This is a genomic window from Ruegeria sp. CDSC081 (assembly GCF_059610485.1).
In genome coordinates, this window is record NZ_JBXWNS010000007.1 from 1 (window position 1) to 54,488 (window position 54,488).

Annotated in this window: 61 protein-coding genes; 36 read left to right on the forward strand and 25 right to left on the reverse strand. The window is 57.9% G+C overall.

Features of this window, described 5'->3' with window-relative positions; genetic code table 11:
- Positions 1–77 precede the first annotated feature (77 nt).
- Positions 78–1,277, reverse strand: a complete 1,200-nt coding sequence (locus AC2FH9_RS13960) for a cytochrome-c peroxidase (protein ID WP_496750318.1) — start codon at positions 1,275–1,277, stop codon at positions 78–80.
- Between the two features lie 84 nt (positions 1,278–1,361).
- On the opposite strand from AC2FH9_RS13960, the gene AC2FH9_RS13965 reads away from it, so the two are divergent.
- Positions 1,362–1,832 (forward strand): tetratricopeptide repeat protein, encoded by a 471-nt coding sequence (locus AC2FH9_RS13965; protein WP_496697700.1) that lies wholly within the window; start codon positions 1,362–1,364, stop codon positions 1,830–1,832.
- A 30-nt stretch (positions 1,833–1,862) separates the two neighbouring features.
- Here AC2FH9_RS13965 and AC2FH9_RS13970 read toward each other — a convergent pair whose 3' ends face one another.
- Genes AC2FH9_RS13970 through AC2FH9_RS13995 form a run of 6 tightly spaced genes read right to left on the reverse strand, consistent with a single transcriptional unit; the run spans position 1,863 to position 7,439 of the window.
- Positions 1,863–2,924 carry a TRAP transporter substrate-binding protein gene (locus AC2FH9_RS13970; protein ID WP_496697498.1) on the reverse strand — a complete coding sequence of 354 codons (1,062 nt, stop codon included), beginning with the start codon at positions 2,922–2,924 and terminating at the stop codon, positions 1,863–1,865.
- A gap of 24 nt (positions 2,925–2,948) precedes the next feature.
- Entirely contained in the window at positions 2,949–4,238 is a 1,290-nt protein-coding gene (locus AC2FH9_RS13975; RefSeq protein ID WP_496697500.1) for a TRAP transporter large permease, read from the reverse strand.
- Positions 4,239–4,826, reverse strand: coding sequence for a TRAP transporter small permease (locus AC2FH9_RS13980; protein ID WP_496689969.1), 588 nt, complete (start codon positions 4,824–4,826; stop codon positions 4,239–4,241).
- A gap of 53 nt (positions 4,827–4,879) precedes the next feature.
- Positions 4,880–5,395: a flavin reductase family protein gene (locus AC2FH9_RS13985; RefSeq protein ID WP_185956692.1), complete on the reverse strand. Its 516-nt coding sequence runs from the start codon at positions 5,393–5,395 to the stop codon at positions 4,880–4,882.
- Positions 5,395–6,285, reverse strand: a complete 891-nt coding sequence (locus tag AC2FH9_RS13990; protein WP_496692572.1) for an aldo/keto reductase — start codon at positions 6,283–6,285, stop codon at positions 5,395–5,397. The genes AC2FH9_RS13985 and AC2FH9_RS13990 overlap by 1 nt, the downstream gene beginning before the upstream one ends.
- On the reverse strand, positions 6,285–7,439 hold the full coding sequence (locus AC2FH9_RS13995; RefSeq protein WP_496871933.1) for an LLM class flavin-dependent oxidoreductase: 1,155 nt from the start codon (positions 7,437–7,439) through the stop codon (positions 6,285–6,287). The genes AC2FH9_RS13990 and AC2FH9_RS13995 overlap by 1 nt, the downstream gene beginning before the upstream one ends.
- A 107-nt stretch (positions 7,440–7,546) precedes the next feature.
- Here AC2FH9_RS13995 and AC2FH9_RS14000 point away from each other — a divergent pair, with 107 nt between their 5' ends.
- The 5 genes from AC2FH9_RS14000 (at position 7,547) to AC2FH9_RS14020 (ending at position 13,262) form a co-directional block, all read left to right on the forward strand.
- Positions 7,547–8,257, forward strand: coding sequence for a GntR family transcriptional regulator (locus AC2FH9_RS14000; protein WP_142637238.1), 711 nt, complete (start codon positions 7,547–7,549; stop codon positions 8,255–8,257).
- A 12-nt stretch (positions 8,258–8,269) separates the two neighbouring features.
- Positions 8,270–9,364, forward strand: coding sequence for a Gfo/Idh/MocA family protein (locus AC2FH9_RS14005; protein ID WP_496689966.1), 1,095 nt, complete (start codon positions 8,270–8,272; stop codon positions 9,362–9,364).
- Between the two features lie 199 nt (positions 9,365–9,563).
- The gene (locus tag AC2FH9_RS14010) at positions 9,564–10,745 is read left to right on the forward strand and encodes a phosphoserine transaminase (RefSeq protein WP_496871935.1); all 1,182 of its coding nucleotides are present in this window, start codon (positions 9,564–9,566) and stop codon (positions 10,743–10,745) included.
- Between the two features lie 65 nt (positions 10,746–10,810).
- On the forward strand, positions 10,811–12,406 hold the full coding sequence (gene serA, locus AC2FH9_RS14015; protein WP_496697508.1) for a phosphoglycerate dehydrogenase: 1,596 nt from the start codon (positions 10,811–10,813) through the stop codon (positions 12,404–12,406).
- 118 nt (positions 12,407–12,524) lie between these two features.
- On the forward strand, positions 12,525–13,262 hold the full coding sequence (locus AC2FH9_RS14020) for a metallophosphoesterase family protein (protein WP_496750323.1): 738 nt from the start codon (positions 12,525–12,527) through the stop codon (positions 13,260–13,262).
- Here AC2FH9_RS14020 and AC2FH9_RS14025 read toward each other — a convergent pair.
- Positions 13,249–14,766, reverse strand: coding sequence for a malonate--CoA ligase (locus AC2FH9_RS14025; RefSeq protein WP_496750324.1), 1,518 nt, complete (start codon positions 14,764–14,766; stop codon positions 13,249–13,251). The two genes, AC2FH9_RS14020 and AC2FH9_RS14025, sit on opposite strands and share 14 nt — an antisense overlap.
- Positions 14,767–14,953: 187 nt before the next feature.
- On the opposite strand from AC2FH9_RS14025, the gene serB reads away from it, so the two are divergent.
- The 4 genes from serB to AC2FH9_RS14045 are packed head-to-tail and all read left to right on the forward strand — an operon-like array spanning position 14,954 to position 16,966.
- Positions 14,954–15,832, forward strand: a complete 879-nt coding sequence (serB, locus tag AC2FH9_RS14030) for a phosphoserine phosphatase SerB (protein WP_496871938.1) — start codon at positions 14,954–14,956, stop codon at positions 15,830–15,832.
- 45 nt (positions 15,833–15,877) lie between these two features.
- Positions 15,878–16,207: an ArsR/SmtB family transcription factor gene (locus tag AC2FH9_RS14035; protein WP_496694196.1), complete on the forward strand. Its 330-nt coding sequence runs from the start codon at positions 15,878–15,880 to the stop codon at positions 16,205–16,207.
- Positions 16,195–16,623: an SRPBCC family protein gene (locus AC2FH9_RS14040; protein ID WP_496694195.1), complete on the forward strand. Its 429-nt coding sequence runs from the start codon at positions 16,195–16,197 to the stop codon at positions 16,621–16,623. The genes AC2FH9_RS14035 and AC2FH9_RS14040 overlap by 13 nt, the downstream gene beginning before the upstream one ends.
- A 22-nt stretch (positions 16,624–16,645) precedes the next feature.
- Positions 16,646–16,966 carry a YciI family protein gene (locus tag AC2FH9_RS14045; protein ID WP_142637219.1) on the forward strand — a complete coding sequence of 107 codons (321 nt, stop codon included), beginning with the start codon at positions 16,646–16,648 and terminating at the stop codon, positions 16,964–16,966.
- Between the two features lie 5 nt (positions 16,967–16,971).
- On the opposite strand, the gene AC2FH9_RS14050 is transcribed toward AC2FH9_RS14045, so the two are convergent.
- Entirely contained in the window at positions 16,972–17,970 is a 999-nt protein-coding gene (locus AC2FH9_RS14050) for an asparaginase (RefSeq protein ID WP_496871942.1), read from the reverse strand.
- Between the two features lie 178 nt (positions 17,971–18,148).
- Here AC2FH9_RS14050 and AC2FH9_RS14055 point away from each other — a divergent pair, with 178 nt between their 5' ends.
- The 5 genes from AC2FH9_RS14055 (at position 18,149) to AC2FH9_RS14075 (ending at position 21,665) form a co-directional block, all read left to right on the forward strand.
- Positions 18,149–18,682 carry an invasion associated locus B family protein gene (locus tag AC2FH9_RS14055; RefSeq protein WP_142637215.1) on the forward strand — a complete coding sequence of 178 codons (534 nt, stop codon included), beginning with the start codon at positions 18,149–18,151 and terminating at the stop codon, positions 18,680–18,682.
- A gap of 175 nt (positions 18,683–18,857) precedes the next feature.
- Entirely contained in the window at positions 18,858–19,025 is a 168-nt protein-coding gene (locus AC2FH9_RS14060; protein WP_185956689.1) for a hypothetical protein, read from the forward strand.
- A 142-nt stretch (positions 19,026–19,167) separates the two neighbouring features.
- A complete protein-coding gene (locus AC2FH9_RS14065) occupies positions 19,168–19,545 on the forward strand; it encodes a lysozyme inhibitor LprI family protein (protein WP_271949559.1) in 378 nt (125 codons plus the stop codon).
- A gap of 78 nt (positions 19,546–19,623) precedes the next feature.
- A complete protein-coding gene (rlmN, locus tag AC2FH9_RS14070) occupies positions 19,624–20,814 on the forward strand; it encodes a dual-specificity RNA methyltransferase RlmN (protein ID WP_496871943.1) in 1,191 nt (396 codons plus the stop codon).
- Between the two features lie 224 nt (positions 20,815–21,038).
- The gene (locus tag AC2FH9_RS14075; protein ID WP_496871945.1) at positions 21,039–21,665 is read left to right on the forward strand and encodes a cytochrome P460 family protein; all 627 of its coding nucleotides are present in this window, start codon (positions 21,039–21,041) and stop codon (positions 21,663–21,665) included.
- Between the two features lie 7 nt (positions 21,666–21,672).
- Here the strand turns inward: AC2FH9_RS14075 and AC2FH9_RS14080 are convergent, their stop codons facing one another.
- A complete protein-coding gene (locus AC2FH9_RS14080) occupies positions 21,673–22,011 on the reverse strand; it encodes a hypothetical protein (RefSeq protein WP_281973035.1) in 339 nt (112 codons plus the stop codon).
- Complete coding sequence (locus AC2FH9_RS14085) at positions 22,008–22,928, reverse strand: DnaJ C-terminal domain-containing protein (protein WP_271949567.1); 921 nt, start codon at positions 22,926–22,928, stop codon at positions 22,008–22,010. Before AC2FH9_RS14085 ends, AC2FH9_RS14080 begins: the two co-directional genes overlap by 4 nt.
- Before the next feature lie 160 nt (positions 22,929–23,088).
- Here AC2FH9_RS14085 and AC2FH9_RS14090 point away from each other — a divergent pair, with 160 nt between their 5' ends.
- Positions 23,089–23,472, forward strand: coding sequence for a hypothetical protein (locus AC2FH9_RS14090; protein ID WP_142637207.1), 384 nt, complete (start codon positions 23,089–23,091; stop codon positions 23,470–23,472).
- Here AC2FH9_RS14090 and AC2FH9_RS14095 read toward each other — a convergent pair whose 3' ends face one another.
- A complete protein-coding gene (locus tag AC2FH9_RS14095) occupies positions 23,473–24,570 on the reverse strand; it encodes a cystathionine gamma-lyase (RefSeq protein ID WP_496871946.1) in 1,098 nt (365 codons plus the stop codon).
- Between the two features lie 3 nt (positions 24,571–24,573).
- Complete coding sequence (locus AC2FH9_RS14100; RefSeq protein WP_496871948.1) at positions 24,574–25,416, reverse strand: LOG family protein; 843 nt, start codon at positions 25,414–25,416, stop codon at positions 24,574–24,576.
- Positions 25,417–25,495: 79 nt separating this feature from the next.
- Here AC2FH9_RS14100 and AC2FH9_RS14105 point away from each other — a divergent pair, with 79 nt between their 5' ends.
- Entirely contained in the window at positions 25,496–26,413 is a 918-nt protein-coding gene (locus AC2FH9_RS14105; protein ID WP_496697528.1) for a serine/threonine dehydratase, read from the forward strand.
- A gap of 108 nt (positions 26,414–26,521) precedes the next feature.
- Positions 26,522–27,349 (forward strand): 2,3,4,5-tetrahydropyridine-2,6-dicarboxylate N-succinyltransferase, encoded by an 828-nt coding sequence (gene dapD / locus AC2FH9_RS14110; protein ID WP_281973038.1) that lies wholly within the window; start codon positions 26,522–26,524, stop codon positions 27,347–27,349.
- Positions 27,350–27,414: 65 nt separating this feature from the next.
- Here dapD and AC2FH9_RS14115 read toward each other — a convergent pair whose 3' ends face one another.
- Entirely contained in the window at positions 27,415–27,750 is a 336-nt protein-coding gene (locus AC2FH9_RS14115; protein ID WP_496713327.1) for a cupin domain-containing protein, read from the reverse strand.
- Between the two features lie 117 nt (positions 27,751–27,867).
- Here AC2FH9_RS14115 and AC2FH9_RS14120 point away from each other — a divergent pair, with 117 nt between their 5' ends.
- Positions 27,868–28,212 (forward strand): DUF8846 family protein, encoded by a 345-nt coding sequence (locus tag AC2FH9_RS14120; protein ID WP_039539567.1) that lies wholly within the window; start codon positions 27,868–27,870, stop codon positions 28,210–28,212.
- On the opposite strand, the gene AC2FH9_RS14125 is transcribed toward AC2FH9_RS14120, so the two are convergent.
- On the reverse strand, positions 28,209–29,267 hold the full coding sequence (locus tag AC2FH9_RS14125; RefSeq protein WP_496689957.1) for a transporter substrate-binding domain-containing protein: 1,059 nt from the start codon (positions 29,265–29,267) through the stop codon (positions 28,209–28,211). The genes AC2FH9_RS14120 and AC2FH9_RS14125 overlap by 4 nt on opposite strands.
- Positions 29,268–29,475: 208 nt before the next feature.
- Between AC2FH9_RS14125 and dapE the strand changes: the two genes are divergently transcribed.
- The 3 genes from dapE to rnr are packed head-to-tail and all read left to right on the forward strand — an operon-like array spanning position 29,476 to position 33,504.
- The gene (gene dapE, locus AC2FH9_RS14130) at positions 29,476–30,615 is read left to right on the forward strand and encodes a succinyl-diaminopimelate desuccinylase (protein WP_496871951.1); all 1,140 of its coding nucleotides are present in this window, start codon (positions 29,476–29,478) and stop codon (positions 30,613–30,615) included.
- 3 nt (positions 30,616–30,618) lie between these two features.
- Positions 30,619–31,194: a TIGR04282 family arsenosugar biosynthesis glycosyltransferase gene (locus AC2FH9_RS14135; RefSeq protein ID WP_496697536.1), complete on the forward strand. Its 576-nt coding sequence runs from the start codon at positions 30,619–30,621 to the stop codon at positions 31,192–31,194.
- Positions 31,195–31,242: 48 nt separating this feature from the next.
- The gene (rnr, locus tag AC2FH9_RS14140) at positions 31,243–33,504 is read left to right on the forward strand and encodes a ribonuclease R (RefSeq protein ID WP_496871954.1); all 2,262 of its coding nucleotides are present in this window, start codon (positions 31,243–31,245) and stop codon (positions 33,502–33,504) included.
- A gap of 31 nt (positions 33,505–33,535) precedes the next feature.
- Here rnr and AC2FH9_RS14145 read toward each other — a convergent pair whose 3' ends face one another.
- Positions 33,536–33,934, reverse strand: a complete 399-nt coding sequence (locus tag AC2FH9_RS14145; RefSeq protein WP_281995448.1) for a DUF1801 domain-containing protein — start codon at positions 33,932–33,934, stop codon at positions 33,536–33,538.
- Positions 33,931–34,644 carry a glutathione S-transferase family protein gene (locus AC2FH9_RS14150; RefSeq protein WP_496871956.1) on the reverse strand — a complete coding sequence of 238 codons (714 nt, stop codon included), beginning with the start codon at positions 34,642–34,644 and terminating at the stop codon, positions 33,931–33,933. Before AC2FH9_RS14150 ends, AC2FH9_RS14145 begins: the two co-directional genes overlap by 4 nt.
- A gap of 67 nt (positions 34,645–34,711) precedes the next feature.
- Between AC2FH9_RS14150 and AC2FH9_RS14155 the strand changes: the two genes are divergently transcribed.
- On the forward strand, positions 34,712–35,425 hold the full coding sequence (locus AC2FH9_RS14155) for a helix-turn-helix transcriptional regulator (RefSeq protein ID WP_496703271.1): 714 nt from the start codon (positions 34,712–34,714) through the stop codon (positions 35,423–35,425).
- A 62-nt stretch (positions 35,426–35,487) separates the two neighbouring features.
- Positions 35,488–36,786, forward strand: coding sequence for a lytic murein transglycosylase (locus tag AC2FH9_RS14160; protein WP_496871957.1), 1,299 nt, complete (start codon positions 35,488–35,490; stop codon positions 36,784–36,786).
- A 73-nt stretch (positions 36,787–36,859) separates the two neighbouring features.
- On the opposite strand, the gene AC2FH9_RS14165 is transcribed toward AC2FH9_RS14160, so the two are convergent.
- Both AC2FH9_RS14165 and AC2FH9_RS14170 read right to left on the reverse strand, forming a co-directional pair.
- Entirely contained in the window at positions 36,860–38,257 is a 1,398-nt protein-coding gene (locus tag AC2FH9_RS14165) for an aspartate aminotransferase family protein (protein ID WP_496703273.1), read from the reverse strand.
- 75 nt (positions 38,258–38,332) lie between these two features.
- Complete coding sequence (locus AC2FH9_RS14170) at positions 38,333–39,016, reverse strand: GntR family transcriptional regulator (RefSeq protein ID WP_271949594.1); 684 nt, start codon at positions 39,014–39,016, stop codon at positions 38,333–38,335.
- Positions 39,017–39,157: 141 nt separating this feature from the next.
- Here AC2FH9_RS14170 and AC2FH9_RS14175 point away from each other — a divergent pair, with 141 nt between their 5' ends.
- The 5 genes from AC2FH9_RS14175 (at position 39,158) to AC2FH9_RS14195 (ending at position 44,443) form a co-directional block, all read left to right on the forward strand.
- A complete protein-coding gene (locus AC2FH9_RS14175) occupies positions 39,158–40,243 on the forward strand; it encodes a polyamine ABC transporter substrate-binding protein (protein ID WP_281995445.1) in 1,086 nt (361 codons plus the stop codon).
- Positions 40,244–40,312: 69 nt separating this feature from the next.
- Complete coding sequence (locus tag AC2FH9_RS14180; RefSeq protein ID WP_281995444.1) at positions 40,313–41,440, forward strand: ABC transporter ATP-binding protein; 1,128 nt, start codon at positions 40,313–40,315, stop codon at positions 41,438–41,440.
- Complete coding sequence (locus AC2FH9_RS14185) at positions 41,440–42,330, forward strand: ABC transporter permease subunit (protein ID WP_142637171.1); 891 nt, start codon at positions 41,440–41,442, stop codon at positions 42,328–42,330. The genes AC2FH9_RS14180 and AC2FH9_RS14185 overlap by 1 nt, the downstream gene beginning before the upstream one ends.
- Positions 42,327–43,145 (forward strand): ABC transporter permease, encoded by an 819-nt coding sequence (locus tag AC2FH9_RS14190; RefSeq protein WP_142637169.1) that lies wholly within the window; start codon positions 42,327–42,329, stop codon positions 43,143–43,145. Before AC2FH9_RS14185 ends, AC2FH9_RS14190 begins: the two co-directional genes overlap by 4 nt.
- On the forward strand, positions 43,142–44,443 hold the full coding sequence (locus tag AC2FH9_RS14195) for an NAD(P)/FAD-dependent oxidoreductase (RefSeq protein ID WP_496871961.1): 1,302 nt from the start codon (positions 43,142–43,144) through the stop codon (positions 44,441–44,443). Before AC2FH9_RS14190 ends, AC2FH9_RS14195 begins: the two co-directional genes overlap by 4 nt.
- 3 nt (positions 44,444–44,446) lie before the next feature.
- On the opposite strand, the gene AC2FH9_RS14200 is transcribed toward AC2FH9_RS14195, so the two are convergent.
- The 3 genes from AC2FH9_RS14200 to AC2FH9_RS14210 are packed head-to-tail and all read right to left on the reverse strand — an operon-like array spanning position 44,447 to position 47,250.
- On the reverse strand, positions 44,447–45,316 hold the full coding sequence (locus tag AC2FH9_RS14200) for a phosphotransferase family protein (protein ID WP_496871963.1): 870 nt from the start codon (positions 45,314–45,316) through the stop codon (positions 44,447–44,449).
- 54 nt (positions 45,317–45,370) lie between these two features.
- Entirely contained in the window at positions 45,371–46,036 is a 666-nt protein-coding gene (locus AC2FH9_RS14205) for a flagellar hook capping FlgD N-terminal domain-containing protein (RefSeq protein ID WP_496750340.1), read from the reverse strand.
- Between the two features lie 2 nt (positions 46,037–46,038).
- Positions 46,039–47,250, reverse strand: a complete 1,212-nt coding sequence (locus AC2FH9_RS14210) for a flagellar hook-length control protein FliK (RefSeq protein ID WP_496871965.1) — start codon at positions 47,248–47,250, stop codon at positions 46,039–46,041.
- A 112-nt stretch (positions 47,251–47,362) separates the two neighbouring features.
- Here AC2FH9_RS14210 and AC2FH9_RS14215 point away from each other — a divergent pair, with 112 nt between their 5' ends.
- The 6 genes from AC2FH9_RS14215 (at position 47,363) to AC2FH9_RS14240 (ending at position 51,082) form a co-directional block, all read left to right on the forward strand.
- Positions 47,363–47,632, forward strand: coding sequence for a rod-binding protein (locus AC2FH9_RS14215; RefSeq protein WP_496871966.1), 270 nt, complete (start codon positions 47,363–47,365; stop codon positions 47,630–47,632).
- Positions 47,625–47,984 (forward strand): flagellar biosynthesis protein FlgN, encoded by a 360-nt coding sequence (locus tag AC2FH9_RS14220; protein WP_496692543.1) that lies wholly within the window; start codon positions 47,625–47,627, stop codon positions 47,982–47,984. The genes AC2FH9_RS14215 and AC2FH9_RS14220 overlap by 8 nt, the downstream gene beginning before the upstream one ends.
- Positions 47,985–48,193: 209 nt before the next feature.
- A complete protein-coding gene (locus AC2FH9_RS14225) occupies positions 48,194–49,441 on the forward strand; it encodes a flagellin N-terminal helical domain-containing protein (protein WP_496692542.1) in 1,248 nt (415 codons plus the stop codon).
- A gap of 77 nt (positions 49,442–49,518) precedes the next feature.
- Positions 49,519–49,893, forward strand: a complete 375-nt coding sequence (gene flaF, locus AC2FH9_RS14230; RefSeq protein WP_271949611.1) for a flagellar biosynthesis regulator FlaF — start codon at positions 49,519–49,521, stop codon at positions 49,891–49,893.
- Positions 49,893–50,294: a flagellar biosynthesis repressor FlbT gene (gene flbT / locus AC2FH9_RS14235; RefSeq protein ID WP_496871968.1), complete on the forward strand. Its 402-nt coding sequence runs from the start codon at positions 49,893–49,895 to the stop codon at positions 50,292–50,294. The genes flaF and flbT overlap by 1 nt, the downstream gene beginning before the upstream one ends.
- A complete protein-coding gene (locus tag AC2FH9_RS14240) occupies positions 50,291–51,082 on the forward strand; it encodes a DUF1217 domain-containing protein (protein WP_496871969.1) in 792 nt (263 codons plus the stop codon). Before flbT ends, AC2FH9_RS14240 begins: the two co-directional genes overlap by 4 nt.
- A 61-nt stretch (positions 51,083–51,143) precedes the next feature.
- Here AC2FH9_RS14240 and AC2FH9_RS14245 read toward each other — a convergent pair whose 3' ends face one another.
- The 3 genes from AC2FH9_RS14245 to AC2FH9_RS14255 form a co-directional block, all read right to left on the reverse strand.
- Positions 51,144–52,715 (reverse strand): DUF427 domain-containing protein, encoded by a 1,572-nt coding sequence (locus AC2FH9_RS14245; protein ID WP_496871971.1) that lies wholly within the window; start codon positions 52,713–52,715, stop codon positions 51,144–51,146.
- A gap of 82 nt (positions 52,716–52,797) precedes the next feature.
- On the reverse strand, positions 52,798–53,499 hold the full coding sequence (locus AC2FH9_RS14250) for a winged helix-turn-helix domain-containing protein (protein ID WP_496871973.1): 702 nt from the start codon (positions 53,497–53,499) through the stop codon (positions 52,798–52,800).
- On the reverse strand, positions 53,471–53,758 hold the full coding sequence (locus tag AC2FH9_RS14255) for a hypothetical protein (protein WP_142637145.1): 288 nt from the start codon (positions 53,756–53,758) through the stop codon (positions 53,471–53,473). The genes AC2FH9_RS14250 and AC2FH9_RS14255 overlap by 29 nt, the downstream gene beginning before the upstream one ends.
- A 175-nt stretch (positions 53,759–53,933) precedes the next feature.
- On the opposite strand from AC2FH9_RS14255, the gene AC2FH9_RS14260 reads away from it, so the two are divergent.
- A complete protein-coding gene (locus AC2FH9_RS14260) occupies positions 53,934–54,422 on the forward strand; it encodes a hypothetical protein (protein WP_496750345.1) in 489 nt (162 codons plus the stop codon).
- Positions 54,423–54,488: the final 66 nt, after the last annotated feature.

Consider the following 54,488-nt stretch of genomic DNA (forward strand, 5'->3'; position numbering starts at 1 on the left):
CAATGTCCGAATACGAAGACGCAGCTGAGTAAACAGACGACAACCAGATCAGCCCCCGCACTGGCCAGGGGCTGATCTTATGGGATGAAATTGCCAGGAACCCCAAATGGCGGCGTCTTGATTCTGGTCCCGGTCAGACCATGCAGAAATTCCACAAGACTGGCGATTTCTGCATCTGTCAGGTCAATCTCTGGGATGTCGATCCGGCTGCGTTGGCGCGCCATTTCGAACTGATCGTCCCATACCGCGAAATCAATCTGTTCCAGCCACGGAATTTCGGGCAGGGTGGCCATGTCACGGGTCCAACGCGACAGGCTGCGTTCAGGGTTGAGGTGATGGCGGATCACGCTGTCGAGATCGGGAAAGGCCCCGTTATGGCCGTATGGTGCGGTTAGAGCGACATTGCGCAGCATCGGCGTTCGAAAGCGGTAGGCATCCTCAAGCCGATCACTTTCGCCCATGCGGCCAACATCGCGGACATTGGGATCCCATTGCCGGGTGCGACCCGGGCCAAAGGGCGGCAAGGCCAGCGCGTGGAACTTCTGATCCGACATTAGCGGGCCGGAGTGACAGGTGGCACAGCGCGCCTTGCCGTAGAACAGGGCCATCCCGGACTTTTGGGTTGGTGTCAGAGCATCGGTGTTCCCAGCCAGATATTGATCAAACGGGCTGTCGATGCTGCGCCATTCGATGGCCATGAAAGCGGCCAGAGCATTGGCGATCTGGGTGATCGTTATGTCTTCGGATGTCTTGACTTCAGGAAAGGCTGCGATCATGGCCGGACCGTAGGCGGGGTCGGTGCGCACACGCTTGGCAAGGATCGGCCAGCCCTTGTCTATCCGGTCATGTACCGCGCCGGTTACTTCGTTTTCAGCCACATTTCCTGCCATCTCAAACTGGGATGTCATTGGAAACAGCGCCTGCGCGGCCAGCAGAGAATTCAATCCCGCGGGCAACCATTCCTGCGCCGGAGAGTTGAAGCCGTTGCCATAGACATCCGAGATACTCAGTCGTCCGTCATGGAAAACAGTATGGATGTTCTTCGCCCCGAGGTTCCAAAGGCCGGGCGAATTTCGGGGAATACGCTTGCGGATTTTGTCGGACCCAGTGCCCGGCGTGCGATCGGGGCCTAACCCCTGACCGCCTTCGCCGATGCCCAGTGACAGCCCATCGGATGTGCCGAAATCCGGGTGGTGGCAATGGGCACAGGCGATGTTTTGATTGCCCGACAGGATCGGATCGTAAAACAGTTGATGACCAATGGCGGCCTGTTCCATATCAAAGGACAGGAAATCATCATCGGTCAGCGGGCGTGGCAGCTCTTGCGCTGCGGCCGCACCGGCGAAAAGGAAAGCAATCCCATGCGCCAGTTTGTATTTGCCCTTTGCCTGTTTGCGGCCCCGGCGCTGGCCGAGCTGGAACAGGCGCGCGATCTGATGGAAGCCGGGGAGTTTCAGGCTGCGCGCGAGGAACTGATGCCCGCCGCACGGTCGGGCAATGCCGAGGCTGAAGAGCTGATCGGGGTAATGTACGGGCTGGGTCTGGGGGTTGAGCAGGATTACGAGCGCGCGTTTGAGTGGTATCTGCGCGCCTCGATGAAGGGGCATCCGGGGGCACAATCGGGGATCGGCTGGTATTATGAGTTGGGTCTGGGAATGCCCGCGCCCGATCTGGTGCGGGCGTATATGTGGTACACGCTCAGCGCTATTGGTGGCGATCCCGATGCGGCAATCAGCCTTGAGGAAGTAGTCAAGAAAATGTCGCCGGAGCAGATCGAAAAAGCGCATGTTCTGGTCAACGACTACAAGGGGTGGATGTACCCGTTTCGGTAAGGGCCGGGCTCGAAAGCCCGGCACCATGGCTTAGTTCAGGTCCGCATCGCGGGATGCGTTCACATCCGCCTCAGCTGCGGCAACAGCCTCGGTCAGGGCGGTGAACACTTCGTCCCCGCGCGCCACGTTGGACTGGAACCAGGCATAAACCGGGGTCGCGGCCTCTTTGAACGCGGCTTTCTGATCGGGTGTCGGCACATAGAGGTCGCCGCCACCGGCGACGAAATCCTCATAGGCCTGGATCGACTTGCGCTTGGGCGACGCGAACGTGGCCTGCTGCAGCGCATAGAACCCGTCGACCACCACGCGGCGCATGTCTTCGGGCATCTCCTGGAACTTGGCGTTATTCATCCACCACAGCGCGCCCATATAGGCGTGACCGTCCAGCGTGACATATTGCAGGCCAGCATCGGGGAATTTCATGCCCATGATGTCGGTGATGCCGTTCTTGGAGCCCTCAACCACGCCGGTCTGAAAGCTGGTGAACAGTTCCGGCCACGGGATCGGGGTGGGCGATGCACCCAGGGCTTTGACCAGTTCTTGCGGCAGGTCGGCAACCACGGTGCGGATTTTCAACCCTTCCATATCGGCAGGCTCGGCCACGCGACGTTGGGTGTTGGCAAAGTTGCGCCAGCCGCCGGTATTGCCGATGGTCATCAGACGGATCGCGCCACCGGAATCCTCAAGCGCCATGTCGCGCATCTGTCGGGTGAAATCACCGGACAGAACATGCTCGGCAATCCGGTCATCCGCCATCAGGTAAGGCAGGTCGAGGACCTGAACATAGGGAAAGATGCCCGACGCCCCGCCTGAGGTCGAGATATAGATGTCGATGGTGCCATCAGCCACGCCCTGCAGGCATTCCGCGCCGTTCGAACACAGCTGCGTACCGATGAACAGCTCGACCTCGATCGCGCCGTTCGAAGCGGCTTCGACATAGTTTTTGAAAACGATCAGACCGTCATAATCCTCGTCATTTTCGTTCGAGTTGGCCGTGGCGCGCAGCGTATAATCTGCTGCCGTGGCCACGATGGCTGATGCGGCGACCAGCGACGTGGCCACCGCTGCGGTTTTGATAAAGGTTCTGAGCATGCGTTTCCTCCCTGTGGAACTCAGTTAGTTGGCAAATCCCGTTATCCTCGGGATCGTCATGGATAATGCGGGGATGTAAGTGATCAGAAAGATCACGATGATTTCAACGGCCAGAAACGGCAGGATCGCTTTGGCAATGGTTTCAACCTTTTCGCGCGACACGGCGGCGGCCACGAACAGCACCAGCCCCATGGGCGGTGTGGCCAGACCAACGGTCAAATTGACGCTCATGATGATGGCAAAGTGGATCGGGTCGACGCCGAGGCTGGTAAAGATCGGTCCCAGGATCGGCCCAAGAATGATGATCGCAGGCCCGGCATCCAGAAACATGCCGACAACGAACAAGAGCAGGTTGATCAGAAACAGCAGGATCAGCGGGTTTTCCGACAGGCTGAGGATCAGCGAGGCCAGCTGTTCTGGCGCATGGCTGAGGCTGACCACGGTTTTGAACGCCATCGCCGCCCCCACCAGCAGCAGAACGACGGCGGAGGTCAGGCCGGCATTGCTGAGGATCTCGGGCACTTCTTTGAGCGTCAGGGTGCGCAGGATGAAAAAGCCGATCAGAAAGGCATAGCCGACGGCCACAGCTGCGGCTTCGGTAGGTGTAAAGATACCGCCCAGAATACCACCCAGAATGATCACCGGAGTCAGCAGTGGAAAGAACGCCTTGAGGCTGGCCTGACCCCGTTCACTCCATGTGTATTTGCGGCTGGCAACGGGAAAATCATACTTGTCGGCCATGAATTTGATCATCAGCATCAGGCCAACGCCAACCATTACGCCCGGCACGATTCCGGCCAGAAACAGCGCCGCAACGCTTTCTCCCATCACATAAGCGTAGATGATCATGATGCCCGAAGGCGGGATGATCGGGCCTATGACGGAACTGGCCGCCGTGATTGCCGCGGCAAATTTGCGGGTATAGCCCTGCTTCTCCATCGCCGGGATCAGCATTGAACCCAGCGCTGATGTATCCGCCACGGCAGAGCCTGAAAGTCCCGCAAACAGGATCGAGCTGAGCACGTTCACATGCGCCAACCCGCCGCGAAAATGGCCCATCAAGGCTTGGCTGAATTCCACCAGACGGATGGTTATCCCGCCGCGGTTCATTAGCTCTCCGGCCAGCATGAAGAAAGGGATTGCCATCAGGGGAAAGCTGTCCATGCCGTTATAGACATTGCGGTACAGCAGGGTGATGTCATTGGATTGGCCATTCAGCCACAGCAGGATACCCGGGGCGGCCAAAAGGGCGAAAAAGACCGGCAGGCCGATCATCAGAAAGACAAGGAAGGTGGGCAGGAACCAAATCAACATCTATTCAGCCCCCACCGGTGCGTCGGCAATTTCAGGCAGCAGGTCTGCGCCACCCAATAGCGAGACAATCGCGCGCAGGATCAGCTCGACATTTACTACGATCAGAAGGGCCACCCCCACCAGCAGCGAGGCCATCATCCAGCTGCGCGGGACGCGGTACCATTCGTCAAAGCCAAATGAGGTGGGAATATACAAGGCGGCGGTTGCGAATTTGCCCCCGAACCCGGTCACTTCGGACCAGCCGATCTTAACCGCCACCAGCAGCACCGCCAGTGACACGAACAGCAGCGCGAGCATCAGTATCTGTCCCAATACGCGCGGAAGCATCAGGGGCACCATGTCGATGGCCACGAACCCGCCGCGGCGAAATGCGGTCGGGGCCATCAGACCCGTCATCCAGAGCATGCAGAACCGGGCGGCCTCATCCGGCCAGGGCAGTGCGTTGCCTAGCACATATCGGAAGAATACCTGAATCAGGATTGCGGTCACCATGAATGCAATCGCAACGACGCCAACCGCGCGGCCCAATCGCAGCACGGTTTCGTTCACGAATGCAATCGGCGCCAGCATCGTTGCCAGTCCGCCCATGCGTTTCCTCCCTATGTCAGCCGCGGGTTTGTCCCGCAGTCGTCAGAGCGCGCTTAGGACTGCGCGAATTGGCCGAGTTTTCCGGCATAGAAGGTCAGCGCGTCTCCATCGCTTATGCTGGCCTTCAGGACTTTGCCCACCACGATCACATGATCGCCTGCGTCGTGATAAGCGTGTTGTTCACATTCAAACCGTGCCAGACAATCCGGCAGCAGAGGGGTGCCATTCGAGCAATGCCCATGGGCGATGTCCCGCAACGCAAAGGCGTTTTTCGAGCAGCCGAAACACAGCTCGGCCTGTTCAGAGGACAGTACATGAACGCTGAAATGGCGCGCCTTGTGGAAATAGGGGAAGCGGCGCGAGTTGCGGTCGCCGGCCCACATGATCAGGGGCGGGTCCAGCGACAGGGACGAAAAACTGTTGGCAGTGATGCAGACCGGACCGTCCGTGCTGTTGCAGGTGACGATGGTAACTCCGGTGGCAAAGCGGCCAAACGCATCGCGCAGGGTTCGGGTGTCATCCTTGTGTGGGATGAAAGTATGGTTCATGTCCTGTGACATTGCATTCATCATGGTACCTCATGGCCCAGTGCCGCCTCATAAAGGCGGTACCAACTCTCGCGATCCAGATTGACTTTCAAGGCGTCCGAAATCTGTTTGATCCGACCCAGATTGTTGGTGCCCAGCACCGGCAGGATGCCTGCAGGATGTGCCAGAAGGAAGGCCACGGCCACTGCGGCCCGGTCCACTCCGAATTCGGCGGCGATCTCATCCGCGACCACGCCGACCGGAGGGTTCCCGGCCATCAGCAGTCCGCCGCCCAGCGGCGACCACGCCATCACCGGCTGCCCATGCTGTTGATGAAACGCCAAGTCGCCATTGGTGAAGGGGCGGATTTCGCCCAGCGAGATCTCGATCTGGTTGGTGACCAGTTGGGTCTTCATAGCTGATTGCAGAAGGGTCCAGTCCCACGGGCGGAAATTCGATACGCCAACCGCGCCCACCTTGCCGCTGGCCACGACCTCGTCCAGCGCTGCGCCGGTCTCATGGTGGTCCATGAAGGGATCAGGGCGGTGGATCAGTAGCAGGTCGACATGGTCGATTGCCATCTCGGTCAGAGAGGTTTCAACCGATTTCAGGATATGCGCGCGCGATGTGTCATAATATTTTACCTTCGCATCCGCGTATCGGCCCATCGGCGCAACGATGTCGCATTTGGTGACGATCTCCATCCGCGCGCGCAGCGCCGGGTTGGCGCGCAAGGCGTTGCCCAAAACCGCCTCGGCCGCGTAACCGCCATAGATGTCGGCCTGATCGAATGTGGTGATGCCCTGATCCAGGCAGGCTTGTATCTTGGCTTCGACATGATCCGCCGAGGTGTCACTGTCATCACCCAAGCGCCACATTCCGTATACCAGGCGGCTCATTTCCAGCGTGTCTGAAAGCTTTACACGTTGCATTAGCGGCGAACTCCGTTGCCCAGCGGGGTGGCCGGGGTGGTTTTGGGCACGCGTCCGTATTCCTCGGGCAGCGAGCAGGTTTTCAGGTTGGGCATCACGCGGGCACCGAAATGGCGGGCCTCGTCCAGATGTGGATAGCCCGAGAAGATGAAGGCGCGGATGCCCATCTTTTGATAGTCTTCAATCTTGGTCATGACTTGATCGGTGGAGCCCACAAGCGCTGCGCCGCAGCCAGACCGCGCCCGGCCCACGCCTGTCCAGAGACCAGGTTCGACATAGCCGTATTCATCCGCCAGATCGCGGTTTTTGGCCTGATGCGCCACACCCAGCGAGGTGGAATCCAGCGCCCGTTCGCGGATGGCGCGACCGTATTCGTCGTCCAGCTTGGATACGATGTAATCCGCGTATTCTTGCGCTTCGGCCTCGGTGTCGCGAACGATCATGTGAACGCGCAAGCCGTAATCCAGCGTCCGGTTATAATTCTCGGCCACCGCATGAACCGCCTTCATCCGCTCGGCCAGTTGGTCTTTGGTTTCGGGCCACATCAGATAGACATCGCAATGCTCGCCACACAGGTTCAGCGCGGAGGGAGAGTACCCGCCGAAATACAACAACGGCCCGCCTGTCTGATAGGGCTTGGCTGGATCGGTGGTCAGGCCCGAGAAATTATAGACCTCGCCCGCATGGTTGATCTCATCCCGCGTCCAAGCCTGTTTCAGGATTTCGACGACTTCGCGCGAGCGTTGATAACGGAACGCGCTGTCTGCCTTTTCACCAGGGAAATCGGACGAGATGATGTTGACCGTCAAACGCCCCCGCAACATGTGATCCAGCGTCGCGATGGTGCGGGCCAGCATGATGGGCTGCATTTCACCGCAACGCACCGCGGCCAGCAGGTTGATCTTGTCGGTGATCGGTGCGCATCCAGCAACAAAGCTGAGCGTGTCCTGACCGACCTGATAGGATGACGGGCACAGGATGTTGCGAAACCCCTGTGCCTCGGCCTCTTTCACGATGGCGGAACAGTGGTCCCAGCTGGACCGCAGATCGCCATCGGGCATCCCCAGAAACTGATAGTCATCCGAACACAGAGCCGAAAACCACGAGACCTCGGCCGCGTTCAGATCGGGGGAGGTGATTGGGACGATCGTCATCTGAGTCGGTCTCCGCAATGGATTTGCTTTTTCTCTTGCGTACCAATCACATTGATGTAGATCAATAGTGTATCAATTTTTCCTGTGACCAATCGAAGCGCCCCGACGTGCCCCCCACAAGCCGAAACCCCAATGCCCTTCCGATATATGTTCAGATTGCAGAACTGCTGATCCGCGATATTGCGGCCGGCCGTCTGATTGACGGTGAGCGCCTGCCGCCCGAACGGGACATGGCGGCGGACCTGAATGTCTCGGTCGGGACCCTGCGAAAATCGCTGTCCGAGCTTGAGAAAAAAGGGATGTTGGAACGCATTCAGGGCTCGGGCAATTACATCCGTGAGACCGGAACGCAGAACAGCGTCTATGCGATGTTCCGGCTTGAGCTGCCCGAAGGGGGCGGTTTGCCAAGCGCGGATATCCTGTCGGTCGATCATCTGGAAAAGCCTGCCAATCTGCCCGGGTTCGGAGCCGCGGCCACGGGGTCGCGCGTGCGCCGGATGCGCTATTTGAATGACACAATCATCGCGGTCGAAGAGATATGGCTCGACGAATCAGTGGGTTTGATCGACGGCAACCTGCTGTCTGACTCGCTGTATCGCTATTATCAGCAGCAGTTGGGGTTCTGGATCACGCGGGCCGTAGACAGGGTTTCAATCGCCGCGCTGCCCGATTGGACACCGACGGGCTTTACCAAGCCCTTCGGGCAGACGGTCGGGTATATCGAGCGGTTCAGCTGGTCAGAACAGGTCGAACCCGTCGAATTCTCTAAAACTTGGTTCGATCCGGATCGGGCCACCTATGTTCAACGCTTGAAGTAAAAGGAAACGCGCATGACCCGGACCATCAATTACGGGCTGATCGGATGCGGCATGATGGGGCAGGAGCACCTGCATAATATCGCTCTGCTGGATGGCACGCGCGTGGCGGCAATCTATGAGCCCGACCCGCAGATGGCCCACGCCGCGCAAGAGATCGCGCCCGAGGCTGTGATGGTGGGGTCGGTGGCTGACCTTCTGGCGGTCGAGGATCTGGATTGCCTGGTCATCGCCAGCCCGAACCACCTGCATGTGGATCAGATCTGCGACATCGCGGCGATGCGCCCACTGCCCCTGTTGGTGGAAAAGCCGCTTTTTACCGATCCGCAGGATGCGGCGCGGCTGGAAACGGTGCAGCGTGACTATCCCCATCCAATCTGGGTGGCGATGGAATATCGCTATATGCCTCCGATTGCCGCTTTGATCAAAGGGCTCCAATCCACCGGCGGGGTGCAGATGCTGACGATCCGAGAACATCGATTTCCCTTTCTGGAAAAGGTCGGCAACTGGAACCGGTTCAACCGCAATACCGGCGGCACATTTGTCGAGAAATGCTGCCATTTCTTCGACCTGATGCGGCTGATCCTTGGGTCCGATCCGGTGCGGATCACCGCCAGCGGTGGGCAGGCGGTAAACCATCTGGACGAAAGCTATGATGGGGAAACGCCGGATATTCTGGATCACGGTTATGTTCTGGTTGATTTCGCCAACGGCACGCGGGCGATGCTGGAACTGTGCATGTTCGCCGAAGGATCGCGGTACCAAGAGGAAATCTCGGCCACAGGACAACTGGCCAAGATCGAGGCGCTGGTGCCGGGGCCGGGGCGCTTTTGGCCCGATCATCTGGGTGAGCCGCCGGTGCCGCAGGTGATTGTCAGCCCGCGTAATCCGAAGGGGCCGGTGTCACAGGACATCCCCGTCGATCCGCGCCTGCTGGCCGCCGGGGACCACAATGGATCGACCTATTACCAGCATCAGGGGTTCCTTGCGCTTGTTCGAGGCGAGCGGGCTGCGCCGGATGTGACGCTACAGGATGGGCTGTGGTCCGTTCGTATGGGGTTGGCGGCACAACAGGCGCTGGCAACGGGTGAAGCCGTTCGGTTGACCTGATAGGCAACAAGGACGATGCGCTGTGCCGGTGACGAAATTGCGCCTATCGGAAACGCACTCCCCCAACTTGCGCATAAAAACCTGTCGTTTTTGATTTCTGATGGGTCTTTTTCGCTTGTTGATGCTGCGTCTGCACCCTAGCTCTGTCCGTGGGACACCCCTCCCCAACGAGGGGCGTGTATCTGGAAGGGTAATACACATGACTATCGAACAACCGGCATCGAATGACGCCGTGCGCAAACCTGAAACGCGGCCGGCAAATCCGCGCTTTTCCTCGGGGCCCTGCGCCAAACCCCCCACATTTGACCTGACCAAACTGGCTGACGCAGCACTTGGCCGTTCGCATCGCGCTGCTGTTGGCAAGGACAAGCTGAAAGCGGCCATCGAAGGTACGCGTGAAGTGCTGGACATTCCAGCAGATTACAAGATCGGCATCGTTCCCGCGTCTGACACCGGCGCGGTTGAGATGGCGCTGTGGTCGCTGTTGGGCGAACGCAAGGTCGAGATGCTGGCCTGGGAAAGTTTTGGCGCGGGATGGATCACGGATGTGGTCAAGCAGCTAAAAATCGACGCCGAAGTGAAAACAGCCGATTATGGGCAGATCATCGATCTGGCCTCGGTCGACTTCTTCCATGACGTGGTCTTTACATGGAACGGCACGACTTCGGGCGTGCGGGTGCCAAACGGTGATTGGATTGCGGATGACCGTCAGGGTTTGACGATCTGCGATGCGACTTCGGCGGCCTTCGCGATGGACCTGCCGTGGGACAAGTTGGATGTGACCACGTTTAGCTGGCAGAAAGTTCTGGGCGGAGAGGCGGCGCATGGGATGCTGATACTTTCCCCGCGCGCTGTGGAGCGGCTTGAAAGCTATACCCCCGCATGGCCATTGCCCAAGATTTTCCGCCTGACCAAGGGCGGTAAGCTGATCGATGGTATCTTTACTGGCGCCACGATCAACACCCCGTCGATGCTGGCGGTTGAGGACTATCTGTTGGCATTGGACTGGGCGCGCTCAGTTGGTGGTCTGCAGGGATTGATTGGCCGGGCCGATGCCAATGCCGGTGAGGTGCATGCGTTCTGCGAGCAGAATGACTGGATCGCCAACCTGGCTGACGACCCGGCGACGCAGTCGAATACGTCTGTCTGTCTGAAATTCACCGATGCGCGCATTCGGGACGGCGCAGCCTTCGCCAAGGCCGTTGCAAAACGGTTGGAGGCCGAGAATATCGCGTTGGATATCGGGGCTTATCGCGACGCACCTGCGGGTCTGCGTATCTGGTGCGGCGGCACGGTCGAAACTTCGGATATCGAAGCGATGTTGCCCTGGCTAGCCTGGGCCTTCGAGGCTGAGCTCGCAGCACAAACTGAAGCCGCCTGATCTTTCCCAATCTTCACCGGGCCGCCTCAGGCCCGGACATCTCATTACATTCAAGGACCACAGACATGGCTCCCAAAGTACTCGTTTCTGACAAACTCAGTGAAACCGCTGTTCAGATTTTCCGCGACCGCGGCATCGACGTGGATTTCATGCCCGACCTGGGCAAGGACAAAGACAAGCTGGCCGAAGTGATTGGCCAATATGACGGCCTTGCCATCCGCTCGGCCACCAAGGTCACGCCGACCTTGCTGGAACATGCGGACAAGCTGAAAGTCATAGGTCGCGCCGGCATCGGCACCGACAATGTCGACAAGGATGCCGCCAGCAAGAAGGGCGTCATCGTGATGAACACGCCCTTTGGCAACATGATCACCACAGCCGAGCACGCGATTGCGATGATGTTCGCCGTGGCGCGGCAAATCCCCGAGGCCAGCACTTCGACCCATGCAGGCAAATGGGAAAAGTCTAAGTTCATGGGGATCGAGCTGACCAACAAGACCTTGGGCGTCATTGGTGCGGGCAATATCGGCGGGATCGTCTGCGAACGCGCCCTGGGCCTGAAAATGAAGGTTGTCGCCTATGATCCCTATCTGGGCGAAGAGAAAGCCGCCAAGATGGGTGTTGAAAAGGTTGAACTGGATGAGCTGCTGTCGCGTGCCGATTTTATCACCTTGCATGTGCCGCTGACCGATCAGACTCGCAACATCCTCAGCCGCGAAAATCTGGCCAAGACCAAGCCCGGCGTGCGCATCGTCAACTGTGCCCGTGGTGGTCTGGTCGACGAAGAGGCGCTGGCCGAGATGTTGCAATCCGGCCATGTCGCCGGGGCCGCCTTTGACGTGTTCAGCGAGGAACCTGCCAAGGAAAACGCGCTGTTCAACCTGCCCAACGTCGTCTGCACGCCGCATCTGGGGGCCGCAACGACCGAGGCGCAGGAAAACGTGGCGCTGCAGGTGGCTGAGCAGATCTCGAACTACCTGCTGACCGGCGCGGTTGAGAACGCGCTGAACATGCCGTCCGTCACCGCCGAAGAGGCCAAGGTCATGGGCCCGTGGATCAAATTGGCCGGGCATCTGGGCGGATTCATTGGTCAGATGACGGATGAGCCGATCAAAGCGATCAACATCCTGTATGATGGTGTTGCGTCAGAGATGAATCTTGCCGCTTTGAACTGCTCGGCTGTTGCCGGGATCATGAAGAAGTTCAATCCCGAGGTGAACATGGTTTCGGCCCCGGTTGTGGCCAAGGAACGTGGTATTCAGATTTCGACCACCAATCAGGACAAGTCTGGCGCCTTCGAGGGCTATATCAAGGTGACTGTCGTGACCGAGAAACGCGAGCGTTCGATCGGCGGAACCGTGTTCAGTGATGGCAAGCCGCGCTTCATTCAGATCAAAGGCATCAATATCGACGCCGAGGTGGGCGCGCACATGCTTTATACCACAAACGAAGATGTGCCGGGTATCATCGGTGCGTTGGGCCAGGCCATGGGTGAGCACAGCGTCAATATCGCGAACTTCACCCTCGGACGCGCCGAGGCAGGGGGGGAGGCGATCGCCTTGCTTTATGTTGATGAACCCGTACCAGCCGAGGCGCGGGCAAAGCTGGCTGAAACCGGCCTGTTCACGCAAATCAAACCGCTGGAGTTCGACGTTGCCTGAGGCGGTGTTGAATATCTGAGACACTTCATACCCGCGTCTTCCAAGGCGTGGGTATTTTCTTTTCCCGGCCGCCAAGACGCGTCACAAGCAGGGTGTTCCTGTTGATTTAGGGTTTTCCATGTCCTCGCCAATTTATGCAATCGGTGACATCCACGGCCAGCTCGGCATGCTGCAGGTTGCGCTGTCGCGGATCGAGGCCGATGGCGGGCCAGATGCAAAGATCGTGTTTCTGGGTGACTATGTCGACCGGGGCCCGGACAGCCGCGCTGTGCTGGACCTGCTGATCGAAGGCCAAAAAGCGGGGCGCAACTGGGTCATGGTCAAGGGCAACCACGACCGCATGATGGCCCGCTTTGTGCAGGACCGAGAAATCGCGGACAAGCAGCTGCCCATCACGCTGAACTGGCTGAACCCTCGGCTGGGTGGCGGGGAAACGCTGGCCTCCTACGGGGTGGAAGTCACGGACAATGACCGCATCTATCAGGTCCATGAACGGGCCTGTGCCGCCGTACCGCCAGCACATCTGGATTTCATCAACGCTTTGCCAGTTTACCATCAAGAGGATGAGCTGCTGTTCGTCCACGCTGGCATCAGGCCCGGTCTTCCACTGTTGCAGCAATCCGAAGATGACCTGGTTTGGATACGGCAGGAATTTTTGGTTGAATCTGGCCCGCACCCCTGGCTGATCGTGCATGGTCACACCCCTGTGGATGCGGCGGAACATTGCGGCAATCGGATCAATTTGGATGCGGGTGCGGGCTATGGTCATCCGTTGGCCACTGCCGTGTTCGAGGGCCGTGATTGCTGGTTGCTGACCGCACAGGGGCGCGCGCCGCTGAGACCTAGTCTTCGGTAAACAGGTCTTTGTAAGCTTCGCGTAGCGCGTTTTTTTGCACTTTGCCCATCGTATTGCGCGGCAATTCGTTCAGCACGATCAGCTTGCGGGGATGTTTGAATCGCGCCAGTTGGGTCTGTGCGCTTGCCATGATGGCCTCGAGGTCGGGCGACTTGTTTGGTTCGGCTACCAACAGGCCCAACACGGTTTCGCCGAAATCCGGATGGGGCACGCCGATAACTGCGCTTTCCAGAACACCGAGCTGGTCGTCCAGCACCAGTTCGACTTCTTTGGGATAGATGTTGTACCCGCCCGAGATGATCAGGTCCTTGCCGCGTCCGACGATATGGACATAGCCGTCCACGTCCACACGTCCAAGGTCGCCGGTGATAAAGAACCCGTCCTCGCGCAACTCTGCTGCGGTCTTCTCGGGCATTTCCCAATAGCCCTCAAAGACGTTGGGACCACGCACTTCGATCATGCCGATTTCGCCCTGTGGCAAGGTCTCACCCGTCTCAGAGTCGGTCACTTTCAGCTCAATGCCCGGCAAGGGGAACCCCACGGATCCGGCGCGGCGTTCACCGTCATAGGGGTTCGAGGTGTTCATGTTGGTCTCGGTCATACCGTAGCGTTCAAGAATGCGGTGCCCGGTGCGGGCCTCAAACTGCTGATGCGTTTCGGCCAGCATTGGGGCCGAGCCCGAGATGAACAGCCGCATATGACGTGCCAGATCGCCGGTGAACCGGTCGTCATCCAACAGACGGGTGTAGAAGGTCGGAACCCCCATCATCGCGGTTGCATCAGGCAAATGCCGCAGTACCTCATCCAGATCGAATTTTGGCAGAAAGATCATCGACCCGCCCGAAGCCAGCACCACGTTGGTTGCCACGAACAGCCCATGAGTGTGAAAGATTGGCAGAGCATGCAGCAACACGTCATCGTCGGTAAACCGCCATTCCCGTACCAATGTTTCGGCATTCGACAGCAGATTGGCCTGTGACAACATCGCGCCCTTGGATCGGCCGGTCGTGCCGGACGTGTACAGGAAGGCGGCCAGATCATCCTCGGTGCGGTTGACCGGCTCGAAAGCAGGCAGCATACCCAGAGCACGCCGCATCAGGCTGCCGGATCCATCAGCGTTTAGCGTTTCAAGTCGTGCCTTCTGGGCGGCGGCGACGGGTGCCAGTCCAGCCTTATTTACATCATCGCAGACCACCAGCGCAGCGCCGCTGTTTTCGATGAAATAGCTCAGTTCGCTGACCGTATAGGCAGTGTTGAGTGGCAGAAAAACCAGACCGGTCTGCACACAAGCAGCAAACAGCGCAAGCGCTTCGGGCGACTTTTCCACCTGAACCGCAACGCGTTGTCCGGGTTCGAGCTCAAAGCCGATTAGGGTATTGGCCAACCGAGATGCCATGTCCAGGAAATCAGAATGGGTCAGCACCTGACCGTTGGGCAGATGCAGGAAAGGCGTCTCTTTGCCCGCGTGAATGCCAAACAAGCGATCGTAAAGCGGGTTGCCCATTTACCGAGTTCCTTTCTGTCCAGTCCTGGCGAATCTGTCTTGGAATGGCGTGCTGGTAAAGCCCTGAAAGGCGCAATCGGTCGCCGTTCTGTCCGCACGATGTGCCAGAGGTTGCTGCGGACAAACTGTCTTCTGGCGATCGGGGGCTATCTGCGTTAATCGCAGGTGAATTCGCCGGAGATAGACTATGTATGTTGCCACCCTGTTGACCAATCCCGAAACGCGCGCGCTGGATTTGGCGCTGGTCGAGTCGCTGCGGAATGCCTGGGGCGGGGCCGAGATCATCTGGCTCAGCCCGGATGAGGCGGCAGAGTTCGCGCTGCAGGAACTTCCGGGCAACCAGTGGGATGTCTGGGGTGATTTGCAGAAGCTTGGCGTTGACCTGATCGTGCAGCCCGCCGAGGGGCGGTGCAAAAAGATGCTGTTGGCGGATATGGACAGCACCATGATCCAGCAGGAATGCATCGACGAATTGGCGGATGAGGCCGGTGTCGGCGACCGCGTCAAGGACATCACAGCCCGCGCAATGAATGGCGAATTGGATTTCGAAGGCGCGCTGACCGAACGGGTCGGGTTGCTGAAAGGGTTGGATGAGGCTGTGATCGGCAAGGTTCTGGCCGAACGCATCACCCTGATGCCCGGCGGCAAGGAGCTGGTCGCGACGATGCGCGCCAATGGCGGCTATGCGGCGCTGGTCTCGGGCGGGTTCACGGCGTTTACTGCCAAGGTGGGCAGTGAATTGGGGTTTGACGAAAACCGTGCCAACACTCTGCTGGCCGAAAACGGCAAACTGACCGGCGATGTGCAGCGACCGATTCTGGGACGACAGGCCAAAGTTGATGCTTTGGAACAGATCACCGCGCGTCTGGGCCTGTCCGAAAACGATGTGATCGCTGTGGGTGACGGGGCAAATGATCTGGGCATGTTGGGCCGGGCCGGAACCGGGGTTGCGCTGCATGCAAAGCCTTCGGTCGCGGAACAATGCGAAGTGCGCGTCAACCATGGCGATTTGACCGCGCTTTTGTATCTGCAGGGCTATGCGCGGCAGGAATTTGCCCAAGCCTGAAAACCGGGGCTTTCCTTTATTTAACAAAAATGTTAAACAGTGGTCATGAATACGCTGCAGACCACATTCTCCGCATTGTCCGACGCCACGCGGTTTTCCATCGTTGAACAGTTGATGCAGGACGGAGAGCAGCCCGCGGGCGACCTGATCGAAGGGCGCGGCATGTCGGGTGCTGCGGTCTCGCGCCACCTGAAGGTTTTGCGTGAGGCCGGGCTGGTTCGGCAACGGGTGCAGGGCACCAAGCGGATGTATTCGATCCGCCCCGAAGGTCTGCGCGCAATCGCGGAATGGACCATTTCGAAACGACAATTCTGGGAAAGCAGTCTGGATCGTCTGGGCGATGCTATTGAAAGGGATACCTCATGGCCGATCTAAAGCTGGAGCGCACGTTCCCGATACCGCCAGAGGATCTGTTTGCGTGGATCAGTGTCGCAGAACAGCTGTTGCAATGGTGGGGCCCCGAAGGGGTGCACGTGCCCGAACATACTCTCGATTTTTCGCGCGTTGGTCCGTGGTATTCGGTCATGCAGAATGGCGAGGGCCAGCGGTTCAAGGTCTCGGGCCATGTGACCCATGTCGATCCGCCCAATTCGGTTGGCTTCACCTGGGGCTGGCATGACGATCAGGATCAGCGCGGGGCCGAAAGCCATGTAACGCTACGGATCGAAGCCGCAGGCGGCGGCGCTCGGTTGGTGGTCGATCACCGCGACCTGGGCGATGACGAGATCGCTGCAAACCACGAGAAAGGCTGGACCTCGACGCTGAACAAGTTGGCCGGTCTGGTGCAATAAGTTTTCATCTGGGAGGAAAGAAATGCCACAGTTTCTGTTTGTCTATCACGGCGGGACCACGCCATCGGACCCGGCCGAAGTCGAAGCAACCATGGCCGCCTGGGGCGCGTGGTTTCAGAATATGGGCCCGTCACTAGAAATACCCGGCAACCCGGTGGGCCAGTCCTATACCGTCAGCTCGGGCGGTGTGGTCGACAATGGCGGTGCCAACCCGGTATCCGGCTTTACCGTGATCAAGGCCGACAGCATCGACGCCGCCAATGAAATGGCCAAGGGATGCCCCATGGTCGTAAACGGGTCAGGCTCGGTCGAGGTGGCCGAGATTCACGAGATTGAGATGTAGCGGCCCTAGCCGGGGAAACCCGGCGCGGGTCGGATCACGCCACATTCCAGCCCGCGACGGCTGTATTGCGTGGCGTTCATAAAGGTGCGGGTGGCCGGGTGATCGGCCTCCAGTACGCCGAGGCTGACCAGAATGGCAGCAATGGCGCATTCGCTGGCACGGGTGGTGCCATCGGTGATCTTCAGCGCGACGCCCATGCGTTTTTCAGGGATGATGGCGATGAATACGGCCTCGGCCCCGGTCTTGATCGCGGCGCGCCCGTTCATGGCGCGCATCAGCTCGGTACAGGCGCGCGTCTCTCCGGCCACCAGCTCGGGATGTTTGATCATCGCCGCGGTCAGGTGTTGTGCCGCATCGCTGGCCCGGTCCGACCGGTCCGCCGCCGAGGCAAACCACGCCATCGACCGTGCCATCCCCACCAGCGAGGTGGCAAAGTTCGGGGCGGAACAGCCATCGATGCCATAGCCAGGGCTGGTTTCGCCGGTAGTTTCTTCCAGCGCGGACAAACAGGCCTGTTGAACCGGGTGGTCGATTTCAAGATATTCCGGCCCGGCACCCATATGCTGTGCTACCGTCAAAAACCCGCAATGTTTGCCCGAGCAGTTGTTGTGGATCTGACAGGGCGTGTCGTCGGCAAGTATCAGCCCGTCGCGCGCCGCCATATCCTGAGGCTCTTGCGGCCCACAGCGCAAATCGGGTTCAGCCAGGCCCAGATGGTCCAGCCAGGACGTTACCCTGTCTGTGTGAATATGCGCGCCGTTATGCGAGGCACAGGCCAATGCCAGATGCTCGCTGTTCAGCCCGTATTTCGCGGCCGCCCCCGATGTAATCAACGGCAGGGCCTGTATCATCTTGGCCGAAGACCGGGGGTAGATTATCGCCTCCGGGTCGCCCCAGCTGCGCACGATCTGACCCGTGTCATCACAGATAACCGCATGCCCCAGATGCAGGCTTTCCAGTAAAGGCCCCCGCCATAGTTCGGTCATTGCTACAGGCTGCGTCATCGGGACCCTCCTAAACATGCGCAAAAAACTGCCAACCGCCCTTTCGCCTATGGCGAAACTTGCGATAGTGTGTGTATGTCGGCAATCACCGGAAGACGCAACTTACAGACGAACCGTCAGGGTTCGCGAGCCATTCCGGTGGGTATGAGGTATTAGGTCGAGCTAGGAGGCTGGACAGATGGGATCAAAGCTCGTCCGCGTAATCGCGGGCCTGTGCGTGGCAGGGATGACAACGGCTGCTACCGCTCAGCAGGCAGACAGCACCAATAGAGTATCCGTAAACACCGACTGGAGTGTGTTTGTGGAAGAGGACCCAACCGAATGCTGGAGCGTTGCAACGCCGGATGAAACCGTCAACACGCGCGGCGGGCGCGTTGTTTCGGTGAGGCGCAGCGACATCCTGCTGTTTGTCGTATTCAGACCTGATCCCGATGTGAAGGGGCGCGTTTCATTCACCGGGGGCTATCCGTTTGCCGCGGGATCGACCGTATCTGTATCCATCGACGGAAACAGCTTCGAATTCAGCACCGAAGGCGAATGGGCCTGGCCCGCGTCAGAGGGTGATGACCAAAAAGTAATCGCTGCCATGAAAAGCGGTACCGAAGCAGTGCTGACCGCCCGGTCCGAACGCGGCACTCAGACCAAAGATACTTTCTCATTGCTGGGCTTCACAGCCGCTTTAGACGACGCCGAGAAACGCTGTACCAACTGAGCGCGCCAGCGCTCGGGCAGTGGCCAGGCTTGCAAAGTGGTGCCAGTTTCGCAGGATAGGACCGCCCTCCTTCATAGCTTAACTTAACGTCATCTATAAATTTGATCTGCGTCAATGCTCCGCGCTCTGAAATACTGAACTAATCGGTTCAAGCAGAGAGAAAAGGAGAGCATCGATGCAGAAGAAAGTTTTGGGCCTGTTTGTGCTGACCGCCGTCGTATTGCTGAGCGCTTGTGATAAATCCGCTGAGACATACCCGGTTTCGGGAGAGCAATGTGGGCCAAACGATCCGGTCAAAACGCTGGACGCCGAGGATTGCTTTATTCCACCAGCAGGTGCGTGATCCAATACGGCTGGCCTGGAAACGTCCGGGCGGCATAAGAGTTCGAAGGACCGCGGGGTTGATCCCCGCGGTTTTTTGTAACCTCTGGCGTCGCTATGCTAAGCTGAGCGCGTTAGTTTAACGACCCTTCGAGGAGTATGTCATGCGTTTGGTGATACTGGCTGTTTTAACCCCCACGTTGGCTGTGGCGGATCCTGCAATGGAATGCACGAACGCAAGTTCACAAGTCGAAATCGGATCTTGCGTTGCCAGTATGGAAGCGGGGGTTGAGGCCGCGCTGACCGATAGTTTTGGCTTTGCCATGGATGCAGCCAACGCGTTGGACGAGGTGACCGGACGGACAAGCGCGGCGCCTGCGATGGAGGCGGCGCAAAGCGCGTGGGTCGGGTATCGTGATGCGCAGTGCGAGGCGGTCGGCGCGTCTTTTGGTGGTGGGTCGGGAACCGGCATTGGTATCACCTCTTGCCGGATTGAATTGGGGCGCCTGCGGATTGACGAATTGCTGCGTTTTGTAAATTAGGCGCGACGAATTCTTTTGATCTTTGCGCGCAGTCCTATATAGAGGCGCATTCCAAGCCAGAATCTTCGAGACCCACCTATGTCGCCCAAAGCGCCGATCACTCAAGACGTCATGACCATCCCCCGCAAATTGCCGGAGGGGAAGGTGAACCTTGTCGGGTTGACCCGGGATCGCCTGCGCGAGACCCTGATCGAACACGGCACGCCTGAAAAACAGGCCAAGATGCGCACGGGTCAGATCTGGCAGTGGATTTACCAATGGGGTGTGCGCGACTTTGCCGAGATGACCAATCTGGCCAAAGCCTATCGCACCCAGCTGGCCGAGCATTTCGTGATCGAAATCCCCGAGGTTGTGACCCGACAGGTGTCCGAGGATGGCACACGCAAGTATCTGGTCCGTATTGCTGGCGGCCATGAGGTCGAGGTGGTCTATATTCCCGAGGACGATCGCGGCACGCTGTGTATCTCGTCTCAGGTCGGTTGCACGTTGACTTGTTCCTTCTGCCATACAGGCACGCAGAAACTGGTGCGCAACCTGACGGCGGCGGAAATTGTCGGTCAGGTGATGATGGCGCGGGATGATCTTGACGAGTGGCCGGTACCGGGTGCGCCCAAGGACGAAACCCGCCTGCTGTCGAACATCGTTCTGATGGGTATGGGCGAGCCTCTTTACAATTTCGAGAATGTCCGCGATGCGATGAAAATCGCGATGGACCCCGAAGGTATCTCGCTGTCTCGCCGCCGGATTACCCTGTCGACATCGGGAGTGGTGCCCGAGATCGCGCGTACCGCGCAGGAAATCGGCTGCCTGCTGGCAATTTCGTTCCACGCGACGACCAATGAAGTCCGCGATGTGCTGGTGCCGATCAACAAACGCTGGAATATCGAAGAGTTGCTGCAGGCTTTGGCCAGCTATCCCAAGGTTTCCAATTCGGAACGGATTACGTTTGAATACGTGATGCTTGATGGTGTGAATGACAGCGATGAGGATGCGCATCGTTTGATCGAACATATCAAGCGCCACCAAATCCCGGCCAAGATCAATCTGATCCCGTTCAACGAATGGCCCGGCGCGCCGTATAAGCGCAGCTCAAACAATCGTATTCGGGCTTTTGCCAATATCATCTATCAGGCCGGGTATGCCTCGCCCATCCGCAAGACGCGGGGCGAGGACATTATGGCGGCCTGCGGTCAGCTGAAATCGGCCACCGAACGCGCCCGTAAATCGCGCAAGCAGATTGAGGCCGAGGCCGGTCTCGACCGCGGATAAGCGGCTGAATAGAAGGGCGTCGCAAAATTAATTTTTGGGGCGCTGTCTATCGAATGCAAAATTTGATATGTTTCATTGGCTAGGTGTGGATGCACCAGGCTCACTTGCGCACAATAGGGTGAGTTCGGTGGCTGGCATGTGGCAAATTCGTTCACGGCGGCTACCTTGTATTTCAGCTCCGTGTGCCGATTGCGGCATAACAGGTTACGAGTTGGGTTATCTCTATGATGTTTCGATTGAAAATTCTGTACTTTAATTTTGTTTTAGTTTTGGCTTGTGCGGCCGTCGCCGTAACTGATGCTGTTGCGCAGTCAAATGATGAGGATGCTCATCTGGCTATCGAAAATCCGGCTGATCTGACCAAGGACGACGCGCGTGAAATTTATGACTCGTTGCAGCGCCGGATGGCACGCGGCTATGCCGCAGCGCAGTTGGATCTGCTTCTGAATTACCAAAACTGGCCGCTGTACAACGATGCGCCCTATATATCTGAAACCCATGGTCGGCGATTTGTGAACAGCTATGCAAACCGGATGGCGTATAATTATGCAACCCTGACGGAAGGCGAAAAGCTTCCGGTGGGGTCTGTGCTGGCCAAGGACAGCGTGACCGTTACGGATGAGGGGAAAAGCCATCCCGGCGCGATGTTCGTCATGCAGAAACTGGCCGAGGGCGCCAACCCTGCTACGGCTGATTGGCGTTATATCATGGTCATGCCGGATGGGTCATTGTTTGGGGACACGATGGGGGATCGCGCCAACGCAGTTGCGTATTGCCACGATTGCCACGAGGCGGTTGCCGACAGAGATTACACATTCTTCGTTCCCGAAGAATATCTGGTCGACAATTAGGCCTCTCTCACCCAAATCTCGCGGTGCCGATCACTTTGATCAGTTGCTGACGAACCGGATCTGGCTGCGCTGCGACGGCGTTCAGGACCTCTCGAAGTTCTGCGCGCAACCCATGCATCTGGTCGATCAGGGAAATCATCATCGACACTGCGTCTGCCTCCATTTCGTATTGGTCGTGCAACTCGCAGGCCAACTCCAGCCGGGCAACGTCGAGGCTGTGATAGACCAATCCGCGATCTGTTTGTTCGGGGATCACGATTTCGGCGGCCAGATATTCTGTCAATCGGGTCGAAGTCAGCCGGGCTACGGCGGTGATCAGTTCCTCTTCGGTCAGGGTGCGGGTCATGACGGCATTCCTTTGCGTGGGTCATAGCGGTGGGTTTCTCGCCATGAATCCATAAATTGCCTCAACTCATCATCGATTTGATCGGGCATTGAAATGGTCAGCTCGATCAACTGGTCGCCCCGTTCGGCCGAGCCGCGCTTCTTCACGCCCTTACCCCGCAAGCGCAGGGTTCTGCCGCTGCTGGTTCCCGCCGGGACGGTCACGTTTACACCCCCATCGATCGTGGGCGCCGCCACTTTGCCGCCCAGCACCGCCTCATCAATCGTGATGGGCAGCGTGATGTGAATGTCATTTCCCTGACGGTCGAATACCGGATGATCCGCGACTGATACTGTCACCAGCGCATCGCCGCGCGGCCCCTCACCATAGCCAGCGGCACCCTTGCCCCGCAGGCGAATGGTCTGACCGCTTGTGATCCCTGCGGGTATCTTGACCTCGATCCGGTCCCCATCCGGCAGGGTCAGTTTCTGGCTGGCGCCAAACACCGCATCCAGAAAGCTGATCTGAAGCGTGAAGTTCAGATTGTGGCCGGGCGCGTGAAACTCGCGGCCGCCTTGCCCACCAAATCCGCCGCGACCCCGCATGAATTCGGCAAAGATATCCGACATGTCGTCGGGGTCCGTCGCCTGCCCGCGATAGGGGTTGCCGGCGGCTTCGGCGTAATCGCGATAGTATTGCTGTTGCGGGCGTTCCTGTCCCGAGGCATCAATCTCACCATTGTCATAGCGTTTGCGCGTCTCAGGATCTTTCAACAGATCATAGGCCGCGGCGGCGGCCTTGAACTTGGCTTCGGCCTCGGCGTCCCCGGGTTTCAAGTCCGGGTGGCATTCCTTGGCAATGCGCCGATACGCTTTTTTGATTTCAGCGTCGCTGGCATCTTTGGCCACGCCAAGTGCGGCATAGGGATCGTCGCTCATCTCACCTCTCATGGATGGGGGAAGGGCTGATCATGATGAAGGTATTTTATCACGTGATTTCAACAGGTCAAAAAGAACCGGTGGCTAAATTGGTTCGCAAGTTTCGTAATCTCTGATACTATCAGGCTGTTTCATATTATTCATTGACGGAGATTAGCCGATGACGCGCAGACTTAAATCGGTTCTGGCCTTGCTGGCGGGCAATGCCATTGGGTTAATGTTGGCCGCTTTGCTACTGACCGGTTTTGCAATCAAGCCGATTTCATTCATCGTTGTGGTGATCGTATTCACGCTGGTGCAGGTGGTGGCCGAGCCGCTGATCCTGAAGTTGGGTGAGAAAAGGGCGCCTTCGTTGAAAGGCGGGATCGCGTTGATCGTGACCTTTGTCGGCCTGCTTGTGACCGATCTGGTGACCAATGGGCTGACGGTTGGCGGAATTTCCAACCTGCTGGCTGCGACACTGCTGGTCTGGCTGGGCGCGCTGATCGCCAGCGTCGTGCTGCCGATCTACGTGTTCACCGAGCTGCGCACGCCCAAAAAGTAATTACAGTGCGTTCAGGCTGGCATCGATTGCCTGCCAAAGCTCAACCACCGGCTCGCATCCCACGGACAGACGGACAAAAGCGGGGTCAACGTCGTCGCCCCAACGGGCGCGGCGCTCGGCCGAGCTATGGACGCCGCCAAAAGACGTCGCAGGGCGCAGCATTGGACAGGTGTTGATGAAGGTTTCGGCCTTGGCCTGGGTTTCCAACGTGATCGAAAGAAGGAATCCGAACCGCGTGGTCTGAGCCTGTGCCAAGGTGTAGGATGGGTCACCTGGCAGGCCGGGATAGCGGATGTCTTTCACAGACGGATGCGCCGCCAACCGTTCTGCCAACACCTGGGCTGAGCTGCACATCCGGTCGAACCGAACATCCAACGTTTCCAACCCGCGATGCAGCAACCAGGCCTCATGCGGGCCGGGGATCGCGCCAGAGACACGCCGCCATTCCTCGACACGCTCCATGGCATCTGTATTACGGCTGGCCACATGGCCCATCAGCAGATCGGAATGCCCACCCATGGCCTTGGTGTCCGAGGACACGACGATATCTATGCCTATATCCAAAGGACGCTGGCCCAGTGGTGTCATGGTTGTGTTGTCAGCAATGGTGATCCCACCAGCTGCGCGCACGGACGACGCGATGGCTGGCAGGTCCATCATATCCAGACCAGGGTTCGAGGGGCTTTCGACAAAGACCACATCGAAGCCGTCGAACCCGCCTTCGGAAAAGCCGGTTGTCGGTCGTTCTGTCACGATGACACCCAGACCAGACAGAAATCGGTCGGCCAGCACGCGGGTGACGTAATAGCCATCCGACGGGATCAGGATGCGCGACCCGGCTTTGACCGTGGCAAACAACGCGGCCGAGATCGCCGCCATGCCCGACGGGAAAGCCAGGCAGGGGGCGTCTTCAAGATGGGCGAGAACCTGTTCCAGATGTTCCCAGGTTGGGTTGTTGACGCGACCGTAGAAATCATGCCCGTCCGGCGCGCCGGGCAGGTGGAACATACTGCTTTGGGTCAGGGGCAGGGCCACGGGCTCGCCCTTGGTCAGTGCGTTGCCCCGCAGATGCAGCATCTCGCCGGTCTTGCGCCCCATCGTTTAGCGCCCCGGTATTTCGTCACGGGGCGGGGTGGGTTCCCATTTCTCGATTATGTCGGCCGCCTCTTGCGCGGTATCGACGAACCGGAACAGGTCCAGATCCTCGTCCGAGATGGTGCCGGCGTCGGCCAGCGCCTCCCAGTTGATGACCTTTTCCCAGAACGCGCGACCGAATAGCAGGAAGGGCACACGCTCCATACGGCCGGTTTGAATCAGGGTCAGGGACTCGAACAGCTCATCCATGGTGCCAAAGCCGCCGGGGAAGATGGTGATGGCGCGGGCGCGCATCAGGAAATGCATCTTGCGGATGGCGAAATAGTGGAAGTTAAAGCTGAGCTCGGGCGTAACGTACAGGTTCGGTGCCTGTTCATGCGGCAGCACAATGTTCAGACCGATGGAACAACCGTTCGCATCCTGCGCGCCGCGGTTACCAGCCTCCATCACGCCGGGGCCACCGCCGGTGACGATTACATTCTCTCGCCCGCCGGTTTCGTTCGATTTCTCGGTCATCAACCGGGCAAACTCGCGCGCTTCATCGTAATATTCCGACAGCCCGGCCAGCGTTTCCGTCCGCGCGGTGTGTTTCTGTGATGGCTCAGGGATACGCGCGCCGCCGAACATGACGATGGTCGAGGTGATCTCACGCTCGGTCATGATCATCTCGGGCTTGAGCAGTTCCAGCTGCAAGCGCACCGGGCGCAGCTCATCCCGGCACAGGAAATCCTCATCGGCAAAGGCAAGGCGATAGGCGGGTGAGCGGGTTTGCGGGGTGTCGGGTACCTCGCTTGCGGTCGAACGGTCGGTCTGCGCGTCGCGAAACGGGCTGAGGCGGTCTTCTCTCATGGGGTAACGATCCCTGCTTGCGTGTTTTCCAAACAGCTATAGGGTTCGGGCGCAGAGTGCCAGTCACGGAAAGATGAGAATGAATTGGAAGAGCGAAATACTGGCGGCGCAACACCGCATAAGTGGCTATGCGCAGGTGACGCCAGTGGTGGAAAGCCGTGCCCTGGGGCTGGATTTTCCGGTGGAAATGAAGCTGGAGCATATGCAGCACACCGGCAGTTTCAAAGCGCGCGGGGCGTTTAACACTCTGATCAGTTCGGATGTGCCCGAGGCCGGGGTTGTGGCCGCATCGGGTGGCAATCACGGCGCAGCGGCCGCCTTTGCCGCGCAGGCGCTGGGCTATCCGGCCAAGATTTTCGTGCCCGAACTGGCGGGGCCATCCAAGATCGCGCTGATTGAACAGGCAGGCGCAAATCTGAGCGTGGTGCCGGGAGAATATGCCAACGCTCTTGCTGCGGCGCAGGCGTATGAGGATGCGTCGGGCGCGATGCAGATTCACGCCTATGACGCCCCCGCTACGGTCGCCGGGCAGGGAACCTGCTTTGCCGAATGGGAGGCACAGGGCCTGAAAGCGGATACCGTATTGATCGCGGTGGGCGGTGGCGGCCTGATCGCCGGGGCGCTGGCCTGGCTGCAAGGCACGCGCAAGGTCGTGGCGGTTGAGCCGGAAACCTCCTGCGCGCTGAATGCAGCCCTGCAGGCCGGAGAACCGGTGGATGTGTCCGTCTCGGGCATTGCGGCAAATGCGCTGGGCGCGCGGCGGATCGGCTCGATTTGTTTCGATCTGGCACAAGGCGTGCAATCGGTTCTGGTCAGTGATCAGGCCATTTCTCAAGCGCAGCAGGCCTTGTGGCGGGCGCATCGCGTTCTGGTGGAACCAGCGGGCGCAACGGCCTTGGCTGCGCTGCTATCGGGGGCTTACACGCCAGAGCCGGGCGAACGGGTGGCGGTGCTGATCTGTGGTGGAAACATCTCACCGGACCCTCTGAACGGCTGAAACCGCAACAAACAGCCGCAAAGCGCGCGCTCAGCGTCGCATTGCAGCCAGTCCGTCGCTTGCGTATAGGCAACACAAGCGTGAACAGAATCTGCAGGGAGCCGCCAAATGTCCAACGCGCAACTGGAAGCCGCCATCGAAGCCGCCTGGGAGGCGCGAGATGCCATCACCCCCGCCACCACCGGCGAGACTCGCGAAGCGATCGAAGATACGCTGAACGCGCTGGACAGCGGGTCGCTGCGGGTGGCGGAAAAGCAGAACAGCGGCGACTGGCATGTGAACCAGTGGGCGAAAAAAGCGGTTCTGCTGGGCTTTCGCATCAAGGATATGGAAATCCAGACCGGCGGCGCTCAGGACGGCGGCTGGTGGGACAAGGTGGACAGCAAGTTCGCGGGTTGGGGTGAAAACCAATGGCGGGCCGCTGGCTTTCGCGCGGTGCCGAATTGCGTCGTTCGCAAATCCGCCTTTATTGCGCCCGGCGTGGTTCTGATGCCGTCATTTGTGAACCTGGGTGCCTATGTGGACGAGGGCACAATGGTTGATACTTGGGCCACCGTCGGATCCTGTGCGCAGATCGGCAAGAACGTCCACCTGTCGGGCGGTGTTGGCATCGGTGGCGTGCTCGAGCCGATGCAGGCGGGTCCGACCATCATCGAAGACAACTGCTTTATCGGCGCCCGGTCCGAAGTGGTCGAAGGCTGCATCGTGCGCGAAGGCTCGGTTCTGGGCATGGGCGTGTTCATCGGCAAATCGACCAAGATCGTCGACCGCGAAACCGGTGAGGTCACCTATGGTGAGGTTCCGCCCTATTCGGTGGTTGTTGCGGGCTCGATGCCGTCCAAGAACAACATCAACCTCTATTGCGCTGTGATCGTGAAGCGGGTGGATGAAAAGACCCGCTCGAAAACCGGGATCAACGAATTGCTACGCGACTAAACTGGGCGCGGATCAAACAAGTGGGCTGCAGCGCGATCCGCTGCGGCCCTTTTTTTGGTTATCGCTTACCCTTTGACCGGATAGCGGTCCGGTTCTTCGAACACATCAATGACGCGCGACCCGGCTTTGATCTTGCCGCCATGCTCCACTCCTGCGGGGATCGAATAGCTGTCACCGGGGCCATAGCTCCTGGTTTCATCGCCAATGGTCAGCTCAATCTCACCTTCGACCACAGTTCCCCATTGTGCCAGATGGGAATGAAGGGGCAGTTCGAAATCCTGAAGAAAGGTAAAAAACGCCACCAGCCCCGCGTCTGATCTGATCACGGCCGTTTGCACCACATCTTCGGGGAAGGGCACGTCGAGGCTTGGGAATCCTGTGATGAAATCCGGATAAGTCATGGCAACGTCCTTTTGTGATCGGTGTCAGGTTACTGCGGGCACTATGGCGGCACAGGCGATCCACTGCAATTCCCCGGCTGCTTGACCGCAGGCAGGTGCGCGGCTATGGCCCCTTGCATGGAAAAGCAAAAGAAACCTTCGCGTCAGCAGGTCTATACCCTGCTTGTACAGATCGGTCGCAAGGATGGCGATGGCCTGCCCGACGGCGCAACCGGGGCGGCATTGATGTGTTTTGCCAGCGGCGTCGACGAGGCCGAGGCCGTGCGCGAAACGGTGGCGATCCTGAAACAGGCAGATACCGCGCCTTTGGATGTCACAGGCTATGGCACTTTGGCCGAACGTGAGGCGCAAGGTCACGAGATCGACCCGGATGAACGGGCCCTAATGCAGCGCGCGCTGGATGAAAATGCAGTGATCGTGGCGCAGATGACCCCGTTTTTCGGGGATGAAGAGACGGCTTAGTTCCGCGCCCCAAACCACTTGCGATAAATCTCGTCATAGGTGCCGTCTTCGCGCAGCGCCAGCAGCGCCTGGTTGACGTCTTCGACCAGCGGGGACCCGGTAGGGAAGGCAATACCGTAATTCTCGCGCAGGAATATACCGCCTGTCATCGAGGCGATCCGGCGTCCTTCATGGGCGGCGAAATAGGACAGGATCGGCGCGTCGAACACTATGGCGTCCAGTTCCTCGTTGCGAAAGGCTTCAAGCATGGGGTCGAGCCCATCATAGTTGGTAAACTCGATCTCGCGGCGGTTCAGAAAGTTAGCAGCGGTTGAATTCGAGATTGTTCCGACCTCTTTGCCGTAAAGGTCATTTATCGAATTCACGCTGCCACTGATTGCATCCACTGTCATGACCGAGGTGATCCGCGCAGTGAAGACCGAGACGATAAACAGCGAAGATACAACCAGCACTACACCCAGAATTCGACCAAATGGCGTGCGCGGCATTCGTTCTTCAAACCCGCCATTGACCACCAGGTTCAAGGCCCACCAGAATGAGGGGAACCAGGCCTCGTCAAGCTTGCGGTCGAAATAGGGCTGCGAGCGGCGCTCGAACACCCACATAAGCATGCCGCCGCCAAGAAGGATGGCAAAGGCGAGCCCGATAGCAATGAACAACTCGCGCGACAGTAACGCATGTAGCAGTGACGGGCGGCGCACCGCGTCCGATGGCACCATGATCTGCAAACCAGCCTCGAAAATCGGCTGGCTGAAGTCCATCTGCGTTTCTCGCGAGGCAGTGATCGAGATATTGGCTATGGCCAGATCGGCGGATCTGTCCTGCACTGCGCCCAGCATGTCGCCAAAGGCGTCGGAACGTTGGATGGAATAGTCCCAATTCAGGGATTCAGCCAACGCCTCAAGCAGGTCCATCGAGAATCCGGTTTGGGCTCCATCTTCGACAAAAGAAAACGGAGGCCGTGTCACAGTCGAAACCGTCAGCGTCTGGGCCTGGCTTTGCTGGCCGAGAACGGCGAAAGTCAGGCAGATCAATGCGAAAAGAGCACGTGTCATCGTAAAATCACCTGTTTCGCGGCCCTCTAGCGCATATTCGAACCGGCAGACAAGGCAATCGCAGCGTAAGGCCCCATGTTTTCCGGGGGTGTCAGTTCGATACAAGGTGGAAAAAGCCCGCGGTTTCTGGCCTGTTGGGGTTGGCAATCGGGCCAATTCGTTGAATCTGTGCACGAACCTGAAAGAAATTTTATTGAAAGGGCCCACCATGACAGATCCGATTGCGTTGACGGCCGACCTGATCCGTTGCCCATCGGTCACACCTGAAGAAGGTGGTGCCCTTGTTCTGCTGCAGGATGTCCTGTCGCAGGCGGGGTTTGATTGTACCCGTGTTGATCGCGCCGGCATCAGCAATCTGTTTGCGCGATGGGGTGCAAAAGGTCACGCCCGAAGCTTTGGTTTCAACGGTCACACCGATGTTGTTCCGGTGGGCGACGAGGCCGCTTGGACCACACCGCCTTTCGGGGCAGAAATCCGGGAAGGGTTCATGTATGGGCGCGGGACCACTGACATGAAATCGGGTGTGGCGGCCTTTGCAGCGGCGGCAGTGGATTTTGTACGCGATACGCCGCCCGACGGGGCGATCATCCTGACGATCACGGGTGACGAAGAGGCTGATGCGCTGCATGGCACCACCGCCCTGCTTGACCATATGGATCAATGCGGCGAGCGGATGAGCGTCTGCCTGGTCGGTGAACCCACCTGCCCAAACAGGATGGGTGAAATGATGAAGATTGGCCGTCGCGGCTCGATGACCGCCTGGTTTACCGTAACAGGTGTGCAGGGCCATTCGGCCTATCCGCACCGGGCAAAGAATCCTCTGCCCGCCATGGCCCGGCTGATGGACAGGCTGGCCAGTCACGAGTTGGACCGGGGATCTGATCATTTTGACGCCTCGACGCTGGCGGTTGTGGCGATCGACACGGGTAATTCCGCCACGAATGTCATCCCGGCACAGTGCAGCGGGACCGTGAACATCCGGTTCAACGACCTGCATTCCGGCGCCAGCCTCAGCGATTGGCTGCAAGCGCAGGCGCGCGATGTAGCCGCCGCGTTTGGCGTTGATGTTGATGTGCGGATCAAAATATCGGGCGAAAGCTTTCTGACCCCTCCTGGCCCTCTGTCGGAATTGGTGGCCAAAGCGGTTGCGGCTGAAACCGGGTTCACGCCCGAGATGTCGACAACCGGAGGTACTTCGGACGCACGTTTCGTCAAAGATCATTGTCCGGTTGTCGAATTTGGTTTGGTCGGCAAAACCATGCATCAGGTGGATGAATGCGTTGAGGTGGCGCAGATTGAACAGCTCAAGGCGGTCTATACCCGTATCCTGACCGACTATTTTTCCTGATTCATGCAGCGCACCCTGGTGATCATGGTGAAAGAACCGCGCCCGGGCCGTGTCAAAACCCGGTTGGGGCGCGATATCGGTATGGTCGGTGCGGCGTGGTGGTTTCGGCATCAGACCCGCTCTTTGATCCGGCGCCTGCGCGATCCGCGCTGGCAGATCGTGCTGGCGGTCTCGCCGGACCGCGAAGGGCTGAACAGCCGCATCTGGCCCGCTGATCTGCCACGTGCGCCACAGGGTCGAGGGGATCTGGGCGATCGTATGGGGCGGATGCTGCGGAAAATGCCAACAGGGCCAGTCTGTCTGATCGGTGCGGATATCCCGGGGGTTACACGGGGGCATATCGCGCGCGCGTTCCGGGCATTGGGGCGCAACCAGATGGTGTTTGGTCCGGCCCCGGATGGCGGATATTGGCTGGTCGGGGCGCAACGCATTGGTGCCCTGCCGCACGGCCTGTTCCAAAACGTGCGCTGGTCGACGGAACATGCGCTGGCCGACACGCTGGCCTCGATCCCCGGATGCCGGGTGGCGATGCTGGATCAGCTGCGCGATGTCGATACGGTTGCCGATCTGCGAGCCTGACCCTTTTTTGGTCATGACGCCGCCGCATCTCCGTGATAGGCCGAAATCATGACTCGCATCCCTACCAAGCAAGAGGTCCTCGATTGGATCTCGGCGAACCCCACCCTGACCTCGAAACGCGACATTGCTAAAGCCTTTGGCATCAAGGGCGCGGATCGGATCGACCTGAAACGCATCCTCAAGGAACTTGAGGCCGAAGGGCATCTGGAAAAGCGCAATCGCAGCTATAGCGACCCGGACCGGTTGCCGCCTGTCAGCGTGTTGCAGGTGAAGGCCCCGAATGCCGATGGTGATCTGTTCGCGCGCCCGCTGGAATGGCATGGCGAAGGGGTCGAGCCGGTTGTTCTGATGATCACCCGCGCCAGCGATCCGGCGCTGGGTGAAGGCGACCGCATTCTGGCGCGTCTGACTGTCGTGCATGAGGAAGACCATAATTACGAGGCGCGCCTGATCCGTCGGATCGGAACCAACCCGCGCAAGATCGTCGGTATTTTCCGCAAAGGGGCCGAGGGTGGGCGGATCGTTCCCATCGACAAGGCTGGCCAAAACGAATGGCAGGTCAATGACGGTGCCTTACTGGGCGCGAAAGACGGTGAGCTGGTCGAGGCCGAACAGGCCGGACCCAAAACCCGCATGGGCCTGCCACGTGCCCGCATTGTCGAACGGCTGGGCGACCCGTCGGCCCCCAAGGCCGTGTCGCTGATCGCCATTCATCAGCATGGCATTCCCGATGACTTCCCCGACACAGTGATTGCAGAGGCTGACAAGGCCAAACCCGTTGGTCTGAAAGGGCGCGACGACCTGCGGGACATACCCTTGCTGACCATCGACCCGTCGGATGCGCGCGACCACGACGATGCGTGTTACGCGCATGAAGATGATGACCCGAAGAATAAAGGGGGACATGTGATCTGGGTCGCCATCGCGGATGTCGCCGCCTATGTGCAGCCCGGTACAGCGCTGGACCGCGAGGCGCGCAAACGCGGCAATTCCAGCTATTTTCCTGACCGCGTGGTTCCGATGCTGCCGGATCGTTTGTCGGGTGACCTCTGTTCTTTGCACGAGGGTGTCCCCCGCGCCTGTATCGCTGTTCGGATGCAGATTGACGCGGACGGCAACAAGATTGACCACCGCTTTGTGCGTGGTTTGATGCGGTCTGCCGCCTCGCTGCACTATGGCGAGGTGCAAGAGGCCATCGATGGCAACCCGAACGACCGCACCGGGCCGCTGTTGGAGACGGTTCTGAAACCGCTCTATGGCGCCTATGCCGCGCTGAAAAAGGCGCGCGCGGTGCGCCAGCCATTGGAACTGGATCTGCCTGAACGCAAGATCGTTCTGAGCGATACCGGAGAGGTTACCAGCGTCGCCTTCCGCGACCGGCTAGATGCGCATAAGTTAATCGAGGAATTCATGATCCTCGCCAATGTTGCAGCCGCCGAAACGCTAATCGCCAAACAACGCCCGCTATTGTTCCGCGTGCACGAAGAACCCGCGCCGGAAAAGCTGGAAAGCTTGCGGGAAACGGCGCAAGCGGCGGGGCTGAATCTGGCCAAGGGGCAGGTGCTGCAGACCCGGCATCTGAATGCTTTATTGAATGCTGCCGCTGGAACTGAAGACGCAGAACTGATCAATCTATCGACTTTGCGGTCTATGACGCAGGCCTATTACAACCCTGAAAATTTTGGCCATTTCGGACTGGCTCTGCGGAACTATGCCCATTTTACCTCACCCATCCGCCGCTATGCCGACCTGATCGTTCACCGTGCGTTAATCACGGCTCATGGTTGGGGCAAAGATGGGCTGACCGAGGATGAGATCGCCCGATTGGAGGACACCGCCACCCATATCTCGGATACCGAGCGCCGCTCGATGATGGCCGAGCGCGATACGACCGATCGCTATTTGGCCGCCTTTCTTAGCGAGCGGGTGGGCAATGAGTTCACCGGTCGGATCAGTGGCATCGCCCGGTTCGGCGCCTTTGTGAAGATGGACGAGACCGGAGCGGATGGTCTAGTACCGGTGCGGTCTTTGGGGCGCGAGTTCTTTCATTTCGACCGCGAGGCCGGAACGCTGATGGGATCGGACACTGGTCTGATCATCGCTATCGGTCAACGTGTCACCGTACGTCTGACCGAGGCGACACCTGTGACGGGCGGGCTGGAGTTGGAGCTGTTGTCGATCGACGATCAGGCCCTGCCGACGGGGCGCGGAGGGGCATCCAAGCGCCCAACGCGACGCAAGGCAGTCAGCACCAAGCGCAAGAAGGACAAGATCAAACGCAAGGTGGAACGCAAACGCCGTCAGAAGTGAATTCACATCTCGGGAACAAGGCGCATGTAGGTCAGCCTTTTGCGGGAAGGTGATAGGTCAACGCGCGGGCTATCAGCCAGCCATGGCGGGTGGCGTCGATCTGATCCGGATCATCAAACAGAACTGCCCGGTTGCCGTCTATCCTATCTTCGCCCGGAAAGGCCGAGGTGAAATCGCCCATCAACCGGCTTTGGCAATGCACGAACAGGGCAAAGCGGGCCGCTTTGTGCCCGCCCAATCGGATCGTGGATCCCTTGGGCGCCAGATAGGCGGGCTGCCCCCAGCGCAATGCCTCTTGCAACGGCTGCGCGCGGGGCAACGAAGTGGCGGTTTCCAGGATCAACTGACGCAGCGCAAGCGCCCCGGCACGTGTGCCTTCGGGCAGGGCATGATAGGCCGCTGCCACTGCGGGATCGTCAAATTGTGTCATGACAGCGGTATCGCCTGCTCCATCCGGTCTATGTAGTCGCTCAACAGCTTATCCTGTTTGATCCGCTGGGTCAGCGGTGTATTGGCCGGCGTCGCGCGCATCGCGGCAAGCATGGGGGCCACGCTCATATCCACTGAGGTCGGGGTTTCTCCCATCAAATAGGTCGACTGCCATAGATAGGCCGAGATCGCCTCAAGATCGCGTTCCAGCCTGTCCTGACGTTCCGCATCTGAGAATCGAGAGACGCCCTGAAACCCCAATCCTTTAACAACGTTCTTGCGGACGGAATTGGCAACTGGTTTGCGGATCAGGGCGGGGATGCCAGTGAAAAAGGTCTTATACAGAATCGGCCAGACTTCGTCATTCGCCCAACGGTCCTGGACGATCTGAAAATACAGATGCTCTTCGGCTAAACGGATCAATGCGCGCGATTGAGCTTTTTGCAGATCGCTCAGCCCGTGATCAAAATCACTACCTTGCGTCTCAAGCCAGTCGCGGATCAGGTCGCTGTCGGGGATCAGACGCTGCGGCGTGCGCAGAACCGGCAGCTTCTGATGCGGCATCTTGCGCGGATCAAGGAGGTCAGATCGCTGCCAGCGTTGGCCCGATGTTTGCAGCATTAGTGCCGTCTTCACGCAAAACGGGCTGGCGCTGAACAGGCCAAAGGCAGAGGGGTAGGTCAAAAGGGTCAGCATCTTGGGCTCCATCATGGGTATAGGTGATGGGTATGCCGAGCTAATGACAATTTCTGTCATTAGAGGTAAAGTAACCTGCATTATGACCCGCACCGCCCGTTTGTTCCAATTAATGCAATCCTTGCGCTCTGGCCCGTCGCCAAGAACGTCGATTGAGCTGGCTCAGGATCTGGGCGTTTCGCCGCGCACGATTCACCGAGACATCGATTCATTGCGCAGCCTCGGCGCCGTGATCGACGGAGAGGCGGGGTTCGGGTTCACCCTGATCGAGGACGCCACCCTGCCACCGCTTGGCTTCACCGATGATGAGCTTGAGGCCCTGGTGCTTGGCCTGCGCGAGGTACAATCCATTGGTGATCCCGGCCTCTCAGAGGCTGCCAGCGAAGTCCTACGCAAGCTGCAGGGTCGTTTGCCACCGCGCCAGTCTCAGCGCCTCAGCCATGCGGTGCTGACCGCCACACGGTTTGACCGGCCGGCGAAACCAACGGTGGATGTCGCTGAACTGCGGCGGGCCACCTGGGACGAACAGACGATCGAATTTTCCTATTGGGATGCCAAAGGCGACGAGACCCATCGCTGCGTAAATCCGTTGAGCATCGTTTACATGGACCGCGCCAGCGTGCTGATCAGCTGGTGCCTGTTGCGGCAGGATTTCCGCGTGTTTCGGTTGGATCGCATGCAAGAGATGCAGATTACCGGGGCCTCGTTCCGACCCAACCGGGTCCCCCTGCTGCGCGAAGCCCTGGATCGGCTGCGGTCTGAGCGGGAGGCGAGAGACCGCGACTCGGAAAGCTGAGCGCTTTGAGATTTGCCGTTTTTGCGCTATCCTGTGGTTGAGCAGTTATCAGGAAATTCGGAATGCGTAGATGCGTAAGCGGCGTTATGACCGCAGCATTATGGGCATCCATCGTACAGGCGGAGTCCATCAAAAGCCCGGAAGGGCCACAGCCGATACAATTGGCGTCGGCTGATCTTACAGTCTCAATCCGACCGGTCGTCCGACCATCGGAGGAGATGTATCGCGTGTCAGAAGAAAGAAGCGCCCGGTTTCAGGCGTGGCTTGGCGATTTTCGGACGCGGGCACAGGCCCAGGGTATCTTGCCCGGCACTCTGGATCACGCGCTAGCAGGGCTGGCCTATGACAAGGATATCATCAAGCGCGATCGCAATCAGGCCGAGTTCACCAAGCCGATCTGGGACTATCTGGATGCGGCCGTTTCTGATCGGCGCGTCGCAGACGGACGCGCGGGGTTGGAACGCCATGCCGCGGTGCTGACCCGGATTGAGGCGCAATATGGCGTCGAAAAAGAGGTCGTGACCGCGATTTGGGGGCTCGAGACGTCTTTCGGCACATTTCGGGGGTCGGATCAGACGATCCGTTCGCTTGCGACGCTGGCCTTTGATGCCCGACGGGCTGAGTTCTTTGAAACGCAACTGATTGCCGCCTTGCGGATCATTCAGGCAGGCGATGTCAGCCCCGCAACGATGGTCGGAAGTTGGGCCGGAGCAATGGGGCATACGCAATTCATGCCGACCTCGTTTCTGGATCACGCCGTGGATTTCGACGGTGACGGGCGGCGGGATATATGGACGGATGACCCGACCGATGCGCTGGCCTCGGCAGCGGCCTATCTGGCGCGTCATGGGTGGACCAAGGGACAGCCATGGGGTGTTGAAGTGCGCCTGCCCGCCGGGTTCGATTTTGCAGCCGCGAGACGCGATTACACGCTGCTGCCGTCAGGTTGGGCGGCGCTGGGCGTGGTCGGGTGGGATGGGCGGCCCATTGCGGATCATGGTCAGGCAGCGATTTTGTTGCCAGCAGGCGGTGAAGGCGTCGCATTGATGATCTTCGACAATTTCCGCGTGATCGAGCAATACAACGGTGCAGATGCCTATGTGATCGGCATTGGGCATTTGTCCGACCGTCTGGCGGGCCGCGCGGCGTTTCAGGCCGAGTGGCCTCGGGGTGATCGGGCGTTGAGCTTTGCTGAGAAGAAAGAATTGCAGCTCCGGCTGACCGAGGCCGGGTTTGACACGCAGGGGATCGACGGGCGCACCGGCCCGAATACCACTGAGGCGGTTCGGGCCTATCAACTGGCGCAGGGGCTTTTGCCGGACGGCTATGCCTCCGCGCCGCTGTTAGAGCGGTTGAGGTAGGGGAGGGGGCTCTGCCCCCGTCGCCTGACGGCGCCTCCCCCGAGGTATTTTCAGCCAGATGAAGCTGCGCGGGTCAGGAAGCCGCTTTCATCAGGCCCTGTGCGATGATCTCGACCTGTGCCTCGTCCAGCGATTTGAGGATGCGTACGAGCATCTCATCAATTTCCGCGGGTGTCAGAACCAGCGGAGGAGAGATGATCATCCGATCGCCCACATGGCGCATCACCAGGTTGTTGGCAAAGCACCGATCGCGACAGATATAGCCGACAGTGCCCGGATCGGACGCGAATTTGGCACGGCTGGCCTTGTCCGGTGTCAACGCGATTGACGCCATCATGCCGACAATCTTGGCTTCGCCCACTAGCGGGTGATCGGCCAGCGCCTCCCATTTTTTCTTCAGATAGGGGGCGGCTACGTCGCGGACATGCTCGACGATCTTTTCTTCTTCAAGGATGCGCAGGTTTTCCAGTGCCACGGCTGCAGCGACCGGATGGCCGGAATAGGTGTAGCCGTGATTGAACTCGGTTCCGCCAATGACCTCGGCAATCTCGTCACTCACGATGGACCCGCCAATAGGCGCATAGCCCGAGCTGAGCCCCTTTGCGATTGTCATGATATCGGGGCGAATGCCGACGGTTTGAGACCCAAACCAGTTGCCTGTGCGACCAAAACCGCAGATGACCTCATCCGCAATCAGCAGGATATCGTATTTGTCACAGATGCGCTGAATTTCAGGCCAGTAGGTATCCGGTGCAACAATCACGCCACCTGCGCCCTGTACGGGTTCGGCGATAAAGGCTGCGACGCGGTTTTCGCCAAGTTCCTCAATCGCCTCTTCCAACTCGCGCGCGCGGGCCAGGCCGAATTCTTCGGGAGACATGCTACCACCTTCAGCCCACCAGTTTGGTTGGTTGATATGGTGGATATTCGGGATCGGGATTCCACCCTGCGCGTGCATCCCTGCCATGCCGCCCAACGACGCCGAGCCGACCGAAGAGCCATGATAGGCGTTATGTCGGCTGATGATGATGTTCTTGTCGGGCTGGCCTTTTTCGGCCCAATAGGTCCGAACCAGACGGATGTTTGTGTCATTCGCCTCAGACCCGCCGGCTGCAAAGAACACATGGTTCAGATCGCCTGGCGCAAGTTCCGCGATCTTCGCGGCCAGCGCGATGGCAGGGACGTGGGTCGTTTTGAAAAAGGTATTGTAATACGGCAGTTCGCGCATCTGGCGGGCTGCGACCTCGGCCAGTTCATCGCGACCATAGCCGATATTGACACACCACAGGCCCGCCATTGCATCGAGTATTTCTTCACCCTCGCTGTCCGTAAGGTAGACGCCCTTCGCACGGGTGATCACACGCGCGCCTTCTTTCCCTAGGGCGCCATTGGCCGAAAAAGGGTGCATGTGGTGGGCGGCGTCCAAGGCCTGCAGCTGGGCCGTGGGCAAATGGTTTGTGATGGTCGACATCGGAAAATCTCCTGCAAGAGCGATTGGCAGCTACAATATGATCAAATTTTTTCCTGTCAATCGAATCGGACAGATCTAAGCGTTGACTAAGGCGTCTGCCATCAGCTCCATGCCCTGTTCGATATCTTGTGCGGTTGCTTTTGCTGCCATATCCGCGTCCTGATTGCGCAACGCCGAAATGATATCCTTGTGGCGGTCCGGCAGGCTCTGAGTGCCGAATCTACCGCATACAACGCGCAAAGACGGCCCGAATCTAAGCCACAGGCGCTCGGCCAGATCATTGAGAATCGGGGCATTTGCATGGCCGTAAAGCGTTTCGTGAAACCGGTGGTTGAGGCGCAGATAGCCGCTAACGTCTCCGTCGCTGATAGTGCGATCCAGACGTTGGTCGATCTGCTCAAGATGATCAATGTCCTGAGGTGTCACATTCGCAGTTGCACGCCTCGAAAGCTCTGATTCTATTTTGATTCTTGAATAAATCATCTGTTCGACGTCGCCGTCGGTCAGAAGAGGAACACTCACTCGGCGGTTGCCCTGAAACACCAGAGCACCATCGGATATCAGGCGTCTGATAGCCTCCCGCACAGGGGTCATTCCAACACCCAGCGAATCAGTGAGACCCTGGATCGTGACGGGTTGCCCCGGCACCAATTCACCGTACATGATTTGTGATCTGAGGGTATTATAGACCTGTTCATGCGCAGGTCGTTTTTCACGCGCACCGTCAGTGCTGGATGCCTTATTTTTGATCAAATCCAAGTGGTTTGCCCTGTTTCCCGCTATGTTGACTTGTCAGGTTTCTGACCTCGTGAAACCATACGACGGATCGTGCGAAAACGCAAAACTTGATCAAATCCAAAAAAACGGGAAAATAGCGCGTACACTTGCAGGGAGAATAATATGACAATCAAAACGCTGACCATGACAGCGGTCATCGCATTGGGGACTTCGGCGGCCTTCGCTGAAGAGGTGCGTGTTTACAACTGGTCCGACTATATCGACGAAGAGCTTCTGACAAAGTTCGAGGAAGATACCGGTCTGACTCTGATTTATGATGTTTTTGACAGCAACGAGGTATTGGAGACCAAGATGCTGGCCGGTGGATCAGGCTATGACGTGGTGGTGCCTTCGGGTACTTTCCTTCAGCGTCAGATCCAGGCTGGAGCCTTTCAGGCGCTTGACGCTGCACAGCTGTCGAATTCAGGCAATCTGTGGGATGTGATTCAGGAACGTACTGCCGGGTATGATCCGGACAACGCCTATTCTATCAACTACATGTGGGGCACAACCGGGCTTGGTGTAAATGTTGGAAAAGTGCAGGAAGCGTTGGGCGAGGATGTTGCGCTGAACAGCATGGATCTGGTTCTGAAACCCGAGAATATGGAGAAACTTGCATCCTGCGGCGTACATTTCCTGGATGCTCCGGCAGAAATCATTCCGATGGTTCTGCAATATCTGGGTGAAGACCCGGACAGCCATGACAAAGATGTTATTGGCAAGGCCGAGGCGGTTTTGACCAGCGTTCGACCGCACATTCAGAAGTTCCACAGCTCGGAATATATCAACGCACTGGCCAATGGCGACATCTGTGTCGCCGTGGGGTGGTCGGGTGATATCCTGCAGGCCCGCGATCGTGCGGCCGAAGCCGATAATGGTGTTGAAATTGAGTACCATCCCTTTGCTGAAGGGTCGTTGATGTGGTTCGACCAGATGGCGATTCCGGCTGATGCTCCGAACCCGGAGGGTGCGCATAAATTCCTGAATTTCATTCTGGATGCCAACAATATGGCGGCGGCCTCGAACTATGTTTACTACGCCAATGGCAACAAGGCTTCGCAAGAACTTCTTGAGGAAGACGTGATCGGTGATCCGGCCATTTATCCGGATGATGCGACCATGCAGAACCTCTATATCACGACGCCTTACCCGTCGAAGATACAGCGGGTCGTGACCCGTTTGTGGACCAAAATCAAATCGGGCACCTGATCCGGCTTGTTTCAGCAGGGCGGACCAACCGCCCTGCCATTCTTTTCAGATTGCCGAACGGGGGCCGTTTTGAACTCTACTGTTTTTGTGCCGTGGGAAGACCCACAGGCGAAACCTCTGATCCAGTTCCAGAATGTCACCAAACGGTTTGGTGAGTTCACGGCCATCGACAATCTGTCCTTGGATATATTTGAGAAAGAATTCTTTGCTCTGCTAGGGCCCTCGGGCTGCGGCAAGACCACGATGATGCGAATGTTGGCCGGGTTTGAAAAACCGACCGAAGGGCATATTCTGCTGGGCGGGCAGGATATAGATCCCATTCCACCGAACAAACGGGCTGTGAACATGATGTTCCAATCCTACGCGCTGTTTCCGCATCTATCTATCTGGGAAAACATCGCCTTTGGTCTGCGTCGGGACAATATGCCAAAGCATGATCTTATGGATCGTGTCGAAGAGATGTTGCGCCTGACCCGGCTTGAACAATTCGCCCGTCGCAAACCGCACCAGATCTCTGGTGGTCAGCGTCAGCGCGTGGCGCTTGCGCGATCCCTGGCAAAAGCGCCGAAGCTGCTGTTGCTGGACGAACCTTTGGGGGCGCTGGATAAGAAACTGCGACAGGATACGCAGTTCGAGCTGATGGATATTCAGGAAAAGACCGGCACCACCTTTGTGATCGTGACCCATGATCAGGAAGAGGCGATGACCGTGGCCAGCCGGGTTGCGGTAATGGATCAGGGTAATCTGATACAAGTGGCGACACCCGACCGGATTTATGAGAATCCCAGTTCGGTCTATGTGGCCGATTTCATTGGCGACGTGAACATCATCCAGGGCCGAGCCACGGCAAGCGCCGATGAGACCTATCAGATTGACTGGGCTGAAGGTCAGGCACCTTTGACTGCGTCCTCGACCACAGAGTTTTCGAGCGGCCAGCTATGTCATCTGGCGATCCGCCCCGAGAAGGTGACGATCTCGGTTGATCGTCCTGCGGATGCAATCAACGCAGTGCAGGGCAAGGTGCTTGACATTGCCTATCTGGGCAATCTGTCCACTTATCACGTCGAACTGAATAACGGCACGATTATCAAGGCGCAGACGGCAAATACCCGTCGCATTTCGCGTCGTTCCTTTACATGGGAAGACCCGGTCTGGCTGTCCTGGACAGCCACCGCCGCGGTTCTGTTGGCGGATTGATGCGCCGCGCCCTTCTGATCGCCGTCCCGTATGTCTGGCTTTTGGCGCTGTTTCTGGTGCCATTTTTCATCGTTCTGAAAATCTCGCTTTCGGACACGGAACTGGCCATCCCGCCTTACACGCCGACACTGGATTTATCTCAGGGCTGGGCCGGGCTCAGGGATTTCTTCAGCCAGCTGGATTTTGAGAATTTCGTCTGGCTAACCGAAGATGACCTGTATTGGAAAGCTTACCTGTCCAGTGTCAAAATCGCGTTGATTTCAACCATACTGACTTTGCTGGTGGGGTATCCTATCGCGTATGGCATGGCCCGCGCACCGGCTGAGTGGCGCCCGACGTTGATGATGTTGGTAATTCTGCCGTTCTGGACGTCGTTCCTGATCCGGGTCTATGCTTGGATGGGTATTCTCAGCAACGAAGGTTACCTGAACCAACTGCTGCTGTGGACGGGCATCATCTCGACCCCGCTGACCATTCTGAACACCAACACAGCTGTCTATATCGGTATCGTCTATACCTATCTGCCCTTCATGATTCTGCCGATCTATTCCGCGCTTGAACGAATGGACGAGTCGCTGATCGAGGCCGCAGAGGATTTGGGCTGTTCGCGTATTCAGGCCTTCTGGCTGATAACGATCCCCTTGTCACGCCCGGGTATCATCGCGGGTTGTTTCCTGGTGATGATTCCGGTGATCGGCGAATTTGTGATCCCATCATTGCTCGGAGGATCCGGGACATTGATGATCGGCAAAGTATTGTGGGAGGAGTTCTTCTCGAACCGCGACTGGCCGGTGGCCGGTGCCGTGGCAGTTGTGCTGTTGCTGATCCTTGTGATTCCCATCGTGCTGTTCCAGCGCAACCAGCAGAAACAGACGGAGGCTGAGCAATGAACAGGTTAAGCTGGTTCAACGTCGTCTCGTTGACGCTTGGTTTCGCGTTTCTCTATATCCCGATGCTCATTTTGATCATCTTCTCTTTTAACGAAAGCAAACTGGTCACGGTTTGGGCTGGATTTTCGACCAAATGGTATGGTGAGTTGGTCCAGAACGAAGCGTTTCTTGATGCTGCCTGGGTCACCTTGCGGGTTGCAGTATTCTCGTCGACCCTGGCTACCATTCTGGGTACGGCGGCGGCCTATGTGCTGGTACGCGGTGGGCGGTTCTTTGGCCGGACTCTGTTTTCGGGCATGATCTATGCGCCTCTTGTGATGCCCGAAGTGATCACTGGCCTGTCGCTTTTGCTGCTGTTCATCGGAATTGGACTGGACCGGGGTATTTTGACCATCGTGCTGGCACATACGACCTTTTCAATGTGCTTCGTGTCGGTTGTTGTATCCTCACGTCTGGTCACGTTTGATCAGTCTCTGGAAGAGGCAGCGTTGGATCTTGGGTGCTCACCCGCACAAGCCTTCCGTCTTGTCACCCTGCCGATCATCGCCCCGGCGGTGATTTCAGGCTGGCTATTGGCTTTTACGCTGTCGCTGGATGATCTGGTGATCGCATCATTCACATCGGGCCCGTCAGCCACGACTCTGCCGATCAAGATTTTCTCAGCTGTGCGGTTGGGCGTCAGCCCAGAAATCAATGCGCTATCCACGATCATGATTGCGGTCGTGACGGTCGGTGTCATAGCAGCATCTTTGGTCACCAAGCGCGCGATGGTCCGGCAGAAACAGGATGAGATGGCGGCAGTGCGTGCGGAATGAAACGCCTGTTCCCTGAGTTCACCTATGGATCTGGACCGCGATCAGGGTGCTGGTGGGATGAAACTATCGCAGCACCGGACTGGCCGGTGTTGCAGGATGATCTGAGCGTGGATGTCGCCATCATCGGCGGCGGGTTCACAGGTGTTACAGCCGCGCTTTTCCTGGGGCAGGCAGGCCTATCCGTCGCAGTTCTCGAGGCGGAGACGCCGGGGTGGGGTGCCTCGGGTCGCAATGGTGGGTTTTGCTGCCGAGGTGGGTCAAAGCTGAGCGATCGTGGCATGGCTCGGCGATATGGGGTCGAGGGGGCCGAAAGCTTTGCCCGGGCCGAAGTGGATGCGGTCAATCTTGTCGCCGACCTGCTTGAGGCGCATCAGATCGAAGCGGACGTTCATTCCAAGGGCGAGACCGCCCTGGCCCACACCGCCCGCGCCATGGAGAAATTGCGACGCTCGGCGGATGACGGGGGCTGCTTGCATGAGGCGGCCGACCTGCCCGGGCTCGGGTTGGGAGGGGATTTTTTCGGGGGCTATAGCGTGCCGGTCGGATTTGGTCTGAACCCCCGGAAATACCTGTTCGGCATTGCAAATGCGGCCGCTTCCGTTGGGGTCCGATTTTTTCAGAAAACCATGGCCAGAGACATCACCAAAACCAGCGCGAGCTTTGATGTTCGAACCGGGTCAGGGCGGATCAAAGCGTCGAATGTACTGATCTGCACCAACGGATATTCCAGTGAAAATATGCCTGAATGGCTGTCTGGGCGCTATATGCCAGCGCAATCAACCGTTCTGGTGACCCGCCCATTGACCGAGGCTGAGGTGTCGGCGCAGGGCTGGACCTCGGATCAGATGTCTTACGATACACGAAATCTTCTGCACTATTTTCGTCTTATGCCGGATCGACAGTTTCTGTTTGGGATGCGCGGTGGCCTGCGCTCATCACCTAAGGCCGAGGCTGCGATCCGCCAAAAGGTGCAGCGTGATTTCAAGGCCATGTTTCCGGCATGGGCCGATGTGGACGTGACCAATATGTGGTCAGGGATGGTGTGCCTTACCCAGGACCTGACGCCGTTCGCAGGGCCCGTTCCGGGTCAGAATGGGATGTTTGCCGGGCTGGCCTATCATGGAAACGGTGTCGCGATGGGTACCTATTGTGGGCGGGCGCTTAGTCGCATGGTGCTTGGACAGGATGCGGAATTGCCTGAGCCAATGGCCCGACCCCCGCGGCGTTTTCCACTTGGGTCCTGGCGGCGGGCTCTGATGCCGCCAGCCTATGCGCTAATGGCACTGGCCGACCTCTGACATTCACAAAGCGGCCAGTTCCAGCTCGAGCCCTTGTTCATAATCTGGTGCCCCATGTTCTGCGCGCCATAGGCAGTAGGCCGCCATCCTCCACCCGTACCAGCGGCGTAAAGACCGGTAGCGGTTTACGGTTTCCTGCCGGTCATACGCCGAAAGAAAGGACTTTTGCTCTTCAACGGTCAAAACCGCACCTCTGTAAAGATATTGCATGGCGGGTGACAGGAACAGCGCAAGGTCCTCGCAAGGATCACCAACGGCTGGGCATTGCCAGTCAATCAGCGTCAGACCAGAGGATGCGACGAGGATGTTTCCCGCCACCGGGTCGCCGTGAATCAGGCAAGTATGATCCGACCGGAAAATATGATGCTGTGGTTGCATCTTTTCCAGCTGAGCCCGTCGATCCGATGTGCACATCGCCAGAATGCTTTGACCATGTTCGGCCAGATCTGCGCTACCGTTTTTACCGGCGGGTGCGTTCTCTATGTTTGGGTTGAGCGAATGCAGGCGGTGCAGCAACCGGGCCACTGGGGCCGGGTCAGACCGCCAGGGGGTGCCCTGTGCGTGGTCGTAGAACACCCAATATCCGTTGTCATGTTGTCCCGTTGCCCGCAATCGCGGCACAACCCCAGAAGAAGCCAGTGCCCGCAGACAGGCGGCCTCCAATGCGGGATCGTTGCGAAACAATGGGTTTTCCAGGTCCGAGCGGTACAGTTTCAATACTTGATCACTGTCGTCGCCCAGCACCTTCCACACCCGGTTTGTCCTGCCACCATACAGAGTTTCGAACTGTGCCCCAGCGCTGGCAAATCCGAGCCTGACAAGTTGAGCAACAAGGTCGCGCGGTGGGGACGGTATTTGAGGCAGGGAGATCACCAATCAGTCAACGAGTCGGGCATTGCCTTGGTTTCGCCTGTCGTTAACCGTAGATCAAGCTCCTGTTCGCACCGCAGTGACTATTCCTGCTGGCACCACCTCTCCTCCAGCGAGCGTCAGCAACACTGCATCAGTGCCGACCTGCGCCTCCAGAACCTGATTATAAGCTGCGGCGATGCGTTCAGACAGCAGTTCATCGCCCTCATAACTTTCCATTGTTGCGGTATAATTTCCTGTCGGTAACGGGGTGCCGTCGTCATCGGTTCCGGCCCAGACAAACTCGGATTCCGTCGTTGAAACAGCGATGCGTTCAACGACCTCGTCGGACTCGTTGCGGATCACCATATAGGCGCTGTCCGCCCCGGGGTCGGCCTGCGCATACAGCGTTTCTGGTGAACCGTCGAAATGAAAGGCCGAGGCGGTTCGCACATCCATCCCGACCCAGCTGGCAAGCTCTTCAAGGTTGACGCTACCAAGTGAATAGGCAAGCGCAGTAAGCAGATCGTTGGTTTGAACCTGCTGCTCGACCATCGAGAATTGAGCCAGTTGCGAGGCGTATTCCGATGAATCCAGCGGCTCCAGCGGGTCTTGGTTGCGGGCCTGGGCGGTCAGCATCAGAAGGAAGGTTTCAAAATCCGAGGCCAGGCCGGATGTTCCAGATTTCGCCGAAGACTGTGCCTGCGCGGCGGTAGAGCTTGTATTCTGTGCGGGTGTGATCATGCTCAAAGCCTCATATCAACGCGGCCACTATGGCCGATCCGGGTTAAGACCGGCTCGCTGGCCTGATCCATTTCGGTCTGGGTTGTATTCAGACCGGAATCTGCGTGTCTATCCGCGCTTTCGGACTGGCCGTCTGACGAACCACCCAGATTGAAAGACAGATCGCCAAGCCCGAGGTTTTTGAACTCAGTCTCAAGAACCGAAAGATGTCGCCTCATCATTTCCAGAGTTTCCGGCCGCTCGGCTGCGATCGTCATCTGCAACCCGTCTTCCCGGCCATTCATGACGATTGAGATCTTGCCCAGCTCTTCCGGATTCAAGGTCAGTTCAATCGTGCCGGATTGTGGTCTTGCATGTATCGCAGCGGCCATCTGCCCCGCGATTGCCCGCGCCGTTTCTGCCCGTGCTGAGGTTAAAAAGTGCTGATGGCTTGCCGACGTATCCCGCGCCGTTGAAAATGGCTGGCTTTCGCGCGCGGGCAGAATCCCCTCGGCGTCCGGGTCTGATACCAAATCAACGTCCTGCACCTTGGCAGACGCCATCAGTTGCATTTGAACAAATGTTGGACCGGATTGTGTTGTCGGCGGTGAACCGGTGGCTTTGGGAGCCTGAGCCGCATCTGGTGTATCTCGCGAAACCAGCTTTGGTTCTGGCACTTCGGGTTTTCCGGGCGCAGAATCCGAGGGTATCGACGCCTTGGTCCGATAGCCCTTTGCAATAGTGGTTTGCGGCAGATTGTGTTCCGGTTTTTGCTGTGAGGTTTTCGCCTGCAACAAAGCCGGAACCTCAGATCGGGCGCGCTGCGCCGCGTTTCCAAGCGCATCCCCCCGAGGATCGGGGGTCGCATTGTTTGGCGCTGCGAATATTACGGCCTTGTCAGGTTCGGGCAGCGATGTCGGCGTTTCCTCAGGTGCCATCTCTTCGTCCTGCGCCGACGCGCGGGCGGGCGGGTCAGCTTCAGGTTTTCCCGACAGGCTGGTCGCAAGATCAACAGAGTCTTCTTCGACCACATCCTCTTCAACCTGCACCTCGGCATTAATGGTCAGTTCGGGCACGTCCTCATTCAAGCTGTCACCTTCGGAACGCTGCAATTCCTGCTCCATTACCTCAGCAAAGGTGTCAGCCCCTTCCGAGATTGGGTGTCCCTTGGCGGCAGTTTCAGATTTTGCGGCGCTGGCGGTCGAGGATGTGGACAATATAAGAGGGTTGGGCATTTTGCTCCGGCTCCGGTTTGCGTAACCAGGAATTTGCCCGCAGGAAGTTACGTTTATTTTAACCGCTTTCATCTTTGATCCAGAAAGTTCGATGCAATTTTTGGAGAAAGCTATGAAGCTATCTGGTATTCCAGCGCCGCAGCCCTTGTCTGTTGAGCAAAAGCTGAAAGATGCTTCGGTAGAGCTTGAGGCGGCGTTCCTGTCTGAAATGCTTAAGTCCGCAGGTCTAGGCGAATCCCGAGATTCGTTCGGCGGCGGTGCGGGTGAAGACCAGTTTTCATCGTTTCTTGTTCAGCAGCAGGCACTGCAGCTTGCCAGGTCCGGCGGTGTTGGCCTGTCCGAAATCCTGTTTCAGTCCATGATGGAGAATACCAATGCCTAACAAGTCTGAACATGACCTGATCAAATCTCTTGAAGAAGTTCTGGACCTTGAACGCAACGCCTTGGTGACCGGGGATCTGGATCGGTTGAATCACATGGCCCCGGAAAAGGAAAAGCTGATCGGTGCGATCAATGATCTTGAGGTGATTGATAGTGATGAACTGATCGGGGTTCAAAAGAAAGTCGACCGGAATCAGGCTCTGCTGAACAGTGCGGCCGAAGGGATTCGGGCGGTTGCCGGGCGCATGGCTGAACTGCGCCGAGTGCGTCAGGAATTCAGTACTTATGGAGCGGATGGGCAACGCAGCGATTTTGCCGTTCGCAGTCACGCAAAGCTGGAAAAGCGGGCCTAGCGCGAGGATTGAATCAAATCTGAACTTTCAGATTTTCGAGTCTTAGCACTCCGTTAGGAGATCGGCGCCAAAGGTGATCCTGCATCTGGAAAACTCAGGTGGCGCGAACAGCCCGTCGGCGGGTCGCAGTGATCAGAAAGACGTCAAAGCCCGCACATGTTGCGGGGTAAGCAAGGGCGAAAAGGCCCGAACGGAAAAGGAAGAAAGCTATGTCCAGCATTCTGACCAACAATGGCGCCATGGTTGCGCTGCAAACTCTGAAATCGGTCAACAAGAACCTGGCGCAGACCCAGAACGCGATTTCAACTGGTAAGGACGTCGCCACAGCCAAGGACAATTCAGCCGTCTGGGCGATTTCCAAAGTCATGGAGTCGGACGTTAAGGGGTTCAACGCCATCAAAGACAGTTTGGCACTGGGTGAATCGACCGTTGCGGTGGCCCGGAATGCGTCCGAGACAGTCACTGACTTGCTGTCCCAGATGAAAGAGAAGATCGTTGCGGCACAGGAAGACAACGTTGACCGCGGCAAAATCAATGACGACGTGACTGCTCTTAAAGATCAGATCGCATCGGTGGTTGGAGCGGCGCAGTTTAACGGGCTTAACCTGGTTGACGGTTCGGCGGGTACAGCCTCGATCCTGTCGTCTCTGGATCGTGACTCCAGTGGCAACGTAACCGCATCTTCGATTTCGGTGGCCTCGCAGAACCTGTCCACAGGTGGGTATGCCAGCAAAGGTGTTCTGGCCGGCTCGGACAACGTCACAACCGACAATGACGCCGCGGGCTTCACGATGGACAAAGCTGGTGGAACCGGCGACATCGTGGTGGACAGTTCAACGGACAACTTTGCTGCTGGTGACAAGATCTCGATCACTATTGGTGACAAGGTTGCGTCCTACACGGTGCAAGCTGCTGATCTGGACCCATCTGGAACATATGATGCCGCTTATACGGATGCCATTGTTGCCGTTGGCCTGAAAAATCAGATCGATTCCCTGGGGATCACGGGCGTCGCAATCGACTATGACTCGGCCAACCCGGGCACTTTGACATTTGTAACCGGTGCTGCGACGGCTGGCGCCGACGCTGATCGGGACGTTACTGTCTCGGCGCAGTTCACCAATGCCAATGCAGGTGGCCTGGGGGCGTTGGCTTCGATTGATGTATCGACAGATGCTGGTGCTCAGGCGGCGCTGGGTACTATCGAGACCTTGATCGACACGTCCATTGATGCATCTGCGGCGTTCGGTTCGTCTCAGGGCCGGATCGAAACGCAGAAAGAATTCATCTCGAATCTTTCCGACTCGTTCAAGTCCGGTATCGGAGCGCTGGTTGACGCCGATATGGAAGAAACCTCAGCCCGTCTGCAGGCCCTGCAGGTACAGCAGCAACTGGCAACGCAGTCGTTGTCGATTGCCAACCAGGCGCCGCAGTCGATCCTGTCGCTGTTCCGCTAAGTTCAGGACCCTGGCCGGGGCGTGGAAACGCGCCCCGGCTTTGACCGCCGTAAGACGGCCTTTTGGAAGGATTTCAAGTGACACCGCAAACTCTTGCACAACGCGCCTATGCGCAGACCGCTGCTCCGACGCGCACACCGCGTGATACGGAATATGAGGCGATTTCCAAGATCACGCATCGGTTGAAGGCTGCGGCCGCGCGGCACAAAACCGACTTTGGAGCGTTTGTTCAGGCTTTGCATGAAAACCGGAGGCTTTGGTCTGTGTTGGCAAACGGGGTAGCCGATTCCGATAACGCCTTGCCGAATGACCTTCGCGCCCGGATTTTCTATCTAGCTGAGTTCACCGAACAGCACAGCAGCCAGATACTCAGCAATAAGGCTTCGGTAGAGCCCCTTCTGGAAATAAACATGGCCGTTCTTAAAGGCCTTCGGCAAATGGGTGCGAACTGATGGCGGGTTTGGTATTGAAGCTTGCCCCAAAAGAACGGGTGCTGATTAATGGTGTAGTTGTGGAAAACGGCGATCGTAGAAGTCGGTTTTCAATCATGACACCACAGGCAAATGTCCTGCGTTTGCGCGATGCGATACATCCTAACGAGGTGAACACACCCGTTCGCAGAGTGTGCTATGCGACGCAACTGGTTCTGTCTGGAGACATGGAAGCTGAAAGCGCCCGCCAACAACTGCTACGTCGGGTGGAAGAGTTGAGCCAAGTGTTTACGGATGCGGACAGCCGCAGAGTTTTGGCCGAGGCAACCGAAGCTTTGTTGGCCGAGCAGTATTACAAATGCCTCAAATCCCTGCGTGCTCTGCTACCGCGAGAAGAGCGCCTCATGGCTTACCAGCAATGACCTTTCAGCCGGTCATACCCTCAGGTGGCATTGTTGGCTGGCGGTTCCTTCAGCGCACCTACGAAGGCCAGTTGAACAGCTTTTCCTCTTCGACGGTCAATGAGCGTGAGGCGACGTATTTCCGGGAAAACATCGGCAAGGTTCAAGCGGCTGAAGATCTGGTTTCTGACCGCCGGCTGCTACAGGTTGCCTTGGGCGCATTTGGTCTGGAGGGCGACATCGACAACCGCTATTTCATCCAGAAAATCCTGTCAGATGGAACGAGCGCAGATGATGCTTTGTCCAATCGCCTATCTGACAAAAGATACCGTGAATTCTCTGAGGCATTTGGACTGGGCCCTGGCGAAATTCGAAGAACCATTCTTTCGACATTTATGGAGGATATTGCCCGGGACAACGTGACCTCGCGCTTTGAGGTCGCCGTGGGTGAACAGGACGAGACAATGCGCATATCCCTCTATGCAAAACATGCGCTGGCTGAGTTGGCATCGCAAGACAGCAGTGGTGACACGAAATGGTTCGACTTGATGGGCCTTCCGCCGTTGCGAAAGATGATGGAGACGGCGCTTGGGTTGCCCTCAAGCTTTGGTCAGTTGGACATCGACAAGCAGCTTGAGGTGTTCAAGGATAGGTTGTCGAACCTGACTGGATCTGACGATTTAGCGCAGTTCGCGGATGAAGAGGCGATCGGGGATTTGACCGACAGATACCTTGCGCGCAGTCAGATCGCGCAGCTTCAAAGCACAATTTCCCCGGCCCAAACCGCGTTGCTTCTGCTGGGCGGATAGTCCTACGTCAATCGCAAGATGCCTCTATATCAAGCGCTGGCGCTCTAAATTTCTACCACAACTAGCTATTCAGGATCGCGTCCGCCGAGGTTTTGAGCGCGTATGAGCACACGGGTTGTGACACGTTGTGCAGCTTGACCTCTCCAAGTGGCAAAGCGTCTGTGCAGGCCGGCACGATGTCTTTGGTCACAACAATCCTGTGATTCACGATCTTGCTGTATTCCCCAAGTCGGGCGGCGACGTTCGCAGCTTGTCCGATCACGGTGAAGTCTAACCGTTCGCGCGACCCGATATTGCCATAGGTTACGCGCCCATAGGCGACGCCAATCGAACAATCGCAATGCATGTCGGACCCAGACTTGCGCAGCTCTCCTAACCTTTCAACGATTCCAACTGCTGATCGCTGCGCGTTTTCGCGGGCTAAGGCAGAATCTTCGCCTGCCGGGAATACAGCAAGAACAGCGTCCCCGATGAATTTCAGAACTTCACCACCGTTTTCGTCGACGATGTCCGAGACCGTTTCAAAGAAGTCATTCAGCAGATTGATATAGGCGGCGCGGCCCAGCTTTTCTTCTAACAGGGTAGAATTGCGCAGGTCGCAGAACATGATGGCTGCATCAATCTCATCCCCGTCTCCACGACGGATTTCTCCGCCCAGGACACGCGCGCCGGTCCGCTTTCCGACATAGGTTTCCAGCAATACCTGGGCGTTTTCGCGCTGCATGAAGACTTCGTAGAACCGGGCAATCACCGAGGAGCATTCGAACACCAGCCCAAGATTGGCCGTTGTGAACCCGTCGGGGTGATCGCAAGTCAGCGTCAAGACATTGGTGCGCCCGTCGGAAAATGGCAGGGGCATCGCGACATAGTCAGTCGCCCCTTTGGCGCGCAGGTCTTCCATGATTGGAAAGCTGTGCTGAGGGTTCTCGTCATTCAGCCTTTGGCGCACGCCGCCCATACCGTTGGACACGTGGCGCAGAGGGCTGTTGATATAGGCGGGGTGGTCGTGGATTTCATAGGTGGGCACATTGGTCGAAATCTCGGCTTCACCCTTTTCCCAAATATAGTGTTTGCCCGCGATCAACGGATGTAGGGACCAGGCAAGGATACTGAGGCGCTGAATGGCAATTCCATGTTCCAGCATCTTCTCGGCCAGCGCTTTGGTGAATGCTTCGGGCGTGCTGAGATCACTGGCCCCCCGCATCAGCCAATCGATCAGCGGCCCGCTGATATTGCCGTCTTCCGGGTTGCGCAGGTTGTTTTCACCCAGCTCAATCCGCGTATATGCGGTGGGCATAAAGCCGATATGGCCCTGGATCGCGGCGCTTTCGGGCAGGGCATTCTCGTAAGCCCAGACGGAGTTGGTCAATCGTTGATCCGCCATAACGACATCGTGGTAAGTGGCGGTGCCCTTGAACGGGCAGAATGTCTGAAGTTCGGTCTCATCGCTGAGATCGACATGTACATCCTGACGGGGGATGTAGATCATCGGCGGCAACCGAGTTTCGTACATTACCTTGGCATCAAAGCTTTCAGCCAGAAGGATCTCATCCCGGTAGATTGCGATACGGCCGACAAGTGGTTCGACCGAGATCCCATAGCCTTTGATATTTGGAGTCACGTGAACGTTCATAATCATCCTCCCTGGCACGGGTCTTTATAGGATGGGCGTTTGATCCGTGTTTTCCAAGGGGCAGAGCAGGATTTTCCCAATATCAAATCATCTGAATGACGTCTTTTTCTATCGACAACATATAGCCTTTTTTAGCGATGTTCTTGACCAGCAACTCGCTGACCATCTGATTGCCCAAAGCATCGCGCAGGCGCTTGATCCGCGTCGCGCCAGCAGCCTCGTCACAATCAGCTGTGCTTTTGCCGGAAATCATCGCCTCGATCTGAATGCCGGATAGAACCTCGTCATCCAACCGGGATTCGGCAAGAACTGACAGGGTTTCCATCGCCGACGCAGTCAGTTTGAAATCCATGTTATTGAGATAGACGGTATTCTCTTCCCGGCTGATCAAAAGTGAAGTGACCTGAATCCCAGTGCGCTCAATCTGTGCCATGCGTCGGTTCAACAGCACCAGCATGACCAGAAACACCAGCGCAGCAATCAGCATTGCAGTGGCGAAAACCAGCAAAACAAAGATAACCATGCGGTAACTGGACAATGTATCGGCAAAGGCAGTGCCGGACTGGGCCAGAACCTCGAGTAGGCGAATCTCGGTCTGCGAGGTCAGATCACTCTCGACGAACAGACGTTCGACGCGGGCATTGAACGCGTTTGCATCTGGCAATGTCCACAACAGAAAGGCGGCAGAGGCCACAAGTATGACAACGATTACCGTGATGCCCGCGCCAACCAACCTGACGCCCGAGCGCCGTGCCTCAGTAACGGAGATAGAATTTTCCGGCATTGGCCTTCCTTTTATCCAACCCTTCCGGTCCAAAAACGGACATGACGTTCAGCAGGGTCCAGCCCGAGCCGCGCAGCCGTTGCGCGACCTCTTTTTTGGCTTTTCCTTTGCCGCAGGACGAAACCTGCATGACGCCATAATGCAGGCGCAACGGATTGTCCTGCTTGGCCTTGTAATCGGCATAGCAGTCCGCTGCTGACGCCATGGAGCCAAGCGATATCAGGGCCCCGATGGCCAGAGAAGAGAGGATCTGTTTCATAGGCTGCATCCTGCGCATGGCTTTGGTTGATATTCAATAACGCAAAGGGGTTTCGCGGTCTGATATCGGATAACAAAACGGCGTTATTGCTTGTCTGAAGGGGACGCCCCCAATGTCAGGTCATCGAATTTACGGACTGTCATCACGTCCACCGAGTACCCGAAAGGACAGCACCATGCATAAGAAATTCATCGCTCTGATCATCGCCTCTGCAGTCGCAATCACCGGCGTTTCTGCATCCCAGGCCCGTGCCGCTGATGCAGAAGATATTCTTGGCGGGCTGGCGGCGATTGCCTTGATTGGCGCTGCCATCCATCATTTTGACAAGCAAGGCGACAGCAAAAAGGTTACCCGCAACTACAACCACGTGTATCAGGCCCCCAAACAGCACATCCAGAGGACCCCCAGGCATCGGCCGAACCATATCCGTCCCTTGCCCGAGCGTGTTGCGCGCTATAGTCTGCCGCAACGGTGCCTGGAAACCTTCAAGGGCTATGGCAAAAAGCGCCCGCTTCTGGGGACGCGCTGCCTAGATAAGCACTACAGATACGCCAATAGCCTGCCCAAAAAGTGCAAGGTCGGTTTCTGGAATGGCAATAAGGTCAAGCGGGCCTATGAACCCGCCTGCCTGCGCCAACAGGGATACCGCGTCGTTTACAAGTAATACGGTTCGAGCAGGAGTGGTGCCTTAGAAGCATCACGTCGGAGAGGGCAGCGATTGCTGTCCTCT

Coding starts and splice junctions, on each gene's coding strand:
- AC2FH9_RS14175 (WP_281995445.1), top strand. CDS start 39,158: ATGACAATCAAAACGCTGACCATGACAGCGGTCATCGCATTGGGGACT.
- AC2FH9_RS14220 (WP_496692543.1), top strand. CDS start 47,625: ATGCCTAACAAGTCTGAACATGACCTGATCAAATCTCTTGAAGAAGTT.
- AC2FH9_RS14190 (WP_142637169.1), top strand. CDS start 42,327: ATGAACAGGTTAAGCTGGTTCAACGTCGTCTCGTTGACGCTTGGTTTC.
- AC2FH9_RS14210 (WP_496871965.1), bottom strand. CDS start 47,250: ATGCCCAACCCTCTTATATTGTCCACATCCTCGACCGCCAGCGCCGCA.
- serB (WP_496871938.1), top strand. CDS start 14,954: ATGTATGTTGCCACCCTGTTGACCAATCCCGAAACGCGCGCGCTGGAT.
- AC2FH9_RS13995 (WP_496871933.1), bottom strand. CDS start 7,439: ATGACGATCGTCCCAATCACCTCCCCCGATCTGAACGCGGCCGAGGTC.
- AC2FH9_RS14205 (WP_496750340.1), bottom strand. CDS start 46,036: ATGATCACACCCGCACAGAATACAAGCTCTACCGCCGCGCAGGCACAG.
- AC2FH9_RS13970 (WP_496697498.1), bottom strand. CDS start 2,924: ATGCTCAGAACCTTTATCAAAACCGCAGCGGTGGCCACGTCGCTGGTC.
- AC2FH9_RS14135 (WP_496697536.1), top strand. CDS start 30,619: ATGCAGCGCACCCTGGTGATCATGGTGAAAGAACCGCGCCCGGGCCGT.
- AC2FH9_RS14045 (WP_142637219.1), top strand. CDS start 16,646: ATGCCACAGTTTCTGTTTGTCTATCACGGCGGGACCACGCCATCGGAC.
- AC2FH9_RS14080 (WP_281973035.1), bottom strand. CDS start 22,011: ATGACCCGCACCCTGACCGAAGAGGAACTGATCACCGCCGTAGCCCGG.
- AC2FH9_RS14185 (WP_142637171.1), top strand. CDS start 41,440: ATGCGCCGCGCCCTTCTGATCGCCGTCCCGTATGTCTGGCTTTTGGCG.
- AC2FH9_RS14150 (WP_496871956.1), bottom strand. CDS start 34,644: ATGATGGAGCCCAAGATGCTGACCCTTTTGACCTACCCCTCTGCCTTT.
- AC2FH9_RS14240 (WP_496871969.1), top strand. CDS start 50,291: ATGACCTTTCAGCCGGTCATACCCTCAGGTGGCATTGTTGGCTGGCGG.
- AC2FH9_RS14225 (WP_496692542.1), top strand. CDS start 48,194: ATGTCCAGCATTCTGACCAACAATGGCGCCATGGTTGCGCTGCAAACT.
- AC2FH9_RS14145 (WP_281995448.1), bottom strand. CDS start 33,934: ATGACACAATTTGACGATCCCGCAGTGGCAGCGGCCTATCATGCCCTG.
- AC2FH9_RS14010 (WP_496871935.1), top strand. CDS start 9,564: ATGACTATCGAACAACCGGCATCGAATGACGCCGTGCGCAAACCTGAA.
- AC2FH9_RS14020 (WP_496750323.1), top strand. CDS start 12,525: ATGTCCTCGCCAATTTATGCAATCGGTGACATCCACGGCCAGCTCGGC.
- AC2FH9_RS14255 (WP_142637145.1), bottom strand. CDS start 53,758: ATGAAACAGATCCTCTCTTCTCTGGCCATCGGGGCCCTGATATCGCTT.
- AC2FH9_RS14090 (WP_142637207.1), top strand. CDS start 23,089: ATGACGCGCAGACTTAAATCGGTTCTGGCCTTGCTGGCGGGCAATGCC.
- AC2FH9_RS14260 (WP_496750345.1), top strand. CDS start 53,934: ATGCATAAGAAATTCATCGCTCTGATCATCGCCTCTGCAGTCGCAATC.
- AC2FH9_RS14060 (WP_185956689.1), top strand. CDS start 18,858: ATGCAGAAGAAAGTTTTGGGCCTGTTTGTGCTGACCGCCGTCGTATTG.
- AC2FH9_RS14160 (WP_496871957.1), top strand. CDS start 35,488: ATGCGTAGATGCGTAAGCGGCGTTATGACCGCAGCATTATGGGCATCC.
- AC2FH9_RS13975 (WP_496697500.1), bottom strand. CDS start 4,238: ATGTTGATTTGGTTCCTGCCCACCTTCCTTGTCTTTCTGATGATCGGC.
- AC2FH9_RS14075 (WP_496871945.1), top strand. CDS start 21,039: ATGATGTTTCGATTGAAAATTCTGTACTTTAATTTTGTTTTAGTTTTG.
- AC2FH9_RS13965 (WP_496697700.1), top strand. CDS start 1,362: ATGCGCCAGTTTGTATTTGCCCTTTGCCTGTTTGCGGCCCCGGCGCTG.
- AC2FH9_RS14085 (WP_271949567.1), bottom strand. CDS start 22,928: ATGAGCGACGATCCCTATGCCGCACTTGGCGTGGCCAAAGATGCCAGC.
- AC2FH9_RS13985 (WP_185956692.1), bottom strand. CDS start 5,395: ATGAATGCAATGTCACAGGACATGAACCATACTTTCATCCCACACAAG.
- AC2FH9_RS13960 (WP_496750318.1), bottom strand. CDS start 1,277: ATGGAACAGGCCGCCATTGGTCATCAACTGTTTTACGATCCGATCCTG.
- AC2FH9_RS14245 (WP_496871971.1), bottom strand. CDS start 52,715: ATGAACGTTCACGTGACTCCAAATATCAAAGGCTATGGGATCTCGGTC.
- AC2FH9_RS14195 (WP_496871961.1), top strand. CDS start 43,142: ATGAAACGCCTGTTCCCTGAGTTCACCTATGGATCTGGACCGCGATCA.
- AC2FH9_RS14105 (WP_496697528.1), top strand. CDS start 25,496: ATGAATTGGAAGAGCGAAATACTGGCGGCGCAACACCGCATAAGTGGC.
- AC2FH9_RS14040 (WP_496694195.1), top strand. CDS start 16,195: ATGGCCGATCTAAAGCTGGAGCGCACGTTCCCGATACCGCCAGAGGAT.
- AC2FH9_RS14035 (WP_496694196.1), top strand. CDS start 15,878: ATGAATACGCTGCAGACCACATTCTCCGCATTGTCCGACGCCACGCGG.
- AC2FH9_RS14050 (WP_496871942.1), bottom strand. CDS start 17,970: ATGACGCAGCCTGTAGCAATGACCGAACTATGGCGGGGGCCTTTACTG.
- serA (WP_496697508.1), top strand. CDS start 10,811: ATGGCTCCCAAAGTACTCGTTTCTGACAAACTCAGTGAAACCGCTGTT.
- AC2FH9_RS14055 (WP_142637215.1), top strand. CDS start 18,149: ATGGGATCAAAGCTCGTCCGCGTAATCGCGGGCCTGTGCGTGGCAGGG.
- AC2FH9_RS14120 (WP_039539567.1), top strand. CDS start 27,868: ATGGAAAAGCAAAAGAAACCTTCGCGTCAGCAGGTCTATACCCTGCTT.
- AC2FH9_RS14215 (WP_496871966.1), top strand. CDS start 47,363: ATGAAGCTATCTGGTATTCCAGCGCCGCAGCCCTTGTCTGTTGAGCAA.
- AC2FH9_RS14155 (WP_496703271.1), top strand. CDS start 34,712: ATGACCCGCACCGCCCGTTTGTTCCAATTAATGCAATCCTTGCGCTCT.
- AC2FH9_RS14115 (WP_496713327.1), bottom strand. CDS start 27,750: ATGACTTATCCGGATTTCATCACAGGATTCCCAAGCCTCGACGTGCCC.
- AC2FH9_RS14005 (WP_496689966.1), top strand. CDS start 8,270: ATGACCCGGACCATCAATTACGGGCTGATCGGATGCGGCATGATGGGG.
- AC2FH9_RS14095 (WP_496871946.1), bottom strand. CDS start 24,570: ATGGGGCGCAAGACCGGCGAGATGCTGCATCTGCGGGGCAACGCACTG.
- AC2FH9_RS14165 (WP_496703273.1), bottom strand. CDS start 38,257: ATGTCGACCATCACAAACCATTTGCCCACGGCCCAGCTGCAGGCCTTG.
- AC2FH9_RS14025 (WP_496750324.1), bottom strand. CDS start 14,766: ATGGGCAACCCGCTTTACGATCGCTTGTTTGGCATTCACGCGGGCAAA.
- AC2FH9_RS14100 (WP_496871948.1), bottom strand. CDS start 25,416: ATGAGAGAAGACCGCCTCAGCCCGTTTCGCGACGCGCAGACCGACCGT.
- AC2FH9_RS13980 (WP_496689969.1), bottom strand. CDS start 4,826: ATGGGCGGACTGGCAACGATGCTGGCGCCGATTGCATTCGTGAACGAA.
- AC2FH9_RS14125 (WP_496689957.1), bottom strand. CDS start 29,267: ATGACACGTGCTCTTTTCGCATTGATCTGCCTGACTTTCGCCGTTCTC.
- dapD (WP_281973038.1), top strand. CDS start 26,522: ATGTCCAACGCGCAACTGGAAGCCGCCATCGAAGCCGCCTGGGAGGCG.
- rnr (WP_496871954.1), top strand. CDS start 31,243: ATGACTCGCATCCCTACCAAGCAAGAGGTCCTCGATTGGATCTCGGCG.
- AC2FH9_RS14250 (WP_496871973.1), bottom strand. CDS start 53,499: ATGCCGGAAAATTCTATCTCCGTTACTGAGGCACGGCGCTCGGGCGTC.
- rlmN (WP_496871943.1), top strand. CDS start 19,624: ATGTCGCCCAAAGCGCCGATCACTCAAGACGTCATGACCATCCCCCGC.
- AC2FH9_RS13990 (WP_496692572.1), bottom strand. CDS start 6,285: ATGCAACGTGTAAAGCTTTCAGACACGCTGGAAATGAGCCGCCTGGTA.
- flbT (WP_496871968.1), top strand. CDS start 49,893: ATGGCGGGTTTGGTATTGAAGCTTGCCCCAAAAGAACGGGTGCTGATT.
- AC2FH9_RS14065 (WP_271949559.1), top strand. CDS start 19,168: ATGCGTTTGGTGATACTGGCTGTTTTAACCCCCACGTTGGCTGTGGCG.
- dapE (WP_496871951.1), top strand. CDS start 29,476: ATGACAGATCCGATTGCGTTGACGGCCGACCTGATCCGTTGCCCATCG.